Origin of the sequence: Gemmiger sp. (assembly GCF_036306485.1) — a bacterium.
GTDB lineage: Bacteria > Bacillota > Clostridia > Oscillospirales > Ruminococcaceae > Gemmiger.
In genome coordinates, this window is record NZ_JAXJZK010000044.1 from 56,430 (window position 1) to 113,841 (window position 57,412).

52 protein-coding genes and 2 tRNA genes (1 of these 54 running past the window's edge) are annotated in these 57,412 nt (G+C 60.7%); 16 read left to right on the forward strand and 38 right to left on the reverse strand.

Annotated features, from left to right (window positions below):
• From recJ to spoIVB, 8 genes are all read right to left on the reverse strand, one after another.
• Nucleotides 1–222: the start of a single-stranded-DNA-specific exonuclease RecJ gene (recJ, locus tag U0L91_RS09230; RefSeq protein WP_330046308.1), read on the reverse strand. 1,821 nt of this gene lie to the left of the window's left edge; 222 of the gene's 2,043 nt are visible here — the first part of the coding sequence; it begins with the start codon at nt 220–222; its stop codon lies off the left edge, out of view.
• On the reverse strand, nt 219–1,328 hold the full coding sequence (locus U0L91_RS09235) for a hypothetical protein (RefSeq protein ID WP_330046310.1): 1,110 nt from the start codon (nt 1,326–1,328) through the stop codon (nt 219–221). Before U0L91_RS09235 ends, recJ begins: the two co-directional genes overlap by 4 nt.
• A gap of 15 nt (nt 1,329–1,343) precedes the next feature.
• Complete coding sequence (locus U0L91_RS09240) at nt 1,344–2,942, reverse strand: NAD(P)/FAD-dependent oxidoreductase (RefSeq protein WP_330046312.1); 1,599 nt, start codon at nt 2,940–2,942, stop codon at nt 1,344–1,346.
• Nucleotides 2,943–2,998: 56 nt separating this feature from the next.
• Nucleotides 2,999–4,297 (reverse strand): CdaR family protein, encoded by a 1,299-nt coding sequence (locus U0L91_RS09245; RefSeq protein WP_330046314.1) that lies wholly within the window; start codon nt 4,295–4,297, stop codon nt 2,999–3,001.
• Entirely contained in the window at nt 4,272–5,177 is a 906-nt protein-coding gene (cdaA, locus tag U0L91_RS09250; protein ID WP_330046316.1) for a diadenylate cyclase CdaA, read from the reverse strand. The genes U0L91_RS09245 and cdaA overlap by 26 nt, the downstream gene beginning before the upstream one ends.
• A gap of 121 nt (nt 5,178–5,298) precedes the next feature.
• Nucleotides 5,299–6,435, reverse strand: a complete 1,137-nt coding sequence (ispF, locus tag U0L91_RS09255; protein WP_330046318.1) for a 2-C-methyl-D-erythritol 2,4-cyclodiphosphate synthase — start codon at nt 6,433–6,435, stop codon at nt 5,299–5,301.
• A 150-nt stretch (nt 6,436–6,585) separates the two neighbouring features.
• Nucleotides 6,586–7,347 carry a sporulation transcription factor Spo0A gene (gene spo0A, locus U0L91_RS09260; RefSeq protein ID WP_330046320.1) on the reverse strand — a complete coding sequence of 254 codons (762 nt, stop codon included), beginning with the start codon at nt 7,345–7,347 and terminating at the stop codon, nt 6,586–6,588.
• Between the two features lie 345 nt (nt 7,348–7,692).
• Entirely contained in the window at nt 7,693–8,910 is a 1,218-nt protein-coding gene (spoIVB, locus tag U0L91_RS09265; protein WP_330046322.1) for a SpoIVB peptidase, read from the reverse strand.
• 179 nt (nt 8,911–9,089) lie between these two features.
• On the opposite strand from spoIVB, the gene U0L91_RS09270 reads away from it, so the two are divergent.
• Nucleotides 9,090–9,671, forward strand: a complete 582-nt coding sequence (locus tag U0L91_RS09270; RefSeq protein WP_330046324.1) for a TetR/AcrR family transcriptional regulator C-terminal domain-containing protein — start codon at nt 9,090–9,092, stop codon at nt 9,669–9,671.
• Nucleotides 9,672–9,727: 56 nt separating this feature from the next.
• Here U0L91_RS09270 and U0L91_RS09275 read toward each other — a convergent pair whose 3' ends face one another.
• From U0L91_RS09275 to U0L91_RS09315, 9 genes are all read right to left on the reverse strand, one after another.
• Nucleotides 9,728–10,666: a hypothetical protein gene (locus U0L91_RS09275; RefSeq protein ID WP_330046326.1), complete on the reverse strand. Its 939-nt coding sequence runs from the start codon at nt 10,664–10,666 to the stop codon at nt 9,728–9,730.
• Nucleotides 10,667–10,785: 119 nt separating this feature from the next.
• Nucleotides 10,786–13,164, reverse strand: coding sequence for an endonuclease MutS2 (locus tag U0L91_RS09280; protein WP_330046328.1), 2,379 nt, complete (start codon nt 13,162–13,164; stop codon nt 10,786–10,788).
• A gap of 54 nt (nt 13,165–13,218) precedes the next feature.
• Nucleotides 13,219–13,962, reverse strand: coding sequence for a DNA repair protein RecO (gene recO, locus U0L91_RS09285; RefSeq protein ID WP_330046330.1), 744 nt, complete (start codon nt 13,960–13,962; stop codon nt 13,219–13,221).
• A gap of 230 nt (nt 13,963–14,192) precedes the next feature.
• Nucleotides 14,193–15,110 carry a GTPase Era gene (era, locus tag U0L91_RS09290; RefSeq protein WP_330046332.1) on the reverse strand — a complete coding sequence of 306 codons (918 nt, stop codon included), beginning with the start codon at nt 15,108–15,110 and terminating at the stop codon, nt 14,193–14,195.
• Entirely contained in the window at nt 15,100–15,591 is a 492-nt protein-coding gene (locus tag U0L91_RS09295) for a diacylglycerol kinase (RefSeq protein WP_330046334.1), read from the reverse strand. The genes era and U0L91_RS09295 overlap by 11 nt, the downstream gene beginning before the upstream one ends.
• Nucleotides 15,592–15,598: 7 nt before the next feature.
• The gene (ybeY, locus tag U0L91_RS09300) at nt 15,599–16,099 is read right to left on the reverse strand and encodes an rRNA maturation RNase YbeY (RefSeq protein ID WP_330046336.1); all 501 of its coding nucleotides are present in this window, start codon (nt 16,097–16,099) and stop codon (nt 15,599–15,601) included.
• Nucleotides 16,100–16,139: 40 nt separating this feature from the next.
• A complete protein-coding gene (locus tag U0L91_RS09305) occupies nt 16,140–17,135 on the reverse strand; it encodes a PhoH family protein (protein ID WP_330046338.1) in 996 nt (331 codons plus the stop codon).
• A 152-nt stretch (nt 17,136–17,287) separates the two neighbouring features.
• Entirely contained in the window at nt 17,288–18,478 is a 1,191-nt protein-coding gene (locus U0L91_RS09310) for a sporulation protein YqfD (protein WP_330046340.1), read from the reverse strand.
• The gene (locus U0L91_RS09315) at nt 18,465–18,791 is read right to left on the reverse strand and encodes a YabP/YqfC family sporulation protein (RefSeq protein ID WP_330046342.1); all 327 of its coding nucleotides are present in this window, start codon (nt 18,789–18,791) and stop codon (nt 18,465–18,467) included. Before U0L91_RS09315 ends, U0L91_RS09310 begins: the two co-directional genes overlap by 14 nt.
• 46 nt (nt 18,792–18,837) lie before the next feature.
• On the opposite strand from U0L91_RS09315, the gene U0L91_RS09320 reads away from it, so the two are divergent.
• The 7 genes from U0L91_RS09320 to U0L91_RS09350 all read left to right on the forward strand — a co-directional run bounded on the left by U0L91_RS09320 (nt 18,838) and on the right by U0L91_RS09350 (nt 25,367).
• Entirely contained in the window at nt 18,838–19,911 is a 1,074-nt protein-coding gene (locus U0L91_RS09320; protein ID WP_330046343.1) for a hypothetical protein, read from the forward strand.
• 8 nt (nt 19,912–19,919) lie between these two features.
• A complete protein-coding gene (locus tag U0L91_RS09325) occupies nt 19,920–20,141 on the forward strand; it encodes a hypothetical protein (protein WP_330046344.1) in 222 nt (73 codons plus the stop codon).
• Between the two features lie 21 nt (nt 20,142–20,162).
• Entirely contained in the window at nt 20,163–21,038 is an 876-nt protein-coding gene (locus tag U0L91_RS09330; protein ID WP_330046346.1) for a DUF2238 domain-containing protein, read from the forward strand.
• A 106-nt stretch (nt 21,039–21,144) separates the two neighbouring features.
• Nucleotides 21,145–21,220: transfer RNA gene (locus U0L91_RS09335), tRNA-Thr, on the forward strand.
• 156 nt (nt 21,221–21,376) lie between these two features.
• Nucleotides 21,377–21,802, forward strand: a complete 426-nt coding sequence (locus U0L91_RS09340; RefSeq protein WP_330046348.1) for a MarR family winged helix-turn-helix transcriptional regulator — start codon at nt 21,377–21,379, stop codon at nt 21,800–21,802.
• A gap of 9 nt (nt 21,803–21,811) precedes the next feature.
• The gene (locus U0L91_RS09345) at nt 21,812–23,557 is read left to right on the forward strand and encodes an ABC transporter ATP-binding protein (RefSeq protein ID WP_330046350.1); all 1,746 of its coding nucleotides are present in this window, start codon (nt 21,812–21,814) and stop codon (nt 23,555–23,557) included.
• Nucleotides 23,541–25,367, forward strand: coding sequence for an ABC transporter ATP-binding protein (locus U0L91_RS09350; RefSeq protein WP_330046352.1), 1,827 nt, complete (start codon nt 23,541–23,543; stop codon nt 25,365–25,367). Before U0L91_RS09345 ends, U0L91_RS09350 begins: the two co-directional genes overlap by 17 nt.
• 53 nt (nt 25,368–25,420) lie before the next feature.
• Here U0L91_RS09350 and U0L91_RS09355 read toward each other — a convergent pair whose 3' ends face one another.
• Nucleotides 25,421–26,185: a carboxymuconolactone decarboxylase family protein gene (locus U0L91_RS09355; RefSeq protein ID WP_330046354.1), complete on the reverse strand. Its 765-nt coding sequence runs from the start codon at nt 26,183–26,185 to the stop codon at nt 25,421–25,423.
• Nucleotides 26,186–26,353: 168 nt separating this feature from the next.
• On the opposite strand from U0L91_RS09355, the gene U0L91_RS09360 reads away from it, so the two are divergent.
• A complete protein-coding gene (locus U0L91_RS09360) occupies nt 26,354–26,773 on the forward strand; it encodes a MerR family transcriptional regulator (protein WP_330046356.1) in 420 nt (139 codons plus the stop codon).
• Nucleotides 26,754–27,170, forward strand: coding sequence for a cupin domain-containing protein (locus tag U0L91_RS09365; RefSeq protein WP_330046357.1), 417 nt, complete (start codon nt 26,754–26,756; stop codon nt 27,168–27,170). Before U0L91_RS09360 ends, U0L91_RS09365 begins: the two co-directional genes overlap by 20 nt.
• A 54-nt stretch (nt 27,171–27,224) precedes the next feature.
• Here U0L91_RS09365 and U0L91_RS09370 read toward each other — a convergent pair whose 3' ends face one another.
• Nucleotides 27,225–27,977: a WecB/TagA/CpsF family glycosyltransferase gene (locus U0L91_RS09370; protein WP_330046359.1), complete on the reverse strand. Its 753-nt coding sequence runs from the start codon at nt 27,975–27,977 to the stop codon at nt 27,225–27,227.
• A gap of 137 nt (nt 27,978–28,114) precedes the next feature.
• On the opposite strand from U0L91_RS09370, the gene U0L91_RS09375 reads away from it, so the two are divergent.
• On the forward strand, nt 28,115–28,678 hold the full coding sequence (locus U0L91_RS09375; protein ID WP_330046361.1) for an NUDIX hydrolase: 564 nt from the start codon (nt 28,115–28,117) through the stop codon (nt 28,676–28,678).
• 229 nt (nt 28,679–28,907) lie between these two features.
• Here U0L91_RS09375 and U0L91_RS09380 read toward each other — a convergent pair whose 3' ends face one another.
• From U0L91_RS09380 to U0L91_RS09405, 6 genes are all read right to left on the reverse strand, one after another.
• Nucleotides 28,908–29,639: an acyl-[acyl-carrier-protein] thioesterase gene (locus U0L91_RS09380; RefSeq protein ID WP_330046363.1), complete on the reverse strand. Its 732-nt coding sequence runs from the start codon at nt 29,637–29,639 to the stop codon at nt 28,908–28,910.
• A 69-nt stretch (nt 29,640–29,708) separates the two neighbouring features.
• Nucleotides 29,709–30,944 carry an ABC transporter substrate-binding protein gene (locus tag U0L91_RS09385; RefSeq protein ID WP_330046365.1) on the reverse strand — a complete coding sequence of 412 codons (1,236 nt, stop codon included), beginning with the start codon at nt 30,942–30,944 and terminating at the stop codon, nt 29,709–29,711.
• Nucleotides 30,945–30,957: 13 nt separating this feature from the next.
• Nucleotides 30,958–31,800 carry an ABC transporter permease gene (locus tag U0L91_RS09390; protein WP_330046367.1) on the reverse strand — a complete coding sequence of 281 codons (843 nt, stop codon included), beginning with the start codon at nt 31,798–31,800 and terminating at the stop codon, nt 30,958–30,960.
• Nucleotides 31,800–32,621 carry an ABC transporter permease gene (locus tag U0L91_RS09395; protein WP_330046369.1) on the reverse strand — a complete coding sequence of 274 codons (822 nt, stop codon included), beginning with the start codon at nt 32,619–32,621 and terminating at the stop codon, nt 31,800–31,802. Before U0L91_RS09395 ends, U0L91_RS09390 begins: the two co-directional genes overlap by 1 nt.
• Before the next feature lie 3 nt (nt 32,622–32,624).
• A complete protein-coding gene (gene potA, locus U0L91_RS09400; RefSeq protein WP_330046370.1) occupies nt 32,625–33,665 on the reverse strand; it encodes a spermidine/putrescine ABC transporter ATP-binding protein in 1,041 nt (346 codons plus the stop codon).
• A 244-nt stretch (nt 33,666–33,909) separates the two neighbouring features.
• Nucleotides 33,910–36,192, reverse strand: coding sequence for an ATP-dependent Clp protease ATP-binding subunit (locus U0L91_RS09405; RefSeq protein WP_330046372.1), 2,283 nt, complete (start codon nt 36,190–36,192; stop codon nt 33,910–33,912).
• Nucleotides 36,193–36,484: 292 nt separating this feature from the next.
• Between U0L91_RS09405 and U0L91_RS09410 the strand changes: the two genes are divergently transcribed.
• The 5 genes from U0L91_RS09410 to U0L91_RS09430 all read left to right on the forward strand — a co-directional run bounded on the left by U0L91_RS09410 (nt 36,485) and on the right by U0L91_RS09430 (nt 42,703).
• Nucleotides 36,485–38,224, forward strand: coding sequence for an ABC transporter ATP-binding protein (locus U0L91_RS09410; RefSeq protein ID WP_330046373.1), 1,740 nt, complete (start codon nt 36,485–36,487; stop codon nt 38,222–38,224).
• Nucleotides 38,221–39,978: an ABC transporter ATP-binding protein gene (locus U0L91_RS09415; RefSeq protein ID WP_330046375.1), complete on the forward strand. Its 1,758-nt coding sequence runs from the start codon at nt 38,221–38,223 to the stop codon at nt 39,976–39,978. Before U0L91_RS09410 ends, U0L91_RS09415 begins: the two co-directional genes overlap by 4 nt.
• An 81-nt stretch (nt 39,979–40,059) precedes the next feature.
• Nucleotides 40,060–41,367 carry a WG repeat-containing protein gene (locus U0L91_RS09420; protein WP_330046377.1) on the forward strand — a complete coding sequence of 436 codons (1,308 nt, stop codon included), beginning with the start codon at nt 40,060–40,062 and terminating at the stop codon, nt 41,365–41,367.
• 101 nt (nt 41,368–41,468) lie between these two features.
• Nucleotides 41,469–42,479: an aspartate--ammonia ligase gene (gene asnA, locus U0L91_RS09425; RefSeq protein ID WP_330046379.1), complete on the forward strand. Its 1,011-nt coding sequence runs from the start codon at nt 41,469–41,471 to the stop codon at nt 42,477–42,479.
• Nucleotides 42,476–42,703: a hypothetical protein gene (locus U0L91_RS09430; RefSeq protein ID WP_330046381.1), complete on the forward strand. Its 228-nt coding sequence runs from the start codon at nt 42,476–42,478 to the stop codon at nt 42,701–42,703. Before asnA ends, U0L91_RS09430 begins: the two co-directional genes overlap by 4 nt.
• Before the next feature lie 109 nt (nt 42,704–42,812).
• On the opposite strand, the gene U0L91_RS09435 is transcribed toward U0L91_RS09430, so the two are convergent.
• The 13 genes from U0L91_RS09435 to U0L91_RS09495 form a co-directional block, all read right to left on the reverse strand.
• Nucleotides 42,813–42,888, reverse strand: a tRNA-Thr gene (locus U0L91_RS09435).
• 43 nt (nt 42,889–42,931) lie between these two features.
• Entirely contained in the window at nt 42,932–43,807 is an 876-nt protein-coding gene (rsmA, locus tag U0L91_RS09440; RefSeq protein WP_330046383.1) for a 16S rRNA (adenine(1518)-N(6)/adenine(1519)-N(6))-dimethyltransferase RsmA, read from the reverse strand.
• Nucleotides 43,808–43,819: 12 nt separating this feature from the next.
• Nucleotides 43,820–45,034, reverse strand: a complete 1,215-nt coding sequence (locus U0L91_RS09445) for a S41 family peptidase (RefSeq protein WP_330046384.1) — start codon at nt 45,032–45,034, stop codon at nt 43,820–43,822.
• A gap of 187 nt (nt 45,035–45,221) precedes the next feature.
• The gene (locus tag U0L91_RS09450; RefSeq protein WP_330046386.1) at nt 45,222–46,448 is read right to left on the reverse strand and encodes a murein hydrolase activator EnvC family protein; all 1,227 of its coding nucleotides are present in this window, start codon (nt 46,446–46,448) and stop codon (nt 45,222–45,224) included.
• 21 nt (nt 46,449–46,469) lie between these two features.
• Nucleotides 46,470–47,375, reverse strand: a complete 906-nt coding sequence (ftsX, locus tag U0L91_RS09455; RefSeq protein ID WP_330046388.1) for a permease-like cell division protein FtsX — start codon at nt 47,373–47,375, stop codon at nt 46,470–46,472.
• 16 nt (nt 47,376–47,391) lie between these two features.
• Nucleotides 47,392–48,159 (reverse strand): cell division ATP-binding protein FtsE, encoded by a 768-nt coding sequence (gene ftsE, locus U0L91_RS09460; protein ID WP_330046390.1) that lies wholly within the window; start codon nt 48,157–48,159, stop codon nt 47,392–47,394.
• A 378-nt stretch (nt 48,160–48,537) separates the two neighbouring features.
• Complete coding sequence (locus tag U0L91_RS09465; protein WP_330046392.1) at nt 48,538–49,623, reverse strand: PucR family transcriptional regulator; 1,086 nt, start codon at nt 49,621–49,623, stop codon at nt 48,538–48,540.
• Nucleotides 49,624–49,860: 237 nt separating this feature from the next.
• Nucleotides 49,861–50,508, reverse strand: coding sequence for a sugar transferase (locus U0L91_RS09470; RefSeq protein WP_330046393.1), 648 nt, complete (start codon nt 50,506–50,508; stop codon nt 49,861–49,863).
• Between the two features lie 18 nt (nt 50,509–50,526).
• A complete protein-coding gene (locus U0L91_RS09475; protein WP_330046395.1) occupies nt 50,527–52,551 on the reverse strand; it encodes a polysaccharide biosynthesis protein in 2,025 nt (674 codons plus the stop codon).
• 176 nt (nt 52,552–52,727) lie between these two features.
• Nucleotides 52,728–54,569 (reverse strand): glutamine--fructose-6-phosphate transaminase (isomerizing), encoded by a 1,842-nt coding sequence (gene glmS, locus U0L91_RS09480; protein ID WP_330046397.1) that lies wholly within the window; start codon nt 54,567–54,569, stop codon nt 52,728–52,730.
• A 380-nt stretch (nt 54,570–54,949) separates the two neighbouring features.
• Nucleotides 54,950–55,528: an ATP-binding cassette domain-containing protein gene (locus U0L91_RS09485; RefSeq protein WP_330046399.1), complete on the reverse strand. Its 579-nt coding sequence runs from the start codon at nt 55,526–55,528 to the stop codon at nt 54,950–54,952.
• The gene (locus tag U0L91_RS09490; RefSeq protein WP_330046402.1) at nt 55,525–56,190 is read right to left on the reverse strand and encodes an ABC transporter permease; all 666 of its coding nucleotides are present in this window, start codon (nt 56,188–56,190) and stop codon (nt 55,525–55,527) included. The genes U0L91_RS09485 and U0L91_RS09490 overlap by 4 nt, the downstream gene beginning before the upstream one ends.
• A 109-nt stretch (nt 56,191–56,299) precedes the next feature.
• On the reverse strand, nt 56,300–57,331 hold the full coding sequence (locus U0L91_RS09495) for an ABC transporter substrate-binding protein (protein ID WP_330046404.1): 1,032 nt from the start codon (nt 57,329–57,331) through the stop codon (nt 56,300–56,302).
• Between the last annotated feature and the right edge of the window lie 81 nt (nt 57,332–57,412).

Sequence of the window (57,412 nt, forward strand, 5' to 3'; positions counted from 1 at the left end):
CTCCACCGCCTTGAGGATGCGTGCGGCGGCCTTGTCCATATCCTTGAGCAGGAACGGGTCGGAGAGCGGCGCTTCCTCCTCCAGCCACTGGGCAGCAGCCTGCGGCGTTGCAATCCCGCGGGAGGACAGCACCCGCGCCAGCAGCGGGCCATACCCCGAGGCCGTCAGAGAGGACTCCCCTGCGGCATCGGGCTTTTTCAGCTGCCAGGCACGGTAATTCATAAAGCGGAACTTCCTTTCTTTTCTTTGCTTCCGAAATCACTCTCAAACGTCGATGTCAGGCCATCCCGGCCGAGCATGGCTTCCAAAGCATCAATCTCGGTCGAGACATCCAGGCTCACATCCTGCAGCAGGGTGTCGTACAGCGTGGCAAACGCCGTGTTGAGGGTGTGCAAAATGCCGGTGATGTCGCGGCGGATGGTCTGTGCGTTGCGGGTATCGGGACCGGGCAGTCCCTGGGCTACGTCGAGCAGCTTGCGGGTGGTGGGCAGATAGTAGTCCCGGAACCGCCGTACCCGGGGCAGCTGTTCGGGATGGTTGTGGACAAAACCGAGAATGGCGCTGCAGTTTTTCTGCATGGTGGTCAGTTCCTCATCGGTATCCTGTCCCAGACGTCCGGTGCAGCAACGCAGATAGGAGAGGAACTCCGCCCCCTCCTGCCGGAATTTTTCCGGTTCGTCGGCCGACTCCTCCGCCGGTGTCTCGGGTTCCGGGGCGGCGCAGAGGCTGTCATCCCAGTAAAACGTTGTGCCTTCGGCATCCAGGCAGGCGTTGGGGTACTGTCCGTCGGCCACGGCGCGGGTGAGATCCTGCCGGACCTTGTCAGGTCGGGTCAGGCTGTCGCGGGCCAGGCCGGTCACCGGGACGGCGAACCCCTGCGAAACCCGCAGATAGCGGCGCAGACGCTGGAAATACATCGTTTCCCGGCAGCCGATGAAGCCCATCACGCCGAACCCCAGCGTGAGTGCCGAAAAGACGGGCGTCAGGATCGAAAAGACCCGACGGGCCTGCATAAGGGCGAAAGTACCCGGTGCCGCACTGTACAGGATTGCCATGACCAGTGCCGCCACACCGAAGCAGAAAAAGAAGGTGCCGCCCACAATGGCCATAGCCAGCCACCCGCCCTGGCTGCCCGAGAGTCTGGCATCCAGCCGGCGGCGGTACCGGGCAAAGGGATCGGCGCGATCCCGTTTCCGGGAGCCGAGGGCATCCCCTGCCGTATGCAGGGCGGCGGCAATGCCGGAAAGCACATCGCTGCCCAGCCCCACCGCACTGTCAAGAAGCCCGTCCAGATCGAGATCGTTTTGTTTTTGAGGATCGTTTGTCATACCGTTTCCTTCACTTCAGGATGTTTTGGCGGGGGCACAGTCCTGCATCAGCGCAGCCGCACAGCGGACACCGTCCACCGCCGCCGTCATGATGCCGCCGGCATAGCCGGCCCCCTCGCCGCAGGGATACAACCCGGCCAGCGCCGTGCATTGCAGATTGTCGTTCCGGTGAAGCCGGACCGGGCTGGATGTCCGGGTTTCCAATCCGGTCAGCACGGCATCCGGCGACCGGTAAGCCGCCAGTTTGCGGCCGAATGCCGTCAGGCCCTGGCGCAGGCCGCCCGCCAGTTCCTCGGGCAGCAGACTGCCGAGGTCGCAGGGCGTGACGCCGCGCGGATAGGTCGGCTGTACACGGTCCAGTTCCAGCTTGCCGCGGCCTTCCAGGAAGCTGCCCACCGTCTCGGCCGGGGCACGGTATCCGCCGCCCCCTGCCCGGAAAGCGGCCTGTTCGAGCGAACGCTGGAAGGCAATGGCCCGGGCCGGGTCCTTGCCAAAGTCGCTGCCGTCCACACTGATGACAACGGCAGCGTTGGCATTGCGGCCGTCACGGGCATGGTAGCTCATGCCGTTGGTCACCACACCGCCTTCTTCGCTGGCGGCGGCGCAGACCTGGCCGCCCGGACACATGCAGAAGGTGTAGACGCAGCGTCCGTCCACCTGCTGGCTGAGCTGATATTCCCCGCGGGGCAGCGCCGGGTGTCCGGCAGCCCCATGGTAGAGGCTGCGCTCAATCTCGGTCTGAAGATGTTCGGCACGGAACCCCACCGAGAACGGTTTGCATTCCAGAGAGAGTCCCTGCTGTTCAAGCATCGAAAAGGTATCCCGTGCGCTGTGCCCCACCGCCAGGATCAGCCGGTCACAGGCCAGCTGTCCCTCCGACGTGGTGATGCCGCAGAGCGCTCCGCCGCGGGTGCGGAGTCCCGTGAGTCTGGTCTGGAAATGCACTTCCCCGCCCAGTGATTGGATTTCCTGCCGGATGCTGAGGATCACGCCCCGCAGCAGATCGGTGCCGACATGGGGCTTCTGCCGCCAGGCAATATCGGCGGGGGCACCGTGTTCGAGGAATGCCTGGGTCACATAGCTGCACAGCGGGTCCCCCACCCGGGTTGTAAGTTTTCCGTCCGAGAAGGTCCCGGCGCCGCCCTCCCCGAACTGTACGTTGGCGTCGGGGTCGAGCCGGCCGGTCGCCTCAAACTGACGGACCGCCTCCACGCGGCGGTCCAGGGCGGGGCCGCGTTCCAGCACGATGGGCCGGTATCCGTTGCGGGCCAGCAGCAGCGCCGCAAACAGGCCGGCCGGACCGAGACCCACCACGACCGGGCGGTGTTCGAGCGGCCGGGTACCGACGGGAAAGCGGAATTCCGGCTTTTGGGTGAAACAGACACAGGGCGAGGCCCCGGCCAAAGCCGATTCCTCACCCTCGTCGTTGAGCGTGATCGCGATGGTATACACCAGCACGGGTTTGCCGTGCCGGGCATCCACCGAAAGTTTGGCCGTACCCGCATGGGCCACCCGACGGGGTGACAGATGCAGGATCCGGCAGGCCTGCCGCACTGCCTCCTGTTCGGGATCGGCACAGGAGAGCGGCAGGCGGAGATTGCGTACAAGAAGCATAGGCAGAAACTTCCCTGACGTTGCGTCCGAAAGACGGACGAGAATGTGGATTTGACTTACTGGGCCGTGACCTCACACTGGACGGTGTAGTCCCCCACGGCGAAGATCCGGCTGGAGGACGGCACCTGGATGCTGACCGGGATGGTCTGCTGACCGTTGGTCACCGTGAGATCCTGGCAGTCCACCTGGGCCAGAATGCTCTCGGCCGAGAGCTCGGCGATCTCGTCCGCCGGGCCATAGACCTTGACGTTGCGGATGATGCTGGTCAGCGGCGTGACATCAAGGCTGCTGGGCACGTTGACGAGCCGGATGTTCGAGACGCTGAAGGTCCGGCTGTCCATATCGGTGGTATCGAAGCGGATGGTCACGGTGGAGACACCGTCCTGGGAAACCACGCCTTCCGGCAGTTCGATGGTCTTCTGATAGTCGCGGTCAAATGCGAATTCCCGTCCGAGGTCAAAGGCAACCACGCTCAGTTCGTTGAGTTTGCCGACAATCTTGGTCGGGCCGGCCACCTTGAGCGTGGGGATACTCAGCGAGTAACTCAGGCTGTTGGTGTCAAAGCCGGTGGGGGTATTGATGAACTGCACCGAGAGCGGCAGTTCCCGCACCTGATAGACGGTCAGCGTCACGCTGGCGGTATCGGTGTCCATGGTGGTGTATTTGGGTGTGACCGTCTCGCCGTTGTCGTCCCGCAGGACCAGCGTGGATTTGACAGTCAGTGTGTCGGAGAGCTCGGAATTGGTCGAGACGGGCGCGACCACCGACGAGATGCGGTCCAGCTCGGTGGTGGGGCCGCTGAGGGTGACGGAGGCGGGAACCGTCTTGACGCTGTTGAGGGTGAAGCCGTCCGCGATGGTGACGCCCGAGGTGTCCTGGGTGATGGGCAGCGTCTTTTCCGAGACGGTATCAAAGACAAGGTTCACGGTCTGGGGTTTCTCCACCGTGAGCTTGATGCCGAGGTTGGCGTAGTCGCTGTTGATGATGCGGGCTTCCAGTTTGAGGCTTGTCTCCCCCGGACCGGTCAGGCCGGTATAGACGGGGTAAACGATGATGTCCGCCGCACCCATGGTGCCGATGACCGTTCCGTTGCCGTCCACCCGGACACGGACGTTGTCAATCTCGGGCTGCTGGACAATGTCCAGGCCCAGCTCGGTGTAGGTGGAGGACTGGTAACTGAAATTGACCGTAGCATCGGTGATCCAGACCGTGCCTTCGGGGTCAAAGTACATGGTGACCACCATCCAGACCATGATCGCGCAGATGATGGACACCGCCGTGAGGAAGGCGCGGCTGTCCCACAGGGACTTGGATGCCTTTCCGGTCGGATCAGCGGGTTGTTTTTTCAGCGGCATGTTTTCCCGCACCTCCTTTGCCAAACAGACGGTTCCACAGTGTGGGCGGCTGTTCCTCCGCACTTTCCGGCGGGATGACCTCTTCCTGCAGAAGGTTGAACAGGTTCTGCCGGTCCAGACGCCGGATCAGCACACCGTTCTTGGCCAGCGAGATGATGCCTGTCTCCTCACTGACCACAACGACGATGGCGTCGGAGTTTTCGCTCATGCCCAGGCCCGCACGGTGGCGGGTGCCCATATCCTTGCCCATTTCCAGGTTGTTGGAAAGGGGCAAAACGCAACCGGCTGAGACAATCCGGCCGTCCCGGATAATCACCGCGCCGTCATGGAGCGGCGTGCCTTCATAAAAGATGGTGCCCAGCATCTCGGGAATGACATCGGCCGAGAGCGGCGTGCCCGTCCGGATGATCTCGTCCAGGTTGTTGCCGCGTTCCAGCACCATCAGCGCGCCGGTGCGGGTGTCGGAAAGCTGTTCCGCCGCGTCACAGATGGCCACCACTGCGCTCTGCCAGGCGCCGCGCAGCGTCGGGTCCTGTTTGCGGGTGCTGAACAATCGCTTGGTCAGGTTGGTGCTCTGGCCGATGCGTTCCAGCGTGCGGCGCAGTTCGGGCTGGAAGATGACGATGGCCGCGATGAAGCCGATCTGCAGCACATTGGTCAGCACCCAGCGCACGGTGCGCAGTTCCAGCAGGTTGGCCAGTGCATAGAACACAAAGAGCAGCAGCAAGCCGCGGACCAGCTGGCCAGCACGGGATTGCCGTGCAAAGAGGAAAAGCTGGTACATGGCCACGGCAACAACCGCAATGTCGATCAGATCGCGCAGACCGAAGGCGCGGAGGTTGCTGATAATCTGATCCAAAAAAGTGCTGAAAACGAGCATAACGCAGGCAGCCTCCTTCCAATCGACGAATACCGCCCCGCAGTGTGCGGGACGGGTGGATCACAGACAGATTCAGTATAACACAGTTTTGGCACGGTGCAAATGATTTTTTCGCACCTGATTACTCGATCAGTGCCACGGCGTGCGCCGCAATGCCAAGCCCCTCGCCGGTGAAGCCGAGATGCTCCTCGGTGGTGGCCTTGACGCTGACCCGGTCCACGGGGATTTCCAGCGCAGAAGCGATGTTCTGCCGCATGGCAGGGATATGCGGCGCCAGCTTGGGCGCCTGGCAGAGCACGGTTGCATCGAGGTTTCCGACCCGGTAGCCGGCCTGCTGTACCAGCTTGCCGACCTCCCGCAGCAGCATCAGCGAGTCCGCGCCTTCGTATCGGGGATCGGTATCGGGGAAATGCTTGCCGATGTCGCCGAGCGCGGCCGCACCCAACAGGGCGTCGGACACGGCATGGAGCAGCACATCCGCGTCGGAATGGCCCAGCAGGCCCTTTTCATAGGGAATCTCCACACCGCCCAGAATCAGTTTGCGGTTCTGGGTAAGGCGGTGCACATCGTAGCCATGGCCGATCCGCATGGTGGTTTCTCCTTTCCCGGAAGACGGAAGATCTTCCTTGGTCGTGATTTTCAGATTGGCGTAGTCCCCTTCGGTCAGCCGGACCGGCAGACCCGCCAGTTCAAACAGGCTGCAGTCGTCCGTCACCAGGTCGGCCCGGTCATCGCTGACCGCCTGCAGGGCCTGCAGGTAAAGGGCACGGCGGAAACACTGGGGCGTCTGGACGGCAAACAGACGGGAGCGGTCCGGCGTCACCGTGACAAAGCCGGCATCCGCAATCTTGATGGTGTCCTTGACCGGCACCGCGGGGGCCGCCGCTCCGGTTTCGGCTGCGGCTTGCAGCGCTCCGGTGATGACCTGCGGGCTCACAAAGGGGCGGGCGGCATCATGGATGGCAACCAGCGTACCGTCCGCCGCTTCGAGTCCGTTGCGCACGCTCTCGGCCCGGGTGGCGCCGCCGTTGACGACACGGCAGGGTTTGCGGCAGGCTGCGGCAATCCGGTCACAGGCGTCGCGGTTGGCACCGGCCACGAGGACCAGACTGTCCACCTGAGGATGCTGTTCAAACGCCTCCACACTGGCCTCCAGGACCGTGCGTCCGTCGGGAAGCCGATAGCTGAGTTTGTCAAACCCCATCCGGCGGGAGGCGCCGGCCGCCACAAGAATGGCGGTTACGGAGTTGTTCTGCATGGAGCAACACATCCTTCTGTCCTAAGAATTGTATGGTAGTTTTATTATACAGAACTTTGCGGGAAAAATCTACCGCCGAATTGCGCAAAACAAAAAAAGCAACCCGCCGGGAGGGGGCTGCTTTGCTTTCTGGAGCCGACCGCGTCCGGATCAGGCTCTTCTCTGTTTTTTGTCCAGGCGGATCTTGTCGGCGATCATCGCGATGAACTCGCTGTTGGTGGGTTTTCCGCGCAGATTATGAATCGTATACCCGAAATAGCTGTTCAGGGTATCCACATCCCCACGGTCCCACGCGACTTCGATGGCATGGCGGATGGCGCGCTCCACGCGGGACGCGGTGGTGCCGTTGCGCTTGGCAATCTCGGGATACAGACGCTTGGTGACGGCATTGATGTACTCATGGTCCTCGACGGCCAGCAGAATGGCGTCGCGCAGGAACTGATACCCTTTGATATGGGCCGGAACGCCGACCTGGTGCAGGATCTCGGTGACGGTCAGCTCGTCACAGTCCTGGCTGGCCGGCTGCGGTTTGAGCGGCGTGCCGGCCGCCTTGAGAACCCGGCTGACCAGCACATTCTCATCAAACGGCTTGACAAAGAAGAAGGAGAAACCGTTGTCCAGCAGGTCCTGCTCCACCTCTTCGCTCTGGAACGCACCCGTTACAAAGAACGTCGTCCGTGCGCCGCGGGTGTCCTGCGTTTCATAGCGCTGCTTGACCGTGATGGCATCCAGGTCCGGCATGAACGCATCCAGCAGAACCGCCTGCGGGTGGGTATCCAGCAGCGCCTTGAGGGCTTTGGCACCGTTCTTTTCACAGACGGTCACATCAACGCCCTTGGCTTCCAGGGCCTGCCGGCACAGTTCGGTGGTCTGGGCTCCGGTATTGGTCATCAAAAACTTGATCTTTTCCATCGTGTTCCTCTCCTAAGTCAGCAGCTCGTCGCCGCGGTGTTCTCTTTACAATGGAAATATTACCATATTTTACCATTCCGTGCAAGAGGATTCGTTCCCTTTTCTTTGGGTTTTTTTCGGGTATTTCGGCAGTGTTCGACTTTTTGTGCGGCAGTGCGACAAAATTCCTTCTGATTTTGTTCTTTGGAATCTTTCCTTTTCATTTCCAGTTTTACCAAATTCCCCAAAATCTGCCGCAAGGACCTTTTCCCGGGTAAATTCGGCCCGGGAGGTTGTCGGTTCCGGTCAGCACGGCTCTGTGCAAAAGGATGTATGGGGCAGTGCTGGACTGCCCAGCCGGAAGTTCTATGCAAGACTGTCCGCCTTCTGGAGCATCGTGGTGGCAAAGATCCCGTACCCCCGCGTCGGGTCGTTGACCAGCACATGGGTCACAGCGCCCACCAAACGGTCGTTCTGCAGGATCGGACTGCCGGAAAGCCCCTGGACGATGCCTCCCGTCGCGGCGAGAAGGTCGGGATCGGTGACGCGGATCTGCAGGTTGCGGTTGGGATCATCCGCCGTCATGTTGACACGCTCGATCCGGATGGTATACCGCCTGGGTTCGGTGCCCGAAACCGTTGTGAGGATTTCCGCCTCCCCCAGCTCGATCTCCTGCGGGTTGGCCACCGGCATCTGCGTGCCGTCCACCGCAGCGGAAAGCCGGCCGTACACGCCGGTTGTCTCGTTGGCGCTGACCACGCCCAGGGTCTGTTCCCCGGCAAACTTGCCTTTCAGCTCTCCGGGCGCTCCCGGGGAGCCTTTCTGGCAGCCCGTGATGACCACCGGGACGATCTCCCCGCTGAGCAGCGTCAGATCGGCGCCGGTATCGCTGTCCGAGATGGCATGACCCAGCCCGGCAAAGGTTCCGTTGGCGGGATTGGTAAAGGTCAGCGTCCCGATGCCGGCCGAGGAATCCCGCACCCAGACCCCGGCCCGGAGCACGCCGGCATCCCGGTCGAGGACCGGGGTCAGCGTGCAGGTATACTCGGTGTCGCCGCGGCGGTAGACCACCGGGATGGCCTGACCGTCCGCGGCGGTGATGGCTGCCGTGAGTTCCTCATTGTTGCGCACCCGCTGTCCCCCGGCCGAGATGATCAGGTCGCCCAGCCGCAGGCCGGCTTCCTTGGCGGGGTTCTCGGTGCCGAGGTCGGTATGCAGGTCGCTGAAGGCAACGACGAGCGCCCCGTCCGAGAACATCTTGATGCCGAAAGGCGTTCCGCAGACCGAAACCTCCCGCCGGGTTTCGGACACGGTGCGCACCGTCTTGATGGGGATGCCCAGCAGTGTCACCACCTGATTCTGGCTGGAATCCGGTGCAGGAGACCCGGCCGGAGCGGTCTCGCCCTGCAGCGAAACCGGCTGCACCGTGAGGAACCTAAGGCTGGCAATCGTCAGGGGCTGACCGGTTTCGACGGTAAACGTATCGGGAAGGGCGCTGCGCAGCGCCACAACCGTACCGCCGCACAGGGCCCCCAAAAGAAGCAGCGCCGCGGTGATTCGGCGCAGAAATTTGTGTTTGGGCATAGGAAAATCCGCCTCCTGTTGTTCAGTATGTGCAGAAGAAGCGGATTTGGTGATACCATTTTTTGGAAGGCCGGGAGCAGTGTACTTTGCCGTCGCCTGCTGGAAATTGTCGGAAAGCTGTGTTATAATAAGAAAATCCTGCACCACGGATACCTGTTTGAGGGAAAAGGAGAAGCACCATGTCCCGTACCAACAAGACCAAGAATCTGCTGGCGAAAAGCCTGACCGAGCTGATGGCGAGCATGCCCCTGGAAAAAATCTCGGTCAACGACATCGTGGAACACGCCGGCGTGGGTCGAAACACCTTTTACTATCATTTTGAAGACAAGTTCGACCTGGTCAACTGGTATTTTCAGAGTGGTGTGACGCAGTTCCTGGTTGAGCGCGGGCATTATGCCAGCTGGCCGGATCTGCTGTGTGACCTGGAAATATATCTGCGGGAGAACCGGACCTTTTACACCAATGCCCTGGCCTACACGGGGCAGAACTGTCTGCGGGAATATATCTTCCACTATACCAGCGCGCTGTTCGCGCAGCGGATGGCAGCCTCCAATCCCGGCTCCACCGAGGCCGACCAGCGCTTTGTCGGGGATTTTCTGTCCGGTGCGCTGATGGGGATTCTGCTTCCCTGGGTCCAGGGCGGTATGCGGGAATCCGGGCTGCGCAGCATCAACGACTCCATCCGCGTACTCTGTCACAGTGACCTTTCCGAGCTGATGGGATACGGATTGAGCGATGACCTCCCGAACGACAACAACTGAAAAAGCCGCGGCACCTGCCCTCTGACAGGTCCGCGGCTTTTTGTTTTTGTAAAGGATCAGTCGCCCAGCTGAAGCGGGAACGTCCGCCCCTCGGGCAGGCAGGTCCCGACCGTGCAGGATGTGGAGGTCAGGCAGGACAGGCTGCGCAGATCCCGTTCCCAGTCCAGCAGGAAGATCGGGACGGAGACCGTCTCACGGCGGCTGGAAACAATCTGATGGTGCAGCTGATCGGACATCTCGGCGCTCATGTCCGGTTTGCGGGCATAGATGCAGAACAGACTGTACTGGGTGATGACATCCAGCCAGTCGGCGTCGAAGGCTTCCGCCGCATCGTCATTGCCCAGATCGACCAGGAAGCCGCAGAACATCCTGCGGCGGCGCATCCGGCATGCTGCGGCACAGGCTTCGGGGGTCAGTTCGGGTTTGTGGAGGAAGATCAGCACCACCACATTGTTGCAGTGCTCCAGCCGCAGGATGGTTTCCTCGGTCAGCTGCTCCGGTTCGGCCAGCAGAAAGAAGGCCGTATAGGGATGTGCCCGGAACACCGCGACGGTATCGTCGGTGAGCGGCTCCTCCAGCGAGAGCACCCAGGTATAGCAGAATTCCTGCTCGGCTGCGGCAACGGCACGTTCCAGCCCCGGTGTGCCGCAGATGCCCACATGAAGCCAGGACAGATCGGTCCGTTCCGAGGCCCGGATGTGGGAAACACCATAGATCAGCGAATCAAATCCCAGATTGATGCCGACACTGCAGATCCGGTCCTCGCTGACTTCCTCCACCAGGCGGCGGACCAGCGTATAGTACAGGCTGTCGGTGCGTTCCAGCACGGTCTGGGCATACTCAAAAAAATGTTTTTGGGAATCCTTCTTGGCAAGGACGGCGCACATATCCACATAGTTGCGCAGCTGACGGAATCCGTCGCGGCGGATGTCCCGCACCGCACGATGCCCCAACGTCATGGTAAAGCTGCGAGAGCTTTCCAAATCGTTTCTCATGGTCGGTTCCTCTCTCCATTACAAGCGATTTTTATCAGTTTAACTTTGATATTTTAGCACAAACGGCGTGTGACTGCTATGGTTAATTCAACAAAACTGTCCGGCTTTTGCGGCGCGGATCATTTGAGCTCCACCACGGTCACGCCGCTCTCGCCTTCGCCGTAACGGCCCAGGCGGAAGGACTTGACGCCGCGGTGGGTGCGCAGATGTTTCTGGATGGCGTTGCGCAGCGCGCCGGTGCCGTTGCCATGGATCAGGTACACGGTGTTCTGGTTGCTCAGCATGGCATGGTCAAGGAACCGGTCCACCTCTGCCAGGGCTTCCTCCACGGTATAGCCGAGCAGGTTGAGCTCCATACTGGATTTTCTGTCGTGATTGAGCTGCACATGGGTGCGGGTTTTGGGCGGCTGCTGGCGCTGGACCGAGCGTTTGTCCATCTTGTCCGGCGCACAGAGTCCCGACAGCGGCACCTTGGTCTTGAGAATACCGGCGCGCACCTCGACCATACCGTTCTTGTCGGGACGGGACAGCACAACGGCGTGCTGGTCCAACTCGGCAATGACGACCTCCTGGCCGGGTTTGACCTCCTTGAGAGGCACAAATTCCCGCTTGACGGGCTTTTTCTCGGTCCGGGCAAGGAGCTGTTCGGTGTCCTTGCGGGCAATTTCCCGCGCACGGACCGCACGGGCCGCGGCGCTGGTCTTTTCATCTTTCTGGATGCGGCGCAGTTCGTCGGTCAGCGCATAGGCATCGTTCTGGACCTGCTGCATCAGCTCATGGGCCTTGCGGCGGGCGGCCTCCAGTTCCTCCTCGCCCTGCTTGATGAGCGCTTCGCGCTGTTTTTCGGCGCTTTCCAGCGCGTGTTCGGCCTCGTAGCGGGCTTTTTCGGCCTCATCCTGGGCCGCCTTGAGCTGCAGTTTGAGGTCATCCAGCTGGGCCAGCACGGTATCCAGACGCTTGTCGTCGCTCGACATATGCGCCCGGGCCGCGTCGATGACGCTCTCGGGAATACCGAGCTTGGCACTGATGAGGAAGGCGTTGGATTTGCCCGGCACGCCCACGCTGAGTTTATAGGTAGGCGCCAGGCTCTCCACGTCAAATTCACAGCTGGCGTTGACGACGCCGGGAGTTTCCAGCGCGTAGATCTTCAGTTCGGCATAGTGGGTGGTGGCCATCAGCAGTGTTCCCTGCCGGCGCAGCCGCTCCAGGATGCTGACCGCCAGTGCGGCGCCCTCGGCCGGATCGGTACCGGCGCCGAGCTCGTCCAGCAGTGTCAGGGTGTTGGGGCCGGCCAGTTCCAGAATTCCGGTGATCCGCTTCATATGGCCCGAGAAGGTGGACAGGCTCTGTTCAATGCTCTGTTCATCGCCGATGTCCACAAGGTATTCCTCAAAATGGCAGACCATGCTGCTCTCGTGGGCGGGGATCAGGAACCCGTACTGGGCCATGGCATTGAGCAGGCCCGCCGTCTTGAGGCTGACCGTCTTGCCGCCCGTGTTGGGGCCGGTGATCACGAGGGTGTCGTAGTCCGACCCCAGCGAGATGTCCACCGGCACCACCTTTTTGGGATCAATGAGGGGGTGGCGGGCCTTGTTGAGCCGGAAGCAGCAGGTATCGCTGACAGCCGGCATGAAGGCGTTCTGCTCCACGGCCAGGCGCGCCTTGGCCAGCAGCAGGTCGATCTCCAGCATGGCGTCATAGCTGCAGCCGAACTGGGGTTCCAGGCTGGCCACCTGGGCCGAGAACGCCGAGAGGATGCGGGTGATCTCCTCCTGTTCCTGGGCACGCAGCTGCATGATCCGGGCATTGGCTTCGACCACGGCCGTCGGTTCCACAAAGATCGTCGAGCCGCTGGAGGAGACATCATGGATCACGCCGCCGACCTCGCCACGGAATTCGGCGCGCACCGGCACCACATAGCGGCCGTTGCGCAGCGTGACCACTGCATCCTGCAGAAACTTGTTGGTGGTGGAGTTCTTGATGATATTGTCCAGTTTGGTATGGATGGAATCCTCGGTGGCGCGGATCTTGCGGCGCAGATCGCGCAGTGTGACCGAGGCGGTATCGGCCATCTCCTCGGGCGAGAGGATGCAGTCGCTGATCTGCTTTTCCAGCACCGGCTGCGGAGCCAGGGCCGCAAACAGGTCATCGGTGGGCATCATCTCGTGGTCGGTCAGGCCGTACCACTGGACCAGGCCGGAGAAATTGCGCAGTGTGGCCGCAATTTCCAGCAGTTCCCCCATCGAGAGGATGCCGCCCTTGACGGCGTGGGCCACAACGCGGCGCACCTCATGCACCGCGCCGAACCGCGGGCTGCCGTTTTTCAGAAGCAGCGAGTTGATGGCATTGGTCTGGGACAGCGCATAGCGCTCTTCCTCCGTCGTCTCAAACGGCGCAAGGGCGCGCATCCGGTCTTTGGTCTCGGCGCAGGTGCAGAGTTCCACCGCGCGGCGGAGGATCTTGTCCAGTTCGAGTGTGGATTGATAGGAAAGGTCCATAAAATTCAACGTCTCCCTGATGGTATCGCAAGCACCCCTGTGGGTGCGGTGTTGTCAGTCCAGGACGGTTTTGAGAAAGTCCAGGCTTTTGGGGCTGTATTCCAGATGGGCCAGCAGATACTGTTCACTGACCCGGCCCAGACGCTTCAGGCTGCTGTCCGAGAGAGTGAATCCGAACAGTTTGCCGTCCTCGGCCAGGCAGATATGCCGCAGCGCATAGAGTGCGCCGGGGTCCAGGTTGGGGGTGCGGCGTGCCTTGCCGGCACAGTCCTCGCAGAGCAGCCGGCCCTCGACGGGGTCCAGGTAAAAGCTGCCGCCCTCGTAGCGGCCGCACTCGTCACAGCCCAGCACCCGTGGCATATAGCCGGTCTGGGTCATCATCCGCAGCTCGGCAATGGCCTTGAGCTGGCGCAGAGGGCGCTTGCCCTCCCCGATCATGTACATGGTATTGAGCAGCAGCCGCAGGCAGTCGGCGGACTCCGGCGGTTCCGGGGCCAGCGCCGTAGCCAGTTCGGCCAGGTAGGCGGCAAGGGCCATGCCTTCCACCGACCGGCTCAGGCCGTGAAAGACACGGATGACCGTTGCCCCGTTGATGAAGTTGGTTTTGCGCCCCGTTGTGAGCAGAAATTCCGAATAGCAAAAGAGCCCGCAGCCGCTGAACAGCTTGTTTTTCAGCCGCAGGCTCCCCCGGGCGGAAGCAGAGAGCAGGCCCTTATCCGGTGTCAGAATGGTCAGGATCTGATCCGCTTCCCCTACCCGCACCGTTCGCAGGACCAGTCCCGTTGTTGTGATCTCCATAGCTCTCCCCCACGGAACTGCTCTGGTGCAAACTGGCGTTCCTGTATTCCAGATAATCGTAAATACTGCCGGAAGCGGCAAATTTCAGCCACTGCTCGGCACGGCTTCCTTCGTTGCCTCGTGACCCGCTTTCCATGGTCGGCGCCCCCCTTTATCGGTTAGGATGCCAACCATTATATCGCGTTATGCATGGAAAAGTTGTCCAAGCGTGGCCGCGAGAAAAGGAAGATTCAGGGCTTTGCAAAGCCAAGGTTGTCCAGCAGGCGGTCATTGTCCCGCCAGTCTTCCCGCACCTTGACCCAGCATTGCAGGTTGACCTGCACGCCCAGCAGTTCTTCACAGTCCAGGCGGGCGGCCGTGGCAATCTTTTTGAGCATCTGCCCGCCCTTGCCGATGATCATGCCCTTATGGCTCTTGCGCTCGCAGCAGATCTCCACGCGGATGTCCACAAGATCCCGGTCGGGACGCTCCTTGAAGCTTTCCACCGTGACGGCAATGCCGTGCGGGATCTCGTCGCGCAGGAAGAGCAATGCCTTTTCCCGCACCAGCTCGGCCACCAGATCCTTCTCGGGCATGTCGGTGAAGGATTCATCATCAAAATAGTGGGGACCCGGGTTGGCATACTTGGCCAGCAGCGGGAACAGCGTATCGCAGCCGGTGCCGTCCCGTGCCGAGACCGCCACGATCTCGTCAAACACGCCGAATTCCTTGAGCTGTGCCTTGCGCGCTTCCAGCGTGGCAAAATCCTTGAGCAGGTCCACCTTGTTGATGACCGCCACCGCCGGGCCGGCCTTCTTCAGGGCTTTGACCATATTGAGTTCCGATTCGGTGAAATCGCCGGACGGTTCAAACAGCATGAGCGTCACATCGACATCCTTGAGGCTGGCGGCCGCGGTCTGGGTCATGCGGGAGTCCAGCCGGTTGCGGGGCAGATGGATGCCCGGCGTATCCAGAAGGACATACTGCACCGGGCCCTTGGTGATGATACCGGTGATGCGGCTGCGGGTCGTCTGCGGTTTCTGGGTGACGATGGCCACCTTTTCCCCCACCAGATGGTTGGTCAGGCTGGACTTGCCCACGTTGGGCCGTCCCACCAGCGCCACAAAGACGCTGGATGTCTGCTGCGGGGTACTGTGTTTATTTTCCATTGGGGTCTTTCCCTTTCTGTGTCTGATTGGGGGTGTTGAAGATGAAGAAGTAGGCGGCCAGCGCGGCAACGACCAGCGCCACCCATTGCCAGGGGCGGAAGGTGCACACCTTCTCCCAGATCAGCGCAAAGCGCGGCACCAGCAGGCAGAACGCCACCGCCACCGAGGCCACCGCCATGACCAGCACGCCGCCCGCCGCCATATCCTTGGCGGCACCGGCACTCCACCAGTGGGTGGTGTCGGGCTTGTCCACCGCACGCTCCACGGCAGAGTTCATCAGTTCCAGCGCCATCACGGCACCGACGCACAGCAGGATCATGGCCAGGTCCGTCCCCTGCAGTTCCGCCAGCGCCGACACCCACAGCGCAAGCAGCGCCGCCACCAGGTGGAACCGGAAGTTGCGTTCCTCCCTGACGGCTGCGCGGATGCCGTTCCAGGCATAGATGAATCCTTTTCCGAAACGTTTGAGTTTTGACTTCATAAGCAGGTCAGATCTCGTCGTTGGTGTAGCTTACCGTGCGCGGCAGACCGAGCTGGATGAGCACAGCTTCCTCCTTTTCCCGCATACGGACGGCTTCCAGGCCGCTGGCTTCATGGTCGTATCCCAGCAGATGCAGCATGGAATGGACGGTCAGGTACGCCACCTCGCGCTGCAGGCTGTGTCCGTAGAGTTCCGCCTGTTCCATCGCGCGTTCCATCGAGATGACGATATCGCCGAGGATCTTGCAGCCGTTGTCCTCGTCGATGTCATAGGCACCGTTTTCTCCCATCGGGAAGCTAAGTACATCCGTTGCGGTATCCTTGTTGCGATACTGCAGGTTCAGCTCATGGATGCGGGCATTGTCCACGAAGGTCACACTGATCTCGGCGGGTCCCTCGAAGTGCTCATACTCGAGGACTGCGTTGCAGCTGCGCCTGATCAGGATGCGCAGTCCGGACGGAACTTTGACCGTATTCTGCTCATTGGTAATCAAAACTTTGTTGGACATGAGAATGTCTGCCTCCTTACTGTCATAATGATCCCGTATGTTATTGGCTGTTTCCTTTGTGATTGGTTTCACGCTGCGCGGAACGCTCACCGGCCGCGCGCTCATACGCCTTGACAATCTGCTGCACCAGACGATGGCGCACTACATCCTTCTCGGTCAGATAAACCTGGGCGATGCCGTCAATGCCGCGCAGCACCCGGAGGGCATCCACCAGGCCGCTGCGGGTCTTGTCGGGCAGATCCACCTGGGTCACGTCACCCGTGACCACCACCTTGCTACCCACACCCATGCGGGTCAGGAACATCTTCATCTGTTCGGGGGTGGTGTTCTGCGCTTCGTCCAGAATGATAAAGGCATCATCCAGCGTCCGCCCGCGCATATAGGCGAGCGGCGCTACCTCGATGCTCTGTTTTTCCACAAGTTTCTGAAAGGTCTCGGCGCCCAGCAGGTCAAACAGACCGTCGTACAGCGGGCGCAGGTAGGGGTCCACCTTGTTCTGCAGGTCGCCGGGCAGGAAGCCGAGCTTCTCCCCTGCCTCGACGGCCGGGCGGGTCAGAATGATCCGGCTGACATCCTTGGATTTGAACGCCTTGACCGCCATGGCGACCGCCAGGTAGGTCTTGCCGGTACCGGCCGGCCCCACGCCGAAGGTGATGGAGTTCTTGCGGATCGCCGCGAGATACTCCTTCTGCCCGAGGGTCTTGGGATGAATCGGGCGGCCCTTGGCAGTCACGGCCACAAAATCGTCGTTGAGTTCCCGCAGCCGTTTTTCTTCGCCGCCGCGTGCCAGACTGATGCAGTACCGCACCGTCTGTTCCTCCAGCGGCGTATGGTTCTGCATCAGTGTCACCATGCCGTCCACAGCATGGACCGCCGCCTCGACATCCTGCGGCTCTCCGGTAAACTTGAGCATCGAACCGCGGCACACCGCTGTCACATGAAACTCATTCTCCAAAAGCCTTACATTCTGATCACAGTTGCCGAAGATGGCAGCGGCCAGCTCGATGCTGTCCAGCGCGACTGATTTTTCTGCCAAAGACATGACCTCCCGGGTTCGTTTGAGAATCGGAACCGCGGCGGGAATTTTCCCCAGACAGCAGTTCCTCAATTTGAATTATATCACAGTTTCTGCGAAAAGAAACTATGAATATTGCACAAAATTTTCCAGCCTTCCATGTTGGTTTCGCATCAAGTTCCGGCAGAATCCGGCAAAAGACCGGGGTCCGGAGCACTGCGGGCAATATCGGCGATAAAGACGAAGTGCGCGGTGCACACAACGCTGTCTTCCTCCTGCCGGGTCTCGAGGTCTTCCTGCTCGATGACCGCCCCGGGGAACCGGCCGAGCAGGTCAAGCCGGCAGCTTCGTCTTGCCAGCGCGGCCGCGGCCTCGGGGGTATACTGCACGGTCCGGAGCGCCCGCTCCCAGCCCTCGATCTGCCGGACACTGGCCGGCAGGGCCAGCCGCCCCACGGTCAGCGGCAGCCAGCGGGTCACGGTATCCCCTTCCGGCTCGGGCTGTGGCGTTTCGTCAGGCTGCCAGCAATACCCGAGCAGGCAGAATTCCCGGCTGACCCAGTGCTGCCCGGTGAGAATCGGGCTCTCGGCGGTCAGCGGCTGTGCGGCGGTACAGTCCAGCCGTACCCGGGCCATCACACTGCCCGTCGCCCCCTGACGGACCGGGTTGCCGGACCGGTCGGCTTTCTGGGCGGCGGCCAGCGGCTGGCCTTCGGCCACATACTGGCCGGGCTTGACCAGAGCAAACCCGCTGCGGACATCGGTGGACAGGATTTCCCCGGCCGCGGCCGCGACCAGGATTGTGTCAGCTGCGGCGGCGGGTAGTTCTGCGGTCTGCCGGTCGGTGCTCTCGACAAAGAGGCAGCCGCCGGTGAAGTTGAGGCTGAGCCATCCGAACCCGGTTTCCTCCAGTGTCAGAGCTTCCCGGCTGCGGTTCAGAAGCTCCTCGTCCAGCCGGACGCCTTCCCGGATGCCCTGATCCGCCAGGGCCGCCCGCAGCGCGGTCTGGACATCGGCATCGAGGGTCCCGAAATCCATGCACCAGAGAAACCCCGGCAGCCAGGCCGAGAGCAGTGCGAAACAGAGCAGCCCCGCCGGGATGCCGGGCCGACGCAGCAGCCGTTCCAGCAGGCGGCCGGGTCCGCGCCGCCCGGTCAATTCCAGCTGCCAGCCGCCCCGCCTGGCGGCACGGCGCAGCCGGGGCAGATCGCGGCCCGATGCGCAGGCCGTGAGCCCCTGTGCATCGGGCGAGATGCAGGTCAGCTTGGCGCCGGTCTGCGCTGCCTCGCCAAGGAAGCGCTGGACATGGCGGCCGCGCACCGTAAAGCGCACCAGATCGGCGGATGCCGGGTCAAAGTGTCCCATTCTCGTCCCCCCACTTGGCGGAAAATTCCAGTCTGGCGACCTGTCCGCTCACCGAAAGGCGCCGCCCCGCAAACGATTCTATCCGCAGCCCGCCGCCATACAATGTAATGATGGCGCTTCCGAAATCCAGGCTGATCTTCTGGGGCGTGAAGTCCAGCACGCGGCGGCAGCCGTCGGTATACACCCGGCCGCTGCGGATTTCCAGATCGGGCAGGCGGTAGAAATCCTGTTCGGGCTGGCGGAACAGGTCCCGGGGATGGAGCGGCGCCGCGCGGGGGCGGCGTGGGCGGCGTCGGAACCGCGGTTGCTTCATAGGTCTTGCCCCCTTTCGTCTCAGTATACGCGGAGGTGACGTGGTTATGAATCCGGCTTTCCTGTCCGGGGCGGCGGCGCTGCTGCTCGGGGCGGCACTGCTGGCCTGTCCGGCAGCTGCGGCCCAAGGATTTTCCGAGGGGCTGGCGCTGTGCGGCGGCAGTCTGCTGCCGGCTCTGTTTCCTTTTTTTGTGGTCTGTGAGCTGCTGGTCGGCAGTCCGGTGTGCGAAGTGCTGGGACTGCCGCTCCGGCCGCTGACCCGTCTGTGCGGCATCCGGCAGCGGGAAGCCGCCTCGGTGCTGGTGCTGGGCTGGGTGGGCGGGTACGCCGTCTGTGCCCGGATGATCGCACAGCTCCGTGCCGCCAACCGCCTGACAGCGCGGGATGCCTCCCTGCTGCTGGTGCTGGGCTGCTGTTCCGGTCCCGGGTTCGTGATCGGTGCCGTCGGCGGGCAGATGCTGGGCAGCATCCGGCTGGGGGTTCTCCTGTACGCCTTACAGCTGGCCGCAAATTTGCTGGCCGGTGCCTGTCTGCTTCCCGTTTTGCCGCGTTTCGGGTCGGACGGTCTGTCCGGAGCGGTACAGGACGTTCGTCCGGCCGGCCCCGCACAGGCTATCGGCCGGGCGGTGGACAGCAGTCTGCTGGTCTGCGGCTGTGTGCTGTTTTTCCGGATTCTCACCTGTCTTGCCGATGAGCTACCGTTTTTGTCCCGGCATCCCGGCTGGCAGCCCTGGCTGAGCGGCGCGCTGGAGATCAGCGCGGGCTGCTATGATTTTGCCGGGCTGCCCCATCTGCCCGGGCTTTGCTTTTGTCTGAGCGTGATGGGGTTTTCGGTGTTTGCCCAGCTGTCGGGGCTGCTGCGCGGAACCGTGTCTTTGGTACCGCTGGCATTTTCCCGGGGGCTGCATCTGGTTTTCCTGCAGGGGATGCTGCGCATTGCCCTGCGGTTTCTTCCCACAGAAGCAGCGGTTTTTTCCAGTCTGGCGCCCCGTGTGGTGGTCATGCAGCGCGAAGCCCCGGATACCTCGCTGGCCGTTTTTTTCTTTTTGTGTGCGGTTCTGGCCAAACTTTACAAAGTCCGGCAAAGCTCCTATAATGAAAGGGTAAATCCGGGAAAGTGAGGGATACTATGTTCAAGAAACCGCCGTACGGCAGCAAAATTGCCCCGTCCTGTGCGTACTGCCTCTACGGTTCGCCTGCTGCCGACCCCAAGATGGTGCTGTGCCGGCAGAAAGGCGTGGTCTCGCCCTACTTTTCCTGCCGGAAGTTCCGCTATGATCCGCTGCTGCGGGTTCCCCGCCGGCAGGTCCTGCCCCATTACGATCCCAAGGATTTCAGCCTCGAAGACTGACTGAGCCCGGAAAGGAAGCTTATGCCGCATCTGTCATCCCGCCGCCGTCGCCGGCACCCTTTGCAGGATTTCCGCGCCGCCTGGCGTGCCCGGCCCGTCGTGACCACCGTTTACCTGCTGCTGCGCGCCTCGGTGATTCTGGTCCTCATCGCCCAGCTGTTCAACCGCAACTTTGAAAACGCCTTCCTCTGCGTCCTGACGCTGCTGCTGTTTCTGGTGCCCAGCATGCTGGAGGACCGGCTCAACATCGACCTGCCGAACACGCTGGAAGTCATCATCCTGCTCTTCATCTACTCCGCCGAGATTCTCGGGGAGATCAACGCCTACTATGTGACCTTCCCTTACTGGGACACCGTCCTGCACACACTGAACGGGTTTCTGTGCGCTGCGATCGGGTTTTCCCTGTTGGACATCCTCAACCGGGAAGAACGGATCAAGGTCTCACTGTCGCCGCTCTACCTGGCCATTGTGGCGTTCTGCTTCTCGATGACAGTGGGCGTTGTCTGGGAATTCTTTGAATGTCTGATGGACCAGCTGTTTGCGCTGGATATGCAGAAGGACACCATCGTCCATTCCATCGGCACCATCCTGCTGGACCCCACGGGCGGCAATCATCCCGTCGTGGTCAAGGGCATCTCGGATGTGATCCTTGTGCTGGAGGACGGCACCCAACGCCCCCTCGGCCTGGGCGGTTACCTCGACATCGGTCTGCTGGACACGATGGAGGATCTGTTCGTCAACTTCATCGGGGCCTTTGTTTTCTCGGTGATCGGCTATTTTTATGTCCGCAGCCGCGGCAAGAACAAGTTTGCCAAGCGCTTTATTCCCATCGTGGGACCCGCCAGAGAACCCGATGACAAGGCTCCGGACGATCCGCCGCCTGATCCCTCGGTCTGAACCGCAGCCGCCCGGCAAATCCGCCGGGCGGTTTTTGTATTTATTTGCGGATTTTTCCGTTTACCTCTTGACTTCACAGAAAAATCCGTTATACTAATATTGTTGCGCTGGTGTGGCTCAGTTGGTAGAGCAGCTGATTCGTAATCAGCAGGTCGCCGGTTCAAGTCCGGCCACCAGCTCCAGAAACCGCTCGGAATCTCACGATTCCGGGCGGTTTTTTCTATCTCCGGATTTTTTTCGTCCTGCTGCTTGACATCCGGGACACAGCGGACTAGAATAGACCCGAATCATTGATATGTCATCGATTGATATATCAACCAAAGAAAGGAAGCTGAAGGATGGAATACGCTGTTCACACGCTGCTGTTCCGCACCGCGCATCTGCAGCAGAACTTCATGCGGCCGCAGCTGACACGGCTCGGGCTTTCGCCGGGGCAGCCCAAGGTCCTGCGATGTCTGCGCGACCGCGGCCCCTGTTCCCAGCGGACACTGGCCGACTACTGCGAGGTGGACCCCGCCGCGATCTGCCGGATGCTGGACAGCATGGAGCGCAACGGATTCCTGCGCCGTTGTCCCTGCCCCAACGACCGCCGCACCGGCGAGGTCCGTCTGACCGACAAGGGCCGCGACACGCTGGCCCTGTGGGAGGAACAGTGCAACGCCTTTGAGGCCCAGATGCTGCAGGGATTTTCGGAGGAAGAGACCCGTCAGCTGCGGGATTTTCTGTCACGCGCCTACCGCAATGCGGGAGGAAAGCTGCTGTGAGGTGAGAGCATGAATGATCTGAGCTATATTTTTTCGTATCTGAAGCCTTACCGCAAGGACCTGGCCGCCGCGGTGGGCATGGTCTTTGTGGAATGTGTGTTTGAGATGCTGATTCCCCTGCTGATGACCGGCATTGTGGACGTCGGCGTGCCCAACCACGACCTTTCCTATCTGCTGCTGCAGGGCGGCAAGATGGCTCTGTGCGCCGTGCTGGCTCTGGTAACTGGCCTGATGTATGCGCGGTATGCCGCACGAGCCGCCAACGGCTTCGGCGCGGAGCTGCGTCTGGCCGAGTACCGCCGGCTGCAGGGGTTTGACTTTTCCAATCTGGATCACTTTTCCACGCCGTCCCTTGTCACCCGCATGACCACCGATGTCACCGTCATGCAGAACGCCATCAACGCCGGGCTCCGGCCGCTGGTCCGCAGCCCGGTCATGCTGTTCATGGGCGTGGGCATGTCCTTTGTGCTGAATCCCGATCTGGCGCTGGTCTTTCTGGTCACGGCGCCGCTTCTGGCCGCAGCGCTGGCCGTGATCGTCCACAAGGTCGGACCGCTGTACAACCGTCAGCAGCAGGCCGTGGACCACGTCAACGGCCGGGTTCAGGAGGACCTGACCGCCATCCGCGCCATCAAGGCATTTGTGCGCGGGGAGTATGAGAGTGCCCAGTTTGACGCCGTCAACGATGAGCTGGCCGCGGCCAGCACCGATACGTTCCGTTACGCCGTGCTCAACCTGCCCGCCTTCCAGACCATCATGTACACGACGGTGGTCTGCATCATGTGGTTCGGCGGCCGTCTGATTCTGGTGGGCTCGATGAGCGTGGGCGAACTGACCGCCTTTTTGAGTTATGTGCTGCAGGTCATGAACTCGGTGATGATGTTCTCCAACGTCTTTCTGCTGCTGACCCGCTCGCTGGCCAGTGCCCGCCGGATCCGGGAAGTGCTGGAAGAACGGCCCGATCTGGACAGCAGCGCACAGCCGCTGACTGAAGTTCCCGACGGGCAGGTGGATTTTGAGGACGTGAGCTTCAAGTACGCCCGTTCGGCCCAGAAGGACGCGCTGTCCCATGTGACGCTGCACATTCCGGCCGGCGCAACAGTGGGCGTGATCGGCGGAACCGGGTCCGCCAAGACCACACTGGTCCAGCTGATTCCGCGTCTGTACGACGCCACCGAGGGCGTGGTCCGGGTGGGCGGTCAGGATGTGCGCCGTTATGATCTGAAAGTCCTGCGCGATGCCGTGGGCATTGTGTTGCAGAAAAACCTTCTGTTCTCCGGAACCATCCGGGACAACCTGCGCTGGGGCAATCCCGACGCGGACGACGAGACCCTGTGGAAAGCCTGCCGTCAGGCCTGTGCGGATGAATTTCTGGAACGGATGCCCGACGGACTGGACACCGACCTGGGTCAGGGCGGCGTCAATGTTTCGGGCGGTCAGAAACAGCGTCTGTGCATCGCCAGAACGCTGCTCAAACATCCCAAGGTTCTGATCTTTGATGACTCCACCAGCGCCGTGGACACCGCGACTGAAGCGAAGATCCGCCGGGCTCTGGCCGAGCTGACCGACATGACCAAGATCATCATTGCCCAGCGCATCACCTCGGTGATGGACGCCGACCTGATTGTGATTCTGGACGACGGCAAGGTACACGCTGTGGGCAACCACGAGACCCTGCTGGCCAATGATCCGATCTACCGTGAAATCTACGATTCTCAGATGAAGGGAGGCAGCGCCGATGGCAAAGCAGTTTAGTGGAAAGCGTCCCAAAAACCTGGGACGGACGCTGCATGCGTTCGGCGGATATCTGGGACGGCACCGGGTTCTGCTGATTCTGGTGGCCCTGCTGGCTGCCGTGAGTGCCGCCGCCAACCTGCTGGGCACCTACATGATCAAGCCCATCGTCAACCAAATCACCCAGGTGGGCAGCGTTTCCGGTCTGGTGGGCGGCGTGGCGCTGGCCGCCGGCATCTATGCCGTGGGTGCGCTGTCCACGCTGGGCTATACCCAGATCATGGTCCGGGCTGCACAGAAGATCCTGCGCGATATCCGTCACGATCTGTTTGCCCATCTGCAGACCCTGCCGCTGCGCTTCTTTGACAGCCAGCGCAAGGGCAACCTGATGAGCATGTTCACCAACGACGTGGATACCATCTCGGATGCGCTCAACAACAGCTTTGCGATGCTGATTCAGAGCTTCATCCAGATGGTGGGCACCATGCTGCTGCTTCTGATCCTGAACTGGCAGCTCTCCATCCTGGTATTTGCCGGGTATGCCGCCATGTTCCTCTACATCCGGTACAGCACCAAGCGGAGCAAGTTCTACTATGCGCACCAGCAGACCTATCTGGGCGAGCTGGACGGCTACATCGAGGAGATGGTGGCCGGGCAGAAGGTCGTCAAGGTGTTCAACCACGAGGAGGCCAACCTGGAGGAATTCACGCGGCGCAACGAGATGCTGCGTCAGGCCGGCACCAGCGCCCAGAGCTATGCCGCCACCATGATTCCCGCCGTGGTCAGTATCTCCTACATCAACTATGCCCTGATCGCTGTGGTCGGCGGCATCATGGTGATGATGGGATGGTCGGATCTGGGCAGTCTGGCAAGCTATCTGGTGTTCGTGCGGCAGTCCGCCATGCCGATCAACCAGTTCACCCAGCAGGGCAACTTCCTGCTGGCAGCGCTGGCCGGTGCCGAGCGAATCTTTGATACGATGGACGAGGAACCCGAAGTGGACGAGGGCACCGTGGAAATGGTCCGTCTGCCCGAGGGCAGTCCGTCCCGCTGGGGCTGGCGGGATACCGCTCACCCCGAGGCCCCGGTCATTCCGCTGCGCGGCGATGTCAGGTTTGAGAATGTCAGTTTCGGCTACGAGTCCGGACAGACCATTCTGCACGGGCTTTCGCTGTACGCCAAGCCGGGTCAGAAAATTGCCTTTGTCGGCTCCACCGGTGCCGGCAAGACGACGATCACCAACCTGATCAACCGGTTCTACGATGTGACCGAGGGCTGCATCACCTACGACGGCATTGATGTGCGCCGAATCCGCAAGGATGATCTGCGGCACAGTCTGGGCATCGTATTGCAGGACACCCACCTGTTCACCGGTACGGTGGCGGACAACATCCGGTTCGGCAAGCTGGACGCCACCCAGGAGGAGATTGAACAGGCCGCCCGCATTGCCAATGCGGATTCCTTCATCCGTCGCCTGCCCCAGGGGTATGAGACAATGGTCACCGGTGACGGTGCCAACCTGAGCCAGGGGCAGCGGCAGCTGCTGGCGATTGCCCGGGCGGCCGTGGCCGACCCGCCGGTACTGATTCTGGACGAAGCCACTTCCTCCATCGACACCCGCACCGAGGCCCTGATCGAAAAGGGCATGGACCGGCTGATGGAAGGCCGCACGGTCTTTGTCATCGCACACCGGCTGTCCACCGTGCGCAACGCCAATGCGATCATTGTGCTGGAACACGGGCGGATCATCGAGCGCGGCGACCACGACGAGCTGCTGGCCCAGAAAGGCGAATACTACCAGCTGTATCACGGTATGTTTGAACTGAGCTGACAAAAGCCAGCGTTCCGGATCTCCGGGACGCTGGCTTTTTTGTGGAGCGTGGCTTATGCTTCGCGGGCGGCCTCGGCCGCCTTGCGCAGGCAGGACAGCGCATTCAGGCTGCGAGGATAGCCGATGTACGGAAGGGCCTGGGAAATCACCTGAATCAGAAAGCCCTCATCATTGCCGATGCGCAGATTGGCGGCGGCGTGGCTGGTCAGCTGGGGTTCGCATCCGCCCTGGGCCGACAGGAAGCAGAAGGTGATCATCTCACGCTGGCGGTAATCCAGACCTTCGCGGGTGTAATAATCCCCGAAGCAGTTCCCTGCCAGCCACCGGTTGATATGGCGGGCATCCTCGGGGCCGCTGTCCTGGAACCCGCGCATGCCTTCCCCGAAGATATCCACCTGGGCCTGGTTGCCGGCCTCGATGCGGGTCTGCGGGGTGGTGGTTCCCTGCCCTTCCTCGGGCAGCGGGATTCCGGCTTCAGCCATGACGGTGTTGGCCGCTTTCAGGAACGGCAGCACTCGCCCGATGCCCAGATAGGCCACCGCCTGATAGAGCATCTCCCGCACCTGGATTGCCGTCAGTCCGGCCCGGAACGCACCGGGCAGCAGATCGCGGAACGCATCCAGCCCCTGGCAGCCCGTGAGCGTTGCCAGGATGACCAGGAAGCGGGTGCGGTCGTCCATTGCGTCCTGGCGCACCACCTCATCAAAGGCAAAATTCGTGAAAAAGTCCGAGAACTCCGGATCGGTGCCGGAAAGCCCGAACGGCGTCCTGCCGAAAAACTTCCGGCAGTATGCCGATGCAGATTCCGATTGTGCCATAGCAATTCCCTCCTGTATCTGTTCTGTCTTTACGCTACCACCTGGAGTGCACTCCATGTCAAGTGTTTTCTGATTTTTTTTGCAAAAGGACTTGACTTGGAGTGTACTCCAGGTGTTACAGTTTTCTTGAGAGAGGACCGGACGGTCCCGAAGGATGGAGGCGGTTTCTTGACCATTGCAGAAGTCAGCAAAAAATACGAGCTCTCGCCGGACACACTGCGCTACTATGAGCGCATCGGACTGATTCCGCCGGTCCCGCGCAGCAAGAGCGGCATCCGGGACTATGACCAGTCCTCCTGCCAATGGATCGAGCTGATGAAGTGCATGCGGGCGGCCGGCGTCCAGATTGAGGCGCTGATCGAATATGTGGCCCTGTTCCAGCAGGGGGACAGCACGATCGACGCCCGCAAGGCGCTGCTGATTGAACAGCGCGACCGGCTGGTGGCGCGGATGGCGGAAATGCAGCAGTCGCTGGACCGTCTGAATGACAAAATCCGCCGCTATGAGGCCGGTCTGATGACCAAGGAAGCCATACTCCGGCGGTTACAGGAACAGGGAGGCAGCCAACATGGAAGCAACGATTTTTGACCGCGGCAGCGAAAACACCGCCTACGCCCAGTATTTTGTCGGGCAGAGCTATCTGAAGATGCTCACCACCCGGGGCGTTGTGATCGGCAACGTGACCTTTGAGCCGGGATGCCGCAACAACTGGCACATCCACCACGCCGCCAGCGGCGGCGGGCAGATCCTGCTGTGCACCGCCGGCCGCGGCTGGTACCAGGAATGGGGCAAGCCCGCCCGTGCCCTGAAAGCCGGCGATGTGGTGGAGATTCCCGCCGGCGTCAAGCACTGGCACGGCGCCGCCAAGGACAGCTGGTTCACGCATCTGGCCGTGGAGGTGCCCGGCACCGATACCCGCAACGAATGGTGTGAGCCGGTCAGCGACGAGGAGTATCAGCGTCTGGACACGGCGGCACAGTCGTGATCCGGCCGCATTCCGGAACCAAAAAAGCGTGGGGCACGGTGCTCCACGCTTTTGTCATTGCTGGGGACGATGGTTCCGCATCGCCCACCAGAGAAATTTGAGGTTGGTATTCAGATACCGCCCGATCAGCCGCCGGGGGTCCTGCATCATCCGGTACAGCCATTCGAGGCTGTGTTTCTGCATCCACTCGGGGGCGCGGCGGATATTGCCGGCCTCGTAGTCAAAGGCTGCTCCCACGCCCAGCATCAGGGCATGAACCCGGCCGCGGTGCGCTGCCATCCAGCGTTCCTGTTTGGGAGCTCCCAGCCCGACCCAGACAAAATCCGGCGACGTCTCATTGATTTTGCGGACGATCTCCTCGTCCTCCTCGGGCGTCATCGGCCGGAAAGGCGGCGAATACATTCCCGCAATCACCGCGCCCGGGTACCGCCGGGCAATCCAGCCGCGGAGCGCATCGAGGGTTTGCTCGGTGGAGCCGTAAAAGTAATGCCGCCAGCCGTGTTCGGCGCTCTCTTCGAGAATCCGCTTCATCAGGTCGGGACCGGTCACCCGCTGTGCCTGCGGAAAACCGCAGCGGCGGCTGTACGCGGAGAGCGGTCCGCCGTCCGGCAACGCCATGACGGCGCCGTTCTGGACCTGACGGTAGTCGGGGTCCTCGTAGGCCGTCACGGTGGTGTGAACGTTGGACACGCAGATATATTCCCCTTTCCAGGTCTGCAGGTTCTCCGCAATCAGCGCCAGCGTCTGCTCCATATCGGTCACGGCGATCTGAACCCCCATGATCCGGCAGGTCTTCGGTTTCTGCATTCAGGTTCTCCTCCGTCCCTCTGGTTTCGGTGCCATTATACACCCGTTTGCGGCGGGAATCAACCGGATGACAGCGCAGGTTTTGTGTGTTATACTGGGTGCGTGGAAAAATCTGGCACAGAAGGCGGAGAATTCTGATGGAAATGTTGGATCTTGTGGATGAAAACGGCGTTCCGGTGGGCCGGAGTGTCCCGCGCAGCGAAGCGCACCGGCTGGGACTGCGGCACCGCACCTCCCACGTCTGGATTGTACGCCGGCACGACGGTGAACTGCAGGTGCTGCTGCAGAAACGCAGCGAGGAAAAGGACTCCTTCCCGGGATGCTACGACATCTCCAGCGCCGGGCATATCCCGGCCGGGCAGGATTTTGTGCCGTCCGCTCTGCGGGAACTGCAGGAGGAGCTGGGCGTGACGGCACAGCCCGAACAGCTGCAGGACTGTGGGCTGCGCCGGTTTGCGTTTGAAAAGGTATTCCATGGCCGGCTTTTCCGGGACAACCAGGTCAGCCGGATCTATCTGCTCTGGCTGGACAAACCCGCCGGGGCGTTCACGGTCCAGAAAGAGGAGATCAGCGAGGTGCGCTGGTTTCCGATGGAGGAGTGTCTGCGCCGGGTGGAGGACGGCAGCCTGAAAAGCTGCATCTACCCCGAAGAACTGCGTCTTGTCCGGGAGTGCGCTCTGCGCACCGAAACCAGGCTGTAAAAAAATACGAAACAGCGCGGAAGGCAGGCTTTGCTTTCCGCGCTGTTTTATGCAAAAGGAAATCCCCGCCTGAGGGAAAGGCGGGGATTTTGAAAGGAGGAGAAGAACACATGAAAAAGTTTGTTAATGTCTTGCTTGCAACTAGATTGTAACCTTTTTGAAATCTTTTGTCAATAGGAAATTGTAAAAAAGTTGTAACTAATTTTGTAAATTCTTCCCCTCAGATGGATTAAAGTTTCTGCAGCGTGATTTCGGCCTCAAAGTGGCAGCAGTCCTCACCCCAGCCCGCAAAATACCAGCGGTCCGGTGCCAGCGCCGCACGGCAGAGCTGCAGGCTCTGGCCCATCGGGACTTCCTTGTGGTAATACAGAATCATATCCTGCACGAAAGAAGTCCGCCATACCTCGGGGGGCAGAGCGTCACAGATCAGGTCTGCATAGATCGTATTGTTCATATGGCCGTTCATATCGCAGCGGCTGTAATCAGCGCGGTGAACGCCCAGCACCTCGCAGGATTCCCGGGGGACCTTGGTCAGTTTCATGGGCAGTTCGCGGTCCAGATTTTCCACCCAGCCCGAAGTGGGAAACTCTTCGGGATGCTTGCGCAGGATCATCCGGCGCCGGGTATCGATGAGCACCCAGCGGCTGTCCACACAGGCCAGTTCCCTGCCGGTCTCGTCGGCCGCGATGGTAAAGCGGCGGTTGACCGCACGTTTGAGTTTTTCCGGTTCGGTCGAGACGGTCAGCGTGGTATCCACACGGGGCGGCTGGGTGAAATGCAGTGCCAGCTTGGCCAGCACATAGGCGGTGTTGGTCCGGGCGTAGACCTCGTCGGTCAGGCCGAGGGCCGCCGCATGTTCGCCGGCAATCTGCTGGCTGTACCGAAGCAGCGCCCCAGGTTTGAGCAGGCCGCGGAAGTCTCCGTCATAGCGGTAAATCCTGAAGTTTTGGGTAAAAGGCATGGAAAACTCCTTCCAGAATACGGTAATACAAACCCGGCCTGCCCGAACAGGCAGACCGGGAACGGCAGATCAATAGTTGTCGCGGACTTTCCGGCGCATCTTCCGCCAGATATTGAACCCGGAGATGGCCAGCGCCCCCACCAGGAACGCCACGACCAGCCAGCCGCTGCCGGACTCGTCGTAGCTCTTCATCTCGCTCCATTTGGCGTCCAGTTCGGCGTTCACATCGTCGGGCAGCGTGACGAACACCTCGGCCTTGTCCATGACTTCCTCATCGGGATAGGCAATCGGGCTGTATTTGAGGTCGTCATCCAGCCGCTCCCACACCTCGGTGATCGGCGTGGAATAGCCGATGAAATCGCAGTTCTGATAGGCCACATCGGGCTCACACATGTAGTTGATGAACAGCTCGGCCGCTTCCTTGTTCTTGCTGGTGGCGGGCACGCACATGCTGTCCACAAAGAAGTTGACGCCCTCCTCCGGCGAGCAGAATGCCAGATCGGGGTTGTCCTCGATCATGGTCAGGGCATCTCCGGCGTAGTACGGGGCCATGGCCGCTTCCCCGCCGGTCATCTTGTCGAAGATTTCATCCATGACGTAGGCCTGCACGACGGATTTCTGGTCCTGCAGTTCCTTCATGACCTCGTCCACCTCCTCGACGCTGGAGGGGTTGAGGGAAAGGCCGAGTTTCTTGGCCGCGATGGCGTAGGCGTCACGGGAGTTGTTGAACATCAGGATATTGCCGGCGTAGGCCACATCCCACAGGTCGGCCCACTTGGTCGGCGGTTCCTCCACCATCGTGGTGTTGTAGATGATGCCCGTGGTGCCCCAGGTGTAGGGCACGCTGTATGCGTTGTCGGGATCAAAGCCCCAGCCGGTGTACTTGTCCCCGATATAGCTGAAATTGGGGATGTTGTCAAAGTCCAGCTCTGCCAGCATTCCCTCGTCGATCATCTTGCCGACCATGTAGTCCGAGGGGAAGATCACGTCATAGCTGGCGCCGCCGGATTTCATCTTGGCGTACAGGCTTTCGTTGGAATCAAAGGTGGTATAGTTGACCTTGATGCCGGTCAGCTCCTCAAAGGCCGAGAGGACATCCACGCTGTCGTCCGAGCCGTCCGAGATATACAGGCCCCAGTTGTAGACATTGAGGGTCAGGTGATCGTCGGCAAAGCGGCGCCAGTCATAGTCCCCCGAGACACTGATGTCCTCGGTGACCTGGATGGGTTCGGCCAGAGCCGGGCTGGCAAAGGCCGCTGCCGCACAGGCGGCGAGCAGAAACGCACCGAATCGGATCGTTTTCATCGCGGTGCCTCCTTTACCGGTTTGCCGCATCGCGGCGGATGGCGGCCTGGTTGCGTTTGTACGCGCGGGAGTCCATGGCATTGGAGATCAGGATGATGGTCAGGATCACCAGGAACATGATGGCCGAGAGCGCGTTGATTTCGGGGCTGACCTTCTTGCGGGTCATCGAATAGATGGCGATCGGCAGCGTCTGCATGGTTCCGCAGTTGAAGTAGGAGATCATGAAGTCGTCGATCGAGTAGGTCAGGCAGATCAGAAAGGCCGAGAGGATGGCCGGATTGAGCTGCGGCAGAATGACCTTGAAGAACGCCTGCCGCGGCGTGCAGCCGAGATCCAGCGCGGCGTTGTACAGGCTGGCATCCAGCTGTCGGAGCTTGGGGCTAACGTTGAAGATCACATACGGCACATTGAAGGTGATGTGGGCGATGAGCAGCGTGGGCCAGCCGAAGATGCCGTTTTCCCCGCCGATGCCGATCTTCTGCCAGAGCACGAAGAGCAGCATCAGCGAAACGCCGGTGATGATCTCGGGGTTGACGACCGGCACATAGCTGATGTTGTTGATGATGAGCTGGGAACGCCGGCTCATGGACTGGATGCCGATGGTGGCAAGTGTGCCCAGCACGGTGGCCACCACCGAGGAGACCAACGCCAGCACCAGCGAGAGTGCCAGCGACGAGAGGATCATCTCGTTATGGAACAGGCTGGCGTACCATTTGAAAGAGAAGCCTGTAAAGACCGCACGGCTCTTGTTTTCGTTGAAGCTGTACGCAATGAGCACGGCGATGGGCAGATAGAGAAAGCCGAAGATCAGCACCAGGTAGGTGCGCTGCAGCAGATGACGATGCTGTGTTTTCATTACACGACCCCCTCCATTTCGTCTTCATCAAAGCTGGAGGTGAAGCTCATGCAGAGCAGCACGATCACCATCAGGACCAGGCTCATCGCAGAACCCATATTCAGGTTGTAGGAGTTGCCCAGGAACTGCAGCTCGATCAGGTCACCGATCAGCAGGTTGGAACCGCCGCCCAGCATCCGGCTGATGATGAAGGTGGAGACCGCCGGCACAAACACCATCGTGATGCCGGTGGCAATGCCGGGACGGGACAGCGGGATGAGCACCCGCAGCAAAATCTGGAACAGGTTGGCGCCCAGGTCCTGGGCCGCCTCGATGACCGAGTTGTCAATCTTGGTCATGGCGGTGTAGAGCGGCAGGATCATATAGGGCAGGTAGTTGTAGACCATGCCCAGCACCACGGCGCCCGAGGTGTTGATCATATTGAGCGGACCGATGCCGAACAGCCCGAGCAATTTGTTGATCAGGCCGTTTTTCTCCAGCAGGGTCATCCAGGCGTAGGTGCGCAGCAGGAAATTCATCCACATGGGCAGCATGACCAGCATGAGCATGATGTGCTGCTTGTTGGCGCGCAGACGGCTGAGCGCATACCCGACCGGGAACGCCAGCACCAGGCAGATGGCGGTGGCTTCGGCTGCGAGCAGCAGGCTGCGGCCGAACACCGAGGAATACCGGCCGATGCCGGTCAGATTGGCCAGCGTGAACTGGCCGGAGGAATCCGTCATGGCGTACCACACCACGATGCAGAGCGGTACCACGATGAAGACGGCCATCCAGACCAGGTACGGCGCCGCGGCCCAGCGCGAGGTTTTGGAACGCAGCATCCGTTACACCTCCTCGCGGGACATGATATGGATCTCGTCGGGGCCGATGTTCATGCCGATCAGTTCGCCGGGCTGGCTGGCCTGGGTGGAATGGATCAGCCATTCCTTGCCTTCCACATCGACATGCATTTCAAAATGTACGCCCTTGAAGATGACTTCGCGCACCAGGCCGGTCAGCATTCCGGCCGCCGGGGGCACGATGACCACATCTTCGGGGCGGATGACCACCTGGACGGGTTCGCGGTTCTTGAAGCCGCGGTCCACGCAGGCGAATTCCCGGCCGCCGAAGCTGACCAGGAAGTCCCGCTCCATGATTCCGTCCACGATGTTGGAATCGCCGATAAAGTTGGCGACAAACGCATTCTTGGGCTCGTTGTAGATGTCCTGGGGAGAGCCGATCTGCTGGATGTTGCCCTTGTTCATGACCACGACGGTGTCCGACATGGTCAGCGCTTCCTCCTGGTCATGGGTGACATAGACAAAGGTGATGTTCATCTCGCGCTGCAGGCGCTTGAGCTCGAGCTGCATCTCCTTGCGAAGTTTGAGGTCCAGTGCGCCCAGAGGCTCGTCCAGCAGCAGGACCCGCGGCGAATTGACCAGGCTGCGGGCAATCGCCACACGCTGCTGCTGACCGCCCGAGAGCTGATGGATGCTGCGGCGTTCAAAGCCTTTCAGGCCGACGATCTCCAGCATTTCCAGCACCTTGCTGCGGATGGTCTCCTCGGGCGTCTTTTTCAGACGCAGACCGAACGCCACATTCTCGTACACATTCAGGTGCGGGAACAGGGCATATTTCTGGAATACCGTGTTGACCTGGCGCTTGTACGGCGGAACATGGGTGATGTCTTTGCCGTCAAAAAGAACATTGCCGGATCTCGGCGTCAGGAATCCGGCAATCACACGCAAGGTCGTCGTCTTTCCACATCCCGAAGGTCCCAGAAACGTGACAAACTCCTTGTCGTGAATGGCCAGCGAAAGCCCGTCCAGGACTCGCTCCCCGTCAAAATCAACGACAATGTCTTTCAGTGATACAATTTCCTTCATTCGTTTTGCATCCCCCTTTGCGGAATTGGTCCCGCCGCCATCCTGTCCGGACCGGCAGGTCAGCGCCCATGATGCCGCCCCGCAAAAGGTTTGTTACACCGCCGGGTTCATCACCGCGGTTTCAGCAGCACATACAACGCCAATGTGTCCAAATTGTGAATTTGGATACACAAAAACTATTATACATGGATTCAGGGGGGTGTCAACAAGTTTTGCCAGGATTTGACAGGAACTTTGCCTCGCGTTATACACACGCCGCAAAGTCCCCGGTGGTCAGCACAATCTTGCCGGTGGCCGGGTCCACATCCGCGACAAACGGCATTCCGGGCCGGGCCGTACCGGCGGCAATCCGGTCGGCCAGCGCCTGTTCGACAGCCCGGCTGACCTTGCGACGCAGTTCCCGGGCCCCGTAAGCAGGGGTCTCGCGGCCGGCCAGGGCCGCTGCCACGGCCGCCGTATGGTGCAGCGTGTAGCCCTGCTGGGCGGCGCGCTCCTCCAGTTCCTGCAGCAGCCGGTCGGCGATGGCCGTCAGCTGGGCGGGGCCGAGCGGATCAAACAGCACCACCTCATCCAGGCGGCCCATCAGCTCGGGACGGAAATAATCCCGTGCCTCCTGCAGCGCCTTCTTGCCGCGGCGGTCCAGCTCCTCCTCGGCACTGCCGAAGCCCAGCGGGCTGGACTGTCCGGCCAGGCAGCGGGCGCCCAGGTTGGAGGTCAGCAGAATGATCGTATTGGAGAAGTCCGCCTTGCGGCCCTGGGCATCCGTCAGGCAGCCGTCCTCGAGGATCTGCAGCAGGATGTTCTGGATGTCGCCGTGGGCCTTCTCGATCTCATCAAACAGCACCACGCTGTAAGGACGGCGCCGGACCGCCTCGGTCAGCTGGCCGCCCTCGTCGTGGCCCACATAGCCCGGAGGCGAACCAATGAGCCGCGCCACCGTATGCTGTTCCATATATTCCGACATATCAAACCGCAGCAGTGCTTTCTCGCTGCCGAACCAGCTTTTTGCCAGCGTCCGCGCCAGCTGGGTCTTGCCCACGCCGGTGGGGCCGAGGAAGAGCAGCGCCCCGATCGGGCGGCCCGCTTCGCGCAGTCCGGTACGGCTGCGGCGGATGGCCGCCGCCACGGCATGCACGGCTCGCGGCTGTCCGATGACCTGCTCGGCCAGACGGGGTTCCAGCTGTTCCAGCCTTTCCCGTTCCGCCTCCCCTACCCGCTCGGCGGGCACACCGCTGGCGGCGCCGACCACACGGGCAATCTCGGTGGTGGTCAGGGTGGGCGCTTTCTCGCCATTGTGTTCCCCGCCGGCAATCCGCAGGGCGGCTGCGGCCTCATCCAGCAGATCAATGGCCTTGTCCGGCAGATACCGCCCCGGCAGATACCGGACACTGAGTTCCACCGCCGAATGGATGGCTTGTGCCGGGATGCGCACCCCATGATACCGCTCGTACCGTGGCATGAGTCCCGCCAGAATCTGTTCGGCCTGGGCAGGGGTCGGTTCCTCGACAATCACCTTGCCGAACCGCCGATCCAAAGCGGAATCCTTCTGGATGGTCTTGCGGTACTCCTCCGGCGTGGTCGCTCCGATCAACTGGATCTCGCCGCGGGCCAGCATCGGTTTGAGGATGCTGGCGGCGTCGATGGCGCCCTCTGCGGCACCGGCCCCCGCAATGACATGGATCTCATCAATAAAAAGGATGGTCGAGCGGTCCCGGTAGAGCTCTTCAAGCAGGTTCTTGAACCGCTCCTCAAAATCGCCGCGGTATTTGGTACCGGCCACCATGGACGCCATATCCAGGCTGAGCACCCGTTTGCCCTTGAGGCTCTGGGTGATCTGTCCCGAAGCGATGCGCTGGGCCAGGGCTTCGGCCAGGGCACTCTTGCCGACGCCGGGTTCGCCCAGCAGGCAGGGATTGTTTTTCTGGCGGCGGCAGAGGATCTCGATCATCCGGTCCAGCTCGGCATCCCGGCAAAGCACCGGGTCCAGCCGGCCTTCCTGCGCCAGCCGGGTCAGGTCCCGGCCGTATTTCTCGCTGGGTTTGCTGCCGCGGTTGGTACTCATCCGCGGCGTTGCCGGCAGGACCAGCTGGCCGGAAAGCTGGCGGCACTCCCTCGCGGCGCGGGGCAGCTCGACCCCGAGACCGCTCAGCCAGACGCTGGCCGTACAGTTGGCGTCCTCCAGCATGGCACAGAGCAGATGTTCATTTTCGGCCCGCGCCGCACGGGCGGCATGGGCACCGAGAACGGCGAATTCCAGCGCCTTGCGGCTTTCCGGTGCAAGGTCCCGGCCATGCAGCCGCACGGGATGGCCCGCACAGGCGCGCTGTTCGGAGCAGGCACGCAGCGCCGTGATGGTGATATTCTTGCGGCGCAGGAATTCCACCGCGGGACCGCGGGCCGTCTGCAGCATGGCCAGCAGAATATGCCCGGTATCCGCCGCCGCACAGCCCTGACGCCCGGCCAGCGTCAGCGCCGTTCCCACGGTGTGCCGTGCTGCGCGCGTCAGTCCCTTATGATAATAAAACATGGATTGTTTCCTCCTGCTGTTGAGTCTGTGACACCGCTGCCTTGGCCCGGTTCCGGCCGGGGTGGCTAAGCATCCATTGCAAGTATAGGCGGACGAAACGCAAATAATCATCGAAACGGGGCAAGGTGCCGCAAAGAAACCGTCGTTCCGACCCCGGTTCCGACCGGATGCCTCTGCTGTCCTTGCGGTTACAAAATTCATGACAAAATTCATCCGCTGTGTTATAATGAAAAGCCGGACAGCGGCAGGAATCCCGCTGTCCGGAGTAAGAAGATGGAAGGTGGAACGGTTCATGCGTAAAATTCTGCGCTTCATCAAGGGGTACGAGAAGGAATGTATCTTCGCCCCGCTGTTCAAAATGCTGGAGGCCTGTTTTGAACTGCTTGTCCCCCTGGTGGTGGCCCGCATCATAGACATCGGCATCCGGGACGGAGATGCCCCCTTCATTGCCCGGCAGTGTGGCCTGCTGGTGCTGCTGGCCGTTGTGGGGCTGGCGTCCAGCCTGACGGCGCAGTATTTTGCGGCCAAGGCGGCGCTGGGATTCGGCACCGCGCTGCGCAGTGCGCTGTTCCGCCACATTGATACCCTGTCCTACACCGAACTGGACGGCATCGGGACTCCCACCCTGGTCACCCGGATGACCAGCGACGTCAACCAGCTGCAGAACGGTCTGAACATGACGCTGCGTCTGCTTCTGCGTGTTCCCTTCATTGTCATCGGTGCGCTGCTGATGGCGCTGAGCATCAGCCCGCGGCTGACGCTCTGGTTCCTCGTCGTGACGGTGGCCATCTCGCTGGTCATCTGGGGCATCATGCACTGCACGGTGCCGGTCTATCACAAGGCCCAGGATACGTTGGACGAGGTCACGCTGCTCACGCGGGAAAACTACGTCGGCGCCCGTGTGGTGCGCGCCTTTGCCCGCCAGGCCGACGAGATCACCCACTTTGTGGACACCAACGACCGGCTCAAGCAGGTCCAGCTGCGTGCCGGACGGATTTCGGCCCTGATGAACCCGTTGACCTATCTGATTGTCAATCTCGGCATCATTGCCATTCTGCTGCGGGGCGGCGTCCAGGTGGACCAGGGGCTGCTGACCCAGGGTGAGATCATTGCCCTGATCAACTACATGTCCCAGATTCTGACCAACCTGCTGCGGATGGCCGATCTGGTCATCTCGGTCACCCGCGCCCTGGCCAGCGGCATCCGCGTCTCGGAGATTCTGGCCACCCCGACCACGATGGCCGACCCCAAAGCCCCCGAGCTTCCGGCCGCAGCGGATGCTCCTGCCGTCGCCTTTGACGGTGTGGGACTGACCTATAAGAACGCCGGCGCGCCGAGTCTGCACAGCATCGGGTTCACGGCACTGCCGGGCCAGACCATCGGCGTCATCGGCGGCACCGGCAGCGGCAAATCCACGCTGGTCAATCTGATTCCCCGGTTCTACGACCCCACCGAGGGCACCGTAGCCCTCTTCGGGCATGACGCCCGGGCGTACAGCTTTGCACAGCTGCGCCGGATGATCGGTGTGGTGCCCCAGCGCGCGGTCCTGTTCACCGGAACGATCCGGGACAATATGCGCTGGGCCTGCCCCGACGCCACCGACGACCAGATCTGGAAGGCGCTGGAGATTGCCCAGGCCGCGGATTTTGTCCGCGACAAGCCGCACGGCCTCGACGAGGAAGTGGAGACCGGCGGCCGCAACTTCAGCGGCGGACAGCGGCAGCGCCTGACCATTGCCCGTGCGCTGGTTCCCCGCCCCCAGGTGCTGATTCTGGACGACAGCTCCTCGGCACTGGACTTCGCCACCGACGCCGCGCTGCGCCGGGCCATCAAGGAGGAAACCCAGGGCATGACGGTGTTCATCGTCTCGCAGCGTGCGGCAGCCGTTCAGCGCGCCGACCGCATTCTCGTACTCGATGAGGGTGAGCTGGTGGGCAGCGGCACCCATGCCGAGCTGCTGGCCGGCTGTCCCGTCTACCGCGAGATCTGCCTGAGCCAGCTCAGCCGTGAGGAGGTGGAGAAAACCCTATGAAACAGAAAAAATTGACCGGCAGCAGCGCCACGATTGCGCGGGTTCTCCAGCTGCTGAAGCCGTATACCGTTCTTCTGATCCTGACCCTTGTGCTGGCGGTCATCACGGTGGCTGCCACGCTGTACACGCCGGTCCTGACAGGCCGCGGCGTTGACCTGATTGTCGGCAAGGGGGCGGTGGATTTTGCCGCGCTGGGGCCCTTTGCCGTCCGGCTGGCCCTGACCGTGGCGGTGGCGTCGCTGAGCCAGTGGATCATGAACATGGTCAACAACCGCATCACCTTCCAGGTGGTGCGCGATATCCGCGTCCAGGCCTTTGAGCGGATGGAAAAGCTCCCGCTGAGCTACATGGACGTTCACCGCCCCGGCGAGATCATCAGCCGGATCACCACTGATGTCGAGCAGTTCAGCGACGGATTGCTGATGGGCTTTACCCAGCTGTTTACCGGCGTCATGACCATTCTCGGAACGCTGGCCTTCATGTTCTCCATCGACTGGCGGATTACGCTGGTGGTTGTGGTGCTGACGCCGCTTTCCATCTTTGCGGCCAAGTTCATCGCCAAGCGCACCTACTCGATGTTCCGCGTCCAGAGCGAGACCCGGGCCGAGATGACCGGTCTGGTGGATGAGCTCATCGGCAACGCCCACCTCGTGCGGGCGTTCGGGTATGAATCGCGCGCCGAAGAGCGCTTTGACCGCATCAACCGGGACCTGCAGAAGTGCGGCGTCAGTGCGACCTTCTTCTCCTCACTGACCAACCCCGTCACCCGGTTTGTCAACTCGCTGGTCTACGCTGCGGTGGGCGTGCTGGGTGCCCTGATCGCCATTGCGGGCGGCATCACGGTGGGCGAACTTTCCGCCCTGCTGAACTACGCCAACCAGTATACCAAGCCGTTCAACGACATCTCGGGCGTCATGACCGAACTGCAGAACGCCCTGGCCTGTGCACAGCGCGTCTTTGACCTGATCGACGAGGAACCCATCCGTCCCGATGCACCGGACGCCGTGAACCTGCCGGTGGGTGCCGGGAGCGTGGAATTCGAGCATGTCAAGTTCCGTTACCTGCCCGATGTGCCGCTGATTGAGGACATGAATCTGCGGGTCTGGCCCGGTCAGCGCATTGCCCTGGTGGGTCCCACCGGCTGCGGCAAGACCACGCTGGTCAACCTGCTGATGCGGTTCTATGAGATCAACGGCGGCAGCCTGAAGGTGGACGGTCACCCGATCGACACCGTCACCCGGGATTCGCTGCGCGCCAACCTGGGCATGGTGCTGCAGGACACCTGGCTGAAAGCCGGCACCGTGGCCGAGAACATTGCCTATGGCAAACCCGATGCCACCCGCGAGGAGATCGTGGATGCCGCCAAGAAGGCCCGCGCACACGGCTTTATCTGCCGGATGCCCAAGGGGTACGATACCGTCATTGCCGAGGACGGCGGCAACATCAGTCAGGGCCAGAAACAGCTGCTCTGCATCGCCCGCGTCATGCTGCGCAAACCGCCCATCCTGATTCTTGACGAGGCCACTTCCAGCATCGACACCCGCACCGAGGTGCTGGTACAGGACGCCTTCGCGGAGCTGATGCGCGGCCGTACCAGCTTCATTGTGGCGCATCGTCTGTCCACCATCAAGAACGCCGATCAGATTCTTGTGATGAAAGCCGGTGCGATCATCGAGCGCGGCACCCATGAGGAACTGCTGGCAAAGGGCGGATTCTATGCCCAGCTGTACGAAAGCCAGTTTGCGCGCGCCTGATTTCTGATTTTTCTTGTCAAAAACTGTCAGTTTCAGTATAATGAAACTGACAGTTTTTTTGTTTGGAAAGGGAGGTTTTTTATGAAGATCCACCGTTTCTCCGCATGTCTGCTGGTCCTTTTGTTCTGTGGCTGTACGGCGGATTCCGTTGCGGGCAGCACCGCCCCGACGCCCTCCCCTGCCGCCGCCCAGACCGCCGAGAACGCTGCCGTTTCCCCGCAGGCTCCGGCGGATGCCGTACCGGTTTCCGGTGCCCCGGTACGGCCTTACGATGAAATGCAGTTCTGCCGGATTGTGGACACAGTGCCCGACCGTCCTTCCGGCGGCTACTGGGCGGTCTCCCAGGACGGGAAATGGGGCCTGATGCGCAACAACGGCGCCGAGCTGCTTCCCTGTCAGGCGGATGCTCCGCCCTACCGCTGTGCCATCAACCAGCAATGGCACTGGGAAGTGACCGGAATGGACTGGGACATCTTTGACCAGTACAGTGCTCAGATGGTCCGGGCCGGCGAACAGCCGCTGTGCGGCGGGCACGGCGGGAACTCGCTGGTCTTCCTGTGGGAAAATACCCGCCGGCAGGCCCTGGAATGCGGTCTTTCGGAGGCATCCTGTCTGGAATATCCGCTTTCTCCCGCGGATGCGCTCGTATACGGAGACATCCTGCCGGCCTATCGCGCCGATTATGTGGACGGCAACGGCGACCCGGATTACTATTCCTTCGATTCCCAGGGGAATGACGCGATCTTCCTGCGCATCGACGGAACGCTGCTGACCGACGACTCCTACCAGTCCGTCGGCTGGTTCTTCGACGAAGCACTGGCCCCCGCCAAACGCGACGGAAAATGGGCCTATCTGGACCGCACCGGCCAGCCTGTGACAGACTTTGTCTATGATGATGCCATGGGGGAGAACCAGGCCAATCCGTTTTACAGCGGCTATGCGGCCGTCTGCCGGGACGGACGGTGGGGGCTGCTGGATTCCACCGGGGCGGAGTGCATCCCCTGCGAGTACGACGGTCTGTGCTGGGACGGTGCCTATCTGTGGATCAGGCTGGAGGACGGCTGGCATTGTTACCGCTGGGGCAGTGCCGAACCGCTGACCGAATGGCCTGGCGATCACGCCGATCTGTCAAAGCTCAACCTGCCCGCCGAGATGCCGGCGCCGGACACGCCCCGCTCCGTCGGACAGATCCGGTACTGCTACACCACCGCCCAGAGCGGCCTGATTCTGCGTTCCGGGCCCGGAACCAACTATGAGCGACTGGATCTTCTGCCGGAAAACACCCGGATTCTGCCCATCGGGACACTCTCGACAGCGCCCGGCTGGGTACTGACCTGGTACAACGGGCAGTACGGCTGGATCAGCACCGACTATCTGTTCTCTTTCTGAGTTCCGCAGCGCAGAAAGAATTGACCTTTTCCGCGCTTCCCATTATAATGGAACCGTGCGAAAAACCATGCAAATTTATACAGGGGAAGAGGAGTTGCATCATGTCCAAAACAGCCATCCCGCGGAACTATCACGATCTTCTGGGCTTGTATGATACCCAGAAGGCGATCGGCATCATCAAGACGATCTTTCAGGAACGGCTCTGTGCCGCCCTGCATCTCAAGCGCGTCACGGCACCGCTCTTCGTGCTGAAAGGCAGCGGTCTCAACGACGACCTGAACGGCGTGGAACGCCCGGTCGCCTTCGATGTGCCCTGCCTGGATGAGCAGGCCGAGGTCGTTCACAGTCTCGCCAAATGGAAGCGCTATGCGCTGGCCAAGTACGGGTTCCGCCCCGGTCAGGGGCTGGTGACCGACATGAACGCCATCCGCCGCGACGAGGAGCTGGACAATCTGCACAGCATCTATGTGGACCAGTGGGACTGGGAAAAGGTCATCACCGCCAAGGAGCGCACCATTCCCTTCCTGCAGGAGACCGTCCGTGACATTGTGGATGCCGTCTGCGCCACCGCGGATGAGCTGCGCTGGAAGTTCCCCGAACTCAAGAGCATCCGTCTGGTGCGGGAACCGACCTTCATCACAACGCAGGAGCTGGAGGATCTGTATCCCGAGCTGACGCCCAAAGAGCGGGAAAACGCTTTCACCCGCATTCACGGGACCGTCTGCATCATGCAGATCGGCGGCGTGCTGAAAAGCGGCATCCGTCACGACGGCCGCGCGCCGGACTATGATGACTGGGCGCTCAACTGCGACATTCTGTTCTGGCACAAGACGCTGGGCTGCGCTCTGGAGCTTTCCAGCATGGGCATCCGCGTCGATCGCGACGCCCTGCTGCGTCAGCTCGAGGAAGCGGGCTGCCCCGAACGCGCCGAACTCCCCTTCCACAAGATGCTGCTGGACGGCAAACTGCCGCTGACGATGGGCGGCGGTATCGGGCAGAGCCGTCTGTGCATGCTGCTGCTGGGCAAGGCACACATCGGCGAAGTGCAGGTCAGTCTGTGGGATGACGAGACCCGCGCTGTCTGCGAAAAGGCCCAGGTCCAGCTGCTGTGAGCGCCGTTTTCTCCGATCGGCTGGAAGCCTTTGAAGCCATGCTGGCCAGTGTGCAATCCCAGTATGCCGATACCTGCGCCAGGATGGACCGCCTCAAGGCGGATGGCCGTGTCAAAACCGCTACCTATCGTCAGTTGTTTGCCCAGAAACTGACCCTGAGCCAGATTCTTTCGATCTATGAAGTGTATGGTCTGACCGACCATGCAAACCCGCCTGCCAAATGATTGTTTCTCCCGCATGCCGATGCGGGAGTTTTTGTTTGCCGCAAATGCAAAAAAGTGCCCCGGTCGATGGACCGGGGCACTTTTTTGACGGACAAACGTCCGCAGAATCTGGAGCTGGCGACAGGAATCGAACCTGCAACCTGCTGATTACAAATCAGCTGCTCTGCCAATTGAGCTACGCCAGCAAAAGGGGGTACTTGTTTATTTTAGCACACCCCACTGTTTGTGTCAATTGTTTCCCACCGGACGGCGCAGCGCCGTCTGCAGGGTACAGTAGTCCTCGAGAGTCAGCTGTTCCGGGCGGAGGCGTACATCCAGACCTGCCGTCTCCATCGCTTGCAGAACCTGCGCCTTGGGCAGCGACAGTCCGTTGGAGACGGCGTTGGCTGCGGTTTTGCGGCGCTGGGAAAAAGCGGCCCGGATCAGGCAGAACAGGCCCGCTTCGTCTCCGTCCGGCGGGGTTACCGGCGGCGTATCGTGCACATCCAGCCGGATCACCGCACTGGTCACTTTGGGGGCCGGGTAAAAGCTGCCGGGCTGGACGGTGAAAAGCAGCTTCGGTGTGGAGTAATAGGCGACCGCATAGCTGATGGCGCCTGCCTCCCGGGTTCCTGGCGCCGCGCACAGGCGCTGTGCCGCTTCTTTCTGCACCATGACGGTGATATTCCGGATGGGCAGTTTTTCTTCCAGAAGGCGCATCAGAATCGGGCTGGTGATATAATACGGCAGATTGGCACAGACTGCCACCGGGCGATCACCGAATTCCTCGGCCAGAAGGGCACGCAGGTCCACCTTGAGGACATCCTGCAGAACGAGTTTGAAATTGTCAAACCCGGCCATGGTCTCGGCCAGCAGCGGCGGAAGACGCTTGTCCACCTCCACCGATACCACCTTATCGGCTCTGCGGCAGAGCTGTTCGGTCAGAACGCCGATCCCGGGCCCGATTTCCAGAACGCCCCACCCCGGACCGATGCCGGATGCCTCAGCAATGCGCGGGCAAACGCCGGGATTGATGATGAAATTCTGCCCGAATCCCTTGGAGAGTGCAAAATCATATTTTGCACACAGCGCCCGGATGGTGGAAAGATCGGTCAGAGAGGGCATGGAATCGCTCCTTTACTGGCTCACCGACGACGAAAGCGCCGTGAGAGCCCGGTTGATCTGCGGATCGGAATCCACAGTGAAGTCATAGTAGCTGCTCTGCTCATCGGCGGAGAGCGTTGCGTCCACGTCGGGCGACAGGCCGGTGGTGTTCCAGGTCTGGCCCTCGTTGTCCAGCAGCAGGCCGACCGTGATGACAACGGCACTGCCGTCCGAAAGGCTCTGCGGATCGGAGAGCAGCACGCCCTTGCCGGCCGTGGTCGTACCGACCAGCGAAGCCCCGCTCATCTTGCGCAGCGCGTTGGCGAAGAGTTCGGCGCCGCCTGCCGTATTGCCGTTGACCAGGCAGACCATGGGCAGCGTGATCTCGTGGTCATCCGAGACACGCAGATCGGTCAGGGTGCCGTCCTTGCTCTTGCTCTGGGCAATCAGGCCGGACGGCACACAGTAGTCCGCTGCGACCAGCGCGGAATTGAGGTTCTCGCCGGTGTTGTCGCGCAGGTCAAAGATGAAGGCCGAAGCTCCCTGATTGGTCAGGCTGTCCACGGTATTGCGGAAATCCACCGCCGTGTTGGTGCCGAAGGAATCAATGCGGATATAGCCGACATTGTTGCCGATGATCTGCGCGGTGCTGATGGTCGGCGTGGTATAGTTGGCGTGCTGGATTTCAAAGGACTGGCTCTGGCGGTCCGGCGTCAGGTATTCGATGCTGACCTGCGTGCCTTCCTCCCCCACCAGGGCCGAGGTGATTGCCGCCGTGTCGCTCATGCTGCGGGTACTGGTGCCCGCCACCGACGTGATGAAGCCGCCGACCTGAATACCGACCTCGGCCGCCGGGGTGTTGTTGTACACGCGGATCACGCGGCCGTAGCCGGAGGAGCTGTCCTTGACCACGGCAACGCCGATGCCCATCAGACGGCCATCCTCCAGGCCGACCTTCTCACTGTACGCCTTGGCGGAATAGTACCGGGCATATTTGTCATTGATGCCCAGCATATAGCCGGAAGCGATCATATCGTTCAGCGTATCGTCGTTGATGTCGGCATACTCGTTCGCGCGCACATAGCGGTCCACTTCGGACAGCTTGTTGTACATGCGTTCTCTGTTCTTGACGCTGGTAACGGTGTTGTTGAAGATGTTCATGGAGACGGTCATCGTCATCGAGAAGGTAACCGCCATGGCAATCAGCGTGACCGTTGCCGCCACACCGAGACTGACTTTTTTACTCATTGCTGTTTAGCTCCCCTTGCGGAAAAAGTATCGCCCTGACGGTGCGATCAGACAAAGGCCAGGAACGCCGAGGCTGCCAGGCTGACCACCATCAGCGCGGCAATGACCAGACAGACAACGCGGACCGCCGTTTTATGATGTTTGGAATTCATAACCTATACTCCTTTGATTCTGGTTGGACCCCGGATCAGTGCGGCACATATCCGAGCGCATTGACACGGGTACCGTTGACACGCATTTCCAGATGCAGATGGTTGCCGGTCGAGTTGCCGGTCGAACCGACATATCCGATCACGTCGCCGCGGCTGACCGCCTGTCCGACGCTGACCGGCGGCAGGCTGTTCATATGGGCATACAGCGTCGCATAGGTGTTGCCCTGATCGTCGGTGCCGTGATAGATCATCACATAGTTGCCATAGCTGTAATGGGAGGTGGCCACCGTCACAACGCCGTCCGCGACCGCGTAGATCGGCGTACCGCCGGCGGCGGCAAAGTCAACGCCTTTGTGGCCGCCGTCACCGAACTGGCAGGAAATGTACTTATAACTGGGCAGCGGGCAGATGAAATTCAGCGAGCAGCTGATGGGCGCGTTGGCGTAGTTGCTCTGGGTCTGCTTGATGATGCTCTTCAGGTATTCGTCCAGCGCATCCGCCGCTTCGTTGAAACGCGCCTGCGCCTCGCTCTCCGCTTCCTTGAGCGCCTGGGCCTTGGCTTCGGCCGCCGAGATGCTGGAATCCTGCTGCTGGATGTTGGCGGCCAGTTCATCCACCTTGGAATCCATCTGGTCGCGGGCATCCTGCAGGCTGGCTTCCTTGGCCTCCAGCTCAGTCTTGGCGTTTTCCAGCTCCTGGCGCTCTTCCTTCAGCACATTGCCCTCATTTTCCAGATCCTCGCAGGCCTGGGTGTTGGCATCCGAGATATCCTGCAGGACCCGGTTGAAGGTCAGCAGCTGGTACAGATCGGTGACCGTCGAAAGCAGCATGATGGCGCCGCCCTGATCGAGCTTCTGCATGCCTTCCATCTGTTTTTTGAAATCCTGCCAGCGGGCGTCGTACTCACTCTGTTTCTGATCGATTTCCGCCTGCTTGTCGGTGATTTCCTGTTCCTTCTGCGCCACCTGGCCGTCCAGATCGGCAATCTGGGCATTCAGGTCGTTGATCTGGGACAGGATCTGCGTTTTCTGGGTTTCCAGCGCAGATTTCTGTTCCTCGGCCGCCTGTTTGTCGGCGTCGTTATCCTTCATTTGCTCACGGATGGCATCCAGGTCTTCCTGTGCACTGTTTTTCTCCGCTTCGAGTTCCTTCTGCTTGTCATCCGCATAGACCGGCGTGGCACTCTGCAGCGCAAAAGCCATCGTCATGATCAGCGCCAGCAAAAGAGCAACAATCCGGTAACGCGATGCTGTTTTTCTCATGATTTGCCGTTCCTCCGTCACTTATACCTTCAGGTGTCTGCGGATGCTGGCTGCGGTACCGATGCCGCAGAGCACAAAGCCAAAGGCCACAAATCCGATCACAATGTAGTACCACAGTTCCTGCAGCGGGATCAGCGTTCCGCCGAACAGCAGCGACAGGTTGGTCGGATTCTCGGCATACCAGCGGCAGACGCCGTAATAGGCACCGCAGATCACCGCCGAGGCGATGGCCGCCGAGATCAGGCCTGAGGTCACACCCTCGACAAAGAAGGGGAAACGGATGAAGCCGTTGGTTGCCCCCACCAGCTTCATGATGGCAATTTCCTTGCGGCGGTTGAACACCGTGATCTTGATGGTGTTGCTGATGACCACGATGCTGACCAGCGCCAGCACCGCCACCAGGCCATAGCTCGTGTAGGTGATCGCGCGCTGGAGGGAGACAAAGATCTTGGAAACTTCCAGCACCGCGTTGACATCCACAATGCCGGGGATCTGTTTGAGCGCTTCGGCCACAGCCGGAATGTTGGCGGGATTATCGACAACCACCACATAGTTGGCATGCAGGGGATTGTCGTTCTGGAACAGTTCCTGCAGGTTGCTGAACCCGGAAAGGCGGCCGCTGTACATGTCCAGCACCTCGTCGGCCGAGACATACTGCAGGCCGGTCACATGCTCGGTGCTGCGGATGGAATTCTCGATCTCGGCCAGCTGTTCATCGCTGAGGTTGTAGTCCAGGAAAGCGACGGTCTGGTTCTGTTCACCGATATACCGCACCATGGCGTCCACGTTGGCGCTGAACAGAAACGCCGCGCCGACCAGAATCATACAGACGGTCAGGACACCCATCGAGGCGAAGGTCATCATTTTGTTGGCCTTCAGGTTGTGCAGGCCCTGGCCGACCAGATAGGTAAAACTAGAAAAACGCATTCTTTTCCCTTCCCTCTCATTCCTCGCTGTAAGCCATCTCGTCATCCTGCAGGGCCTGCTGCTCGGCCAGCCAGGCATTGTATTCCTGCTCCACCTCGGGGTGGGCCGTGTCCGATGCCACATGGCCATGCGCCAGCGTGATGACCCGGTTGTTGTATTTGGCAGCAAGCTGATGCACCAGCTCGTGCTCATGGGTCACCACGACGACGGTGATATGAACCTTGTTGATGGCCTCGAAGAGCTGCATGATGTCCATGCTCATTTCGGGGTCAATGTTGCCGGTCGGTTCGTCGGCAATGATCAGTTTGGGGCCATGCGCCAGCGCACGGGCCACCGCGACACGCTGCTGTTCGCCGCCGGACAGCTCGTCCGGCAGGTGGTCCATCTTGTCCTCGAGGCCCACCAGGCTCAGTGCAAACGGGACGCGGTTCTTGATGGTCTTGTTGTTGATGTTGGTCACCCGCATGGCGAAAGCCACATTCTCGTAGACCGTCATGGTGGGAATCAGACGGAAGTCCTGGAACACCATGCCCATCTGGCGGCGCAGATAGGGCACCTTGCGGCGGCGGATCTTGGTGAGGTCCTGGCCATTGATCAAAACCCGGCCTTCGGTAGGCTTTTCCTCCATCTGGATCAGTTTGAGAAACGTCGATTTGCCTGCGCCGGAATGGCCCAGGATGAATACAAATTCGCCCTCATCGATATGGATATTGACGTCCTCCAGTGCAACGTTTTCGTCGTTCTGGGTCCGGTAAATTTTTGTGATATGTTCAAAATCAATCATTGGCGCCTGCTCCTACCACTCGAAACACTTCCCGGTTCTGCCCCGCTTCTCTGCCAAAAGGGCAAAACGATACACTTAATAATTTACCATGGAACGCACGGTGCGTCAAGGCTTTTGCCCTTTTGCGGGGCCGAAAAAGCCCTGCCCTGCGTCCCTTTTTCAGAATGTGTAAAGTTTGTAAATTTTTCTGTTTTTGTCAGAATCTCCCCGGCCGGAAGAGCCATTTTCCCCGCAATGTCTCCTGCCGGGTGTCTCCCCTGCCGCTGCGAAAAGCGGGCGGTGCAAGACAAAGCGCCGGGCAGGAGTGTTGCTCTCCTGCCCGGCGTCCGGTGTGTATAAAGTTTCTTCTGATTCGTCCGGTCCGCGGACCGTCTTTGCTCAGTATTTGGCGGGGTCGGACGCCAGGTACTTCTTGACCATGAGCGCCACCTTGAAGACGATCGCATCGTCGAATTTCCGCAGGTCCAGACCGGTCAGCTTCTTGATCTTTTCGAGGCGGTACACCAGGGTGTTGCGGTGAACGAAGAGGCCGCGGCTGGTCTCCGACACATTCAGGTTGTTCTCAAAGAAGCGCTGGATCGTGAACAGCGTCTCAGAATCCAGGCTGTCGATGCTGTCCTGCTTGAACACCTCGCGCAGGAAGGCCTCGCAGAGCGTGGTGGGCAGCTGGTAGATCAGGCGGGCAATGCCCAGATGATCATAGCTGATGACCTGCTTTTCGGTATCGAACACCTTGCCGACTTCCATCGCAATCTGTGCTTCCTTGAAGGAGGAGGCCAGGTCCTTGATGTTGCTGATCGGCGTACCGATGCCTACCACCGCCTTGATATAATGCTCGCCCTGCAGCGTATCCACAATGGAGGCCGCGAGCTTTTCCATATCGCGGGTGTTGTTGTCCGGCTTGATTTCCTTGACAAGCACCGTATCGGTTTCGCTGATATTGAAGACAAAGTCCTTCTGCTTATCCGGGAACAGGCTGCTCACCACATCGTAGGCGGAAATGTCATTGCCCGAGGTAACCCGGATCAGCAGCACCACACGCTGCACATCCGAGACAAAATGCAGTTCCCGGGCCTTGGCGTAGATGTCACCCGGCAGGATGTTGTCGAGCACCACATTCTTGATGAAGTTGGTCTTGTCGAACTTTTCATCATGATACTGCTTGATGCTCTGCAGGCTGATGGACAGCAGCGCCGCAAACTGCGCCGCCGTGGTGTCGGAGCCCTCCACAAAGACGGCGTAGTCATTATGCTTGGCGTTGGAAAACTGGTGATACGAGAAACCGTCGCGCTCAAAAGCATCGCCGGCCGTCAGGCGGGAAACCGCAAAGCCTTCCCGCATCTCGCCGATCTGTCCCAGCTCAGAGCAGGCAATCACGGCGCCCGTTTCGTCCACCACACCTACCACGCGGTCAATCGCGTCCTTCATCTGGTAGACCACATTTTGGAATACCCTGTTCGCCATAATACTGCTCTCCTTTTATTTTATGCAGAGTGACAAAACGGCCGAAGCCCTCATTCCGTCCTGCCGCCGTGATTTTGACATAAATCAACTGACTTCTGATGTATATTTTACACAATCAAGTTGACTTTTGCAACATATTTCAACGAAAAAATCAAGTTTTTCTTGTATATTTTTGTTTTCACGGCAAAAAAGGTGCGTTTTGCTCTGATTTTTTTCCGTCATTTTGCCGGCATTTGTTCAATGCTGGCCGCCCTGATCCTTTCCGGCATCCTGTCTGGCCGCCTCGCCGCCCATGGCGCCGGTTCCGCCCTCGACAACGCCCCGGCTGGAGAACACATAGCCGAAGCTGCGCAAAAAGATCTTCAGATCGTTCAAAAACGTGACATGCGCAGCATACTCCCCATCATAGCGTGCCTTGACATCAATGGGAAGCTCATCCCGTCCGTTGACCTGTGCCAGGCCCGTCAGGCCGGGCCGGATATCGTTGGCATGGACCTTGTCCCGCTCGGCGATCAGATCATACTGGTTGTACAGTGCCGGGCGGGGGCCGATGACCGACATCTGTCCCGCGACGATGTTGTAAATCTGGGGCAGCTCGTCCAGGCTGGTGCGGCGCAGGAAGGCCCCGCTGCGGGTGATATAGCTGTCGGCATTTTTAAGTAGATGGGTCGGCACATCGTGGGGCGTATCCCCGCGCATGGTCCGGAACTTGAGGATATTGAAATACTTCTTGTGTGCACCGACCCGGCGCTGCTTGAAAAAGACAGGCCCCGGAGAGTCCGCCTTGATCCACAGCGCGATGATCCCCATGGGAATTGCAAGAATCACGCAGGCTGCCAGCGAGAGAACCAGATCCAGCAGACGTTTGAAACAGCTTTTGTACATAGACGTTCGCCTCACTTCTCAGGATTCGGAGTGCGGTCTGCGCTCGGCCAGGACCTTCTCCAGTTCGGCCTTGTCGAGCGTTTGGGTATTGCCGCGCGCCGCGCTGACCGTGTGATCCTTGTTGACGACCCGGTTGGGATGGTAGCTGCTGACGATATGCTGCAGGCAGTCCACAACACCCTCGTCGTTATGCTCGGCGCAGTGGTGCAGTTCCTGCAGCTCGTCATAAAAGACACCCAGATCAATCTGCATGGGCGGTGCAATGAAGATCTTGTCGTGCGCGGTCTTGCTCATCTTGTCCTGCTCGGAATCCAGCATCAGTTCCTCATACAGCTTCTCGCCGGGGCGCAGGCCGGTGACCTTGATTTCCATATTGACGTTGGGCTCATAACCGTAGAACCGGATCAGGCGGGTGGCCAGGTCCATGATCTTGACAGGCTCCCCCATATCCAGCACATAGATGCTGCCGCTCTGGGCCAGGCCGCCGGCCTGCAGAACCAGCTGGGCGGCCTCGGGGATCGTCATGAAATAGCGCACGATGTCCGGATGGGTAATCGTGACGGGGCCGCCGTTCTTGATCTGCTCTTCAAACAGCGGAATCACACTGCCATGGCTGCCCAGCACGTTGCCGAACCGGACGGCCATACATTTCATGGTGGTATTCTTGGCAAAGGTCTGGATCAGCATTTCGCAGATCCGCTTGGTGCAGCCCATGACATTGGTGGGATTGACCGCCTTGTCGGTGGACAGCTGGACGAACCGTTCGACGCCGTGTTCGGCGGCGCTCGTCAGCAGGTTCTTGGTGCCGAAGACGTTGTTCTTGACCGCCTCGGCGGGGCTGACCTCCATCAGCGGCACATGCTTGTGCGCCGCGGCATGGAAGACCACCGAGGGATGATAGGTCTCAAAGACTTCATCCAGACGCTTGATGTCCCGGATGGAACCGATCAGCGTCACGATGGGCACTTCGGGACCGTATTTGTTGCGCAGTTCCATCTCCAGCTCGTAGGCGCAGTTTTCGTAGATGTCAAAAATCAGCAGCTGACGCGGACGGTACCGCATGATCTGCCGGCAGAGTTCCGAGCCGATGGAACCGCCGCCGCCCGTAACCAGCACCACCTTGTCGTGCAGGTACTCCGAAATCTGCACATTGTTGAGCTGGACCTCATCGCGGGAGAGGAAGTCCGAGGTATTGAGTTCACGCAGGCCCGCTACAACGGGCTTGCCGCTGGCATCCACGGCCTGCGGGTCGGAGAGCATCCGGACGCGGCAGTGGGTGGAGTTGCAGAGGTTGATGACCTCCCGCAGGCGATCGCCCTTGAGGGTCGTGATGGCAATGATGATTTCGACGATATGATATTTGCGGACCAGCTCGGGAATATCCGAGATGGTACCGCGCACCGGCACACCCTGAACACGCAGGCCCTTTTTGGTCAGGTCATCGTCCACGATGACAACCGGGTTGCCGAAGCTGGAATTCTTGCTCTTGCAGAGGTTGACCGCCCAGGCACCGGCATTGCCGGCACCGACGATGAGCAGCGGAGTGGCATCGCGCGGGGCCGTGTGAGTGCGGATCTTGAGCTGATGATCCTTGCGCATCCGCAAAGCCGTCCTGACAAACCGCCAGAGGAACCGCACACCGCCGATGGCCGCCGTGTTGAAGACGGCACCGATGATGAGCACCGTGCCGCTGATCGGCCGGGCGCGGAAAAGCAGATCAAACAGCAGGATGAAGCCTGTTGCCAGACCGGACAAACAGGTCAGGCGTGCCAGATCCCGCATGCCGGCATATTCCCACATGATCTCGTACAGTCCGCCGAACCAGAAGACGACCATATAGATCACGAGCACATACGGCAGCATGGGTGCCATCGCGCGGATGACCTCGGCGCGCACCGCGTCGACCGGGCCGATCGTATCGGTGCCGTCAAAGCGCAGCAGAATGGCGAGGTAATAGCAAAGCACAATCAGACCGCAGTCCAGCAGCATCAGCAGAATACGCCGCGGCAGGCCCTTGATGATTTGTCGGTTTTCCTGTTTCATTTGAGTTCTTCCCTGTTTTCCGTCGGCGGTATGGCAGACTTCGCCCCCGGCCGATCTCATGATGATTCTTATTATAACACAAATCTGCTCCGTTTGTCCCCCGTTCGGCGGGGCAAGCGGAGCAAATAGTGCACAAATTGCACCGGTAATTTTTGGCAGTCAAAGGCCGCCGCTGATTATTCCACCGTGACGCTCTTGGCCAGGTTGCGCGGCTTATCAACGTCCAGGCCCTTGGCACAGCTCACATAGTAGGCCAGCAGCTGGAGCGGAATGACCGACAGGCTGGTGGCAAAGTGCGGGTCCGTCTTGGGCACATAGACGGTGAAGTTGGCGGTATCCTCAATGCTGTAGTTGCCGTACGTCGTCAGGCCCATGATGAACGCACCGCGGCTCTTGGCTTCCACGAGGTTGGAGACCATCTTTTCGTACAGCGCGGGCTGGGTCAGGATGCCGACGACCAGCATATTCTTTTCTACCAGCGAGATGGGGCCGTGCTTCATCTCCCCTGCCGCAAAAGCCTCGGAGTGGATATAGCTGATCTCCTTGAACTTCAGGCTGCCTTCGAGAGCAACCGCATAGTCCAGGCCGCGGCCGATGAAAAACGCGTCCTTGGCGGAGGCATACTTGGACGCAAACCACTGGATCCGCTCCTTGTCGGTCAGCGTCTTTTCGATCTTTTCGGGCAGGGCCTGGAGTTCCGCCACCAGCGAGGAATAGGCCTCCTCTTCGAGGCAGCCGCGGACCCGGGCAAACTCCACCGCCAGCAGATAGCAGGCAGCCAGCTGGGTACTGTATGCCTTGGTAGTGGCCACCGCGATCTCGGGGCCGGCCCAGGTATACAGGGTTGCGTCGGCTTCGCGGGCAATGCTGGACCCCACGACGTTGACAATGCCGACCGTCGGGATGCCCCGTTCACGGCACTCCCGCAGAGCGGCCAGGCTGTCCGCCGTCTCACCGCTCTGGCTGATCACAATGGCCAGGGAGTTGGGTTCCAGCACCGGGTCACGGTAGCGGAATTCGCTGGCCACATCCACCTCGACCGGCAGGCGGGCCAGGCTCTCAAAGACATAGCGGGCCGCCACGCCGACATGGTAGGCGGAGCCGCAGCCGATGATGTAGAGGCGGTGGATCGAGCGAATGGCTTCCTCATCCATTCCGAGTTCGCTGAGATCGATGCGGCCGTCCTTGATCCGCGGGCTGAGCGTGTCACGGACCGCGGCGGGCTGTTCATGGATTTCCTTCATCATGAAATGCTCATAGCCGCCCTTTTCGGCTGCCTCGGCATCCCACTCGATGGTGGAGTATTCCTTCTCGACGGGTTCCTTGTCGATGTTGTAGAACTCGATGGAATCGGCGGTCAGGCGTGCAATTTCCAGATTGTCAATGTAATAGACGGTGCGGGTGTAGCGCAGCAGGGCGGGTACATCGGAGGCAATCAGCGTGCCGTTTTCCGCCTTGCCGACGATCAGCGGGCTGTCCTTGCGCACGGCATAGATCACACCGGGATGGTCTGCGAACAGAATTCCCAGGGCATAGGAGCCGCGGACATGGAGCATCATCCGGGTGATGGCATCCAGACAATCCCCCGCCGAAACACCGGTATAGTAGTAGTCCAGCAGCTGGGCAACTACCTCGGTATCGGTCTGGGAGACAAACTCAAAGCCGCGGGCCACCAGACGATCCTTGAGCTCCTGGTAGTTTTCAATGATGCCGTTGTGCACCACCGCGATTTTCTGGTCGCGGCTGTAATGAGGATGGGCATTGACAACACTAGGTTCCCCGTGGGTGGCCCAGCGGGTATGACCGATGCCGGTGTTGCCCTTGACGGCATTTCCGCCGTCCGTCATCTCGCTGAGAACGCGAAGCCGTCCCTTGGCTTTGACGACCTCAATTTTTCCGGCCTCACTCTGCACGGCAATGCCGGCGGAGTCATAACCGCGATACTCCAGCTTGGACAAACCGTCCAGCAGAATCGGCGCTGCCTGCGCATCTCCGGTAAATCCAACAATTCCACACATGGCGTTTTCCTCCATTGTCCGAGTGCTCGGTACGGGCAAGCGGCGGTCGCCGCGAATCTTTCCCGTTTTCAAGTATATGCTTTTTCAGAGAATTCGTCTACCCCTGCGGTGTAAAAAATACCGCTGTCTGTTCCCCCGCCGTACCTTTTCCGGGATCTCGGTGCAGAAAATCATCGTTTCATCGCGATTCTCGTCCGAACCTCTGTCTTCATTCCGGCACATATTCCCAGCAAAAAGTTCCGGCGGGATGCAAAAAAGCAGACGGCCGCAATGGCGGCAGCCGTCTGCACTGCATTTCCGAACGGACGCCCGCAAAAAGGCGCACCGTGCTTTCAGCTTTTATAAGAATAACACGAAATCCTCGATTGTACAAGTATCTTTCACGCGGGCGTTCCCTGTCCCAGCCGGCAGACAGGCCAGCCGAGGAGAGCGGCGGCGTGTTCATCGTGGGTAACAAGGATGGCATCCCGCGTGCCGGCCAGTTCGGCGGTCAGGGCGGCTGCCTGTTCCACAAGTTCGGAATCCATGCCGGTGAACGGTTCATCCAGAAGAAGTGTCCGGGCGGGGCGGCAGAGCAGGGCCCGGAGCAGCGCCACCCGGCGCTTCTGTCCGCCCGAAAGCCGGGCGGAAGGCAAAGACAGTTCTGCCTGTGTGAAGCCGAGTTCCATCAGCCGGCTGCGGATGGTTTGCCGGTCCGTCCCCCCGCCGGTCAGAAAGACATTGTCCTCCGCCGTGAGCTGGGGGCAAAGGCGGTTTTCCTGAAACACGGCGCCGATGCGCTCCACTCCGCGGATCGTCCCGGCGTCAGCCGTTTCGAGTCCCATCAGAATCCGCAGCAGCGTGGTCTTTCCGCATCCCGACGGTCCCATCAACACCATGGGGCCCTGGACCGTCAGCTCAAAACGGTGCAGCACGGTCTTGTCGCCGAACCGTTTTTCCAGGTTCCGGATTTCAATCATGCCGTCACCTCCCCGCACAAGCGCCGTTTGAGGGTCCGCAGCAGCGCGGCCGCCAGAGCGGAAAGCGCCGCCGAAAGCAGAATAATGACCAGTGTCCAGGCAAAAACTTCGGGGGTGGACAGCGTGATCTTGGCGCGGTACAGGGCATCCCCCACGCTGTGATCCGGCAGGCCGATGACCTCGGCCGATACGCCGCTCTTCCAGCACATTCCCATGGCGGCAATGCAGCTTTCACAGAAAGACGGAAACACCCCGGGCAGCCAGATATACCGCAGCCTCTTGCCCAGCGGCAGGCGGTAGACCCGGGCCATCTCCAGCAGGTCGCGGTCGGTGTCGGCGATGCCGCCGAGTGTCCCGGCATAAATGACCGGAAGGACATGGGTAAAGCTGACGACGATGGAAAGGTTCCTGCCACTGACCCAAAGCAGCGCTAGAATCACAAAACTGGCCACCGGCATGGCCCGGATCATCTGCATGACAGGTCCGATCAGCACACCGACGCCGTGCCAGCGTGCCCCGGCCGCCCCCAGCAGCAGACCGCAGACCACTGCCAACACAAAACCGGCCAGAATCCGCAGAGCGCTGAAGGCGATTCTTCCCCAGAAAGCCGAAGTGGGCAGCAAGGCCCAGAGTGTCCGGAGCGTCTGAACCGGAGTTGCCAAAAACAGGCCGTTATGGCCGATCCAAACGGCAAGACCCTGCCAGACCACCACCCAGAAGGCGACGGCTAACAGGGTTTGCCATAACGGTGTTCTGTTTTTGGAGCGCCGCTCAGCCGGCATAATAGAAATCATCCGCCGGCAGTGCTCCGCCCACGCTGGCGGGGTCCGCATCGTACAGGACCTGGAAGTAGGTCTGCAGATCGGCCTTCATCTCGTCGCCGGTCTCAAAGACGATATTGCACTCGGGCAGGGCCTTCTGCGCCAGGGCCGCCTTGCCAACAATGCCATACTGTTCGCACAGGGCGGCGGTGCCTTCCAGGTCGGTGTTGGCCGCCTCGACGCTGTCGCTGTAGCCCTGCAGGAATTCCGCAAACGCCTCGGGGTTCTTTTCAACGGCATCCTTACGGACTGCCAGCACGCCGGTGACGAGCTTGGAGCCGGCCACCTTTTCCCATTCCTCGTTCATATCCAGCGCCACGCGCAGGTCGGACATCTGGGACAGGGCCGTGGTCACAAACGGCTGCGGAAGCATGGCGATCGTGCCGGCGCCGGCCTGCAGCTGGGACAGCGCCTCCGTGGCCTCGCTGAAATACTCAATGGTCACATCGGAGTCGGGGTCCAGACCGTTCTGGGTCAGCACATACCGCAGCACATACTCCGGCGTGGTGCCCTTGCCGGTGGTCAGGATCGTCTGGCCCTTGAGGTCGGCAATGCTGTTGACGGAAGTGCCGTTTTCGAGGATATACAGCACGCCCAGCGTGTTGATGCAGGCCACTTCGATCTCACCGCCGGTCTTCTGGTACAGCGTAGCCGCCAGGTTGGCCGGAACGGCTGCCGCATCCAGTTCCCCCTTGACCAGCAGCGGGCTGATCTCATCGGCGGCGCCGTACATCGTGAAGGTATATCCTTCCGGGTTGCCGGACATCAGGTTGACAAGGCCCATCGTCGTGGGGCCCTTGAGGCCGGCCACACGCAGCGTTTCAGCTGCCGTTTCCGCCGTGGACGAAGCCGCTTCCTCGACGGTTGCCGCCGAAGAGGCAGGTGCCTGTTCTTCCGTCGAAGAAGAGGACGTCGCGCCGCAGGCCGCCAGCGACACGCAGAGAGCTGCCGCCGTGACAGCTGCCAGAATCTTTTTGAACATAGTCTTTTCCTCCCAAACTACTACATCACGGCAAAAGCCCGGTTGCCCGGGCTCTGCTTGCTTTTGCGCAACAACTATACT

Coding starts and splice junctions, on each gene's coding strand:
- ftsE (WP_330046390.1), bottom strand. CDS start 48,159: ATGATTGATTTTGAACATATCACAAAAATTTACCGGACCCAGAACGAC.
- U0L91_RS09375 (WP_330046361.1), top strand. CDS start 28,115: ATGGAAATGTTGGATCTTGTGGATGAAAACGGCGTTCCGGTGGGCCGG.
- U0L91_RS09395 (WP_330046369.1), bottom strand. CDS start 32,621: ATGCTGCGTTCCAAAACCTCGCGCTGGGCCGCGGCGCCGTACCTGGTC.
- U0L91_RS09380 (WP_330046363.1), bottom strand. CDS start 29,639: ATGCCTTTTACCCAAAACTTCAGGATTTACCGCTATGACGGAGACTTC.
- U0L91_RS09235 (WP_330046310.1), bottom strand. CDS start 1,328: ATGACAAACGATCCTCAAAAACAAAACGATCTCGATCTGGACGGGCTT.
- U0L91_RS09320 (WP_330046343.1), top strand. CDS start 18,838: ATGAATCCGGCTTTCCTGTCCGGGGCGGCGGCGCTGCTGCTCGGGGCG.
- U0L91_RS09280 (WP_330046328.1), bottom strand. CDS start 13,164: ATGGACCTTTCCTATCAATCCACACTCGAACTGGACAAGATCCTCCGC.
- U0L91_RS09420 (WP_330046377.1), top strand. CDS start 40,060: ATGAAGATCCACCGTTTCTCCGCATGTCTGCTGGTCCTTTTGTTCTGT.
- ftsX (WP_330046388.1), bottom strand. CDS start 47,375: ATGCGTTTTTCTAGTTTTACCTATCTGGTCGGCCAGGGCCTGCACAAC.
- U0L91_RS09340 (WP_330046348.1), top strand. CDS start 21,377: ATGGAATACGCTGTTCACACGCTGCTGTTCCGCACCGCGCATCTGCAG.
- U0L91_RS09415 (WP_330046375.1), top strand. CDS start 38,221: ATGAAACAGAAAAAATTGACCGGCAGCAGCGCCACGATTGCGCGGGTT.
- U0L91_RS09465 (WP_330046392.1), bottom strand. CDS start 49,623: ATGGCGAACAGGGTATTCCAAAATGTGGTCTACCAGATGAAGGACGCG.
- ybeY (WP_330046336.1), bottom strand. CDS start 16,099: ATGTCCAACAAAGTTTTGATTACCAATGAGCAGAATACGGTCAAAGTT.
- U0L91_RS09470 (WP_330046393.1), bottom strand. CDS start 50,508: ATGTACAAAAGCTGTTTCAAACGTCTGCTGGATCTGGTTCTCTCGCTG.
- U0L91_RS09495 (WP_330046404.1), bottom strand. CDS start 57,331: ATGTTCAAAAAGATTCTGGCAGCTGTCACGGCGGCAGCTCTCTGCGTG.
- U0L91_RS09445 (WP_330046384.1), bottom strand. CDS start 45,034: ATGAGTAAAAAAGTCAGTCTCGGTGTGGCGGCAACGGTCACGCTGATT.
- U0L91_RS09370 (WP_330046359.1), bottom strand. CDS start 27,977: ATGCAGAAACCGAAGACCTGCCGGATCATGGGGGTTCAGATCGCCGTG.
- U0L91_RS09350 (WP_330046352.1), top strand. CDS start 23,541: ATGGCAAAGCAGTTTAGTGGAAAGCGTCCCAAAAACCTGGGACGGACG.
- U0L91_RS09245 (WP_330046314.1), bottom strand. CDS start 4,297: ATGCCGCTGAAAAAACAACCCGCTGATCCGACCGGAAAGGCATCCAAG.
- U0L91_RS09240 (WP_330046312.1), bottom strand. CDS start 2,942: ATGCTTCTTGTACGCAATCTCCGCCTGCCGCTCTCCTGTGCCGATCCC.
- cdaA (WP_330046316.1), bottom strand. CDS start 5,177: ATGCTCGTTTTCAGCACTTTTTTGGATCAGATTATCAGCAACCTCCGC.
- glmS (WP_330046397.1), bottom strand. CDS start 54,569: ATGTGTGGAATTGTTGGATTTACCGGAGATGCGCAGGCAGCGCCGATT.
- U0L91_RS09485 (WP_330046399.1), bottom strand. CDS start 55,528: ATGATTGAAATCCGGAACCTGGAAAAACGGTTCGGCGACAAGACCGTG.
- U0L91_RS09270 (WP_330046324.1), top strand. CDS start 9,090: ATGTCCCGTACCAACAAGACCAAGAATCTGCTGGCGAAAAGCCTGACC.
- U0L91_RS09475 (WP_330046395.1), bottom strand. CDS start 52,551: ATGAAACAGGAAAACCGACAAATCATCAAGGGCCTGCCGCGGCGTATT.
- U0L91_RS09310 (WP_330046340.1), bottom strand. CDS start 18,478: ATGGGACACTTTGACCCGGCATCCGCCGATCTGGTGCGCTTTACGGTG.
- rsmA (WP_330046383.1), bottom strand. CDS start 43,807: ATGCCCTCTCTGACCGATCTTTCCACCATCCGGGCGCTGTGTGCAAAA.
- spoIVB (WP_330046322.1), bottom strand. CDS start 8,910: ATGCCCAAACACAAATTTCTGCGCCGAATCACCGCGGCGCTGCTTCTT.
- U0L91_RS09405 (WP_330046372.1), bottom strand. CDS start 36,192: ATGTTTTATTATCATAAGGGACTGACGCGCGCAGCACGGCACACCGTG.
- U0L91_RS09315 (WP_330046342.1), bottom strand. CDS start 18,791: ATGAAGCAACCGCGGTTCCGACGCCGCCCACGCCGCCCCCGCGCGGCG.
- asnA (WP_330046379.1), top strand. CDS start 41,469: ATGTCCAAAACAGCCATCCCGCGGAACTATCACGATCTTCTGGGCTTG.
- era (WP_330046332.1), bottom strand. CDS start 15,110: ATGGAAAATAAACACAGTACCCCGCAGCAGACATCCAGCGTCTTTGTG.
- U0L91_RS09390 (WP_330046367.1), bottom strand. CDS start 31,800: ATGAAAACACAGCATCGTCATCTGCTGCAGCGCACCTACCTGGTGCTG.
- spo0A (WP_330046320.1), bottom strand. CDS start 7,347: ATGGAAAAGATCAAGTTTTTGATGACCAATACCGGAGCCCAGACCACC.
- U0L91_RS09275 (WP_330046326.1), bottom strand. CDS start 10,666: ATGAGAAACGATTTGGAAAGCTCTCGCAGCTTTACCATGACGTTGGGG.
- U0L91_RS09345 (WP_330046350.1), top strand. CDS start 21,812: ATGAATGATCTGAGCTATATTTTTTCGTATCTGAAGCCTTACCGCAAG.
- U0L91_RS09355 (WP_330046354.1), bottom strand. CDS start 26,185: ATGGCACAATCGGAATCTGCATCGGCATACTGCCGGAAGTTTTTCGGC.
- U0L91_RS09365 (WP_330046357.1), top strand. CDS start 26,754: ATGGAAGCAACGATTTTTGACCGCGGCAGCGAAAACACCGCCTACGCC.
- U0L91_RS09330 (WP_330046346.1), top strand. CDS start 20,163: ATGCCGCATCTGTCATCCCGCCGCCGTCGCCGGCACCCTTTGCAGGAT.
- U0L91_RS09450 (WP_330046386.1), bottom strand. CDS start 46,448: ATGAGAAAAACAGCATCGCGTTACCGGATTGTTGCTCTTTTGCTGGCG.
- recO (WP_330046330.1), bottom strand. CDS start 13,962: ATGGAGATCACAACAACGGGACTGGTCCTGCGAACGGTGCGGGTAGGG.
- U0L91_RS09295 (WP_330046334.1), bottom strand. CDS start 15,591: ATGAAGTCAAAACTCAAACGTTTCGGAAAAGGATTCATCTATGCCTGG.
- ispF (WP_330046318.1), bottom strand. CDS start 6,435: ATGCAGAACAACTCCGTAACCGCCATTCTTGTGGCGGCCGGCGCCTCC.
- potA (WP_330046370.1), bottom strand. CDS start 33,665: ATGAAGGAAATTGTATCACTGAAAGACATTGTCGTTGATTTTGACGGG.
- U0L91_RS09325 (WP_330046344.1), top strand. CDS start 19,920: ATGTTCAAGAAACCGCCGTACGGCAGCAAAATTGCCCCGTCCTGTGCG.
- U0L91_RS09385 (WP_330046365.1), bottom strand. CDS start 30,944: ATGAAAACGATCCGATTCGGTGCGTTTCTGCTCGCCGCCTGTGCGGCA.
- U0L91_RS09410 (WP_330046373.1), top strand. CDS start 36,485: ATGCGTAAAATTCTGCGCTTCATCAAGGGGTACGAGAAGGAATGTATC.